We start from the raw sequence: 56,207 nt of genomic DNA on the forward strand, positions 1-56,207 counted from the left end.
CAGGTAACCCTTGGCAGGTAACCCTTGGCCCGCAGGTAATCCCGCAGGATGAGGCAGATCGCTTCCCCGCGGGAGACCTGCTCCACGGCCGCGAACTCGGTCAGCGCCAGCGCGAGCTCGTCCGGGATGTGGAACGCCTCCTCGTCGCGCTCGGCCTCGGGCGGGGCGGCGCCGGGGGGAAGGGACGTCTCGGCGGTATCGGTCATCGGGCGCCTCCGGCTCTCTGTCCGGCTATCGCACCGCATGGCCGATCGTTCCATCTACCGCCATCGGCGTAACCCCGATCGCGAGGGTCGAGGACCGGTGCCGCACCCGATGGCGCGCTTGTGCGGCCGGGTCCGTCCGGTCGACCATGCGGGCGAGACGCCGGGTGGGCCGGGGCGGCAGGTGACCGGGACGAAAGGGGCGGGGCATGGGATCGATCGCGCGGCCGGATCCGCGGCGCATCGCCGGGATGGCGGGCCTCGCCTGCCTGCCGGTTCTGGTCTGGCTGTCCTGGATCCCCAAGGACTGGGAGCTGCGCACCGGCGCGGCCGGCCAGGTCGAGCACCTCCTCGCCTATGCGGGCACGGCGGGGCTTCTCGGTTTGGGCTTTCCCCGCCTGCCGGCCTGGCGTCTCGGCCTCAGCCTCGCGCTCCTCGCCGGCATCCTGGAGATCGGACAGTTCTGGGTCCCGGGCCGCACCGCGCAGGCCGTCGACTTCGCGGCGAGCGTGGGCGGCGCCCTGATCGGGCTCGCCGCCGCGCGCGGCCTCGCCGGCCGCCGGATCGCAACCGGGTAGGGCGGGCGGTACCGACCGCCCGCTGCCGCCGTCAGGCAGCCCGCACCATCCGGGGCCGGGCAGCGCGCGACGCCAGCCGCAACGGCTCCTCCGGCCCGCGCACGGTGAGGGCGAGGCTCACGGTCATGACGGGGTCGCCGGTCCGGTCGCGGACCCGAACCCTCAGATCGGAGAGATCGGCACCGGCCAGGCCCGCCCCGGCGAACTCGATCGCCGTCCGGGTCGCCTCGCCGCGGATCTCGTCCTGGCTGCACAGAATGAGCCCGATATCGTCCCGGCACTGCCAAGCACCGGCGCTCAGATCGAAGAAGTAGCGCTGCACACCGTCCTCCCCTCGTTCCGGGGACAGATGTGCACAGACCACTTGTCCGATGCTTTAACAAATTTGAAAGGATTGGTGCGGATCGTTCGGCGCATCCGCGGCGCCCGGCGCCGGTGCTTCGATCCGCGAGTGTCCGTGGTACCGCCACCCCGGCTCGAACGGGGGACCTCTAGATCCACAATCTAGCGCTCTAACCAACTGAGCTATGGCGGCTCGCGACGGGGGGCTGTGTAGTCCGGCCCGAGCGTCGTGGCAAGCGCCGATCCGCGGCTTTCGCACCGAAAGGGCGGGAATCTGCGCCGGCTCCATTCCGAATGGTCATCGACCGGTCGGCCTCCACGCCGTAAACCGCGGCCGGCGCCCGCCGATTCCCGACAAGCCCGATCCTCCGGTCCGATGACGCCGAAATCCGAGACGGTCCGCCGCTCCCTGACGGAGAGCGCTCTCGTGCAGGCGCCGGGGGCCTTGCGCGCCTGGGTGCGCGGCGGCGAGATCGGCCTGATCCTGCTCGCGGCCCTCGTCGGCTGCGTGTCGGGGGCGCTGGTCAGCTTCATGGGCTGGGCGGCGCAAGGGGCCCATGAATGGCTGTTCGGCCTCGACCTCGACGAGCGCCTGAGCGCAACGGCCCACGTGCCGCCGCTGGTGGCGCTCGGCGTACCGGCTCTGGGCGGCGTCGCTCTCGGGTTGGCGCTCTGGCTCGGGAGCCGGGTGCGGCGGGTCCCGGGCAGCCCGGTGATCGACCCGATCGAGGCCAACGCGCTGCATGGCGGCCGGCTCTCGCTGCGCGACTCCGTGCTGGTCGCGGTCCAGAACCTGATCTCGAACGGCTGCGGCGCCTCCGTCGGGCTCGAGGCCGGCTATACCCAGATCTCGGCCGGATTCGCCTCGCGCTTGGGCCTCAGCTTCGAGTTGCGCCGCAACGACATGCGGATCCTTGTGGGCTGCGCGGCGGCGGCCGCCATCGCGGCGGCGTTCGGGGCGCCGCTGACCGGGGCGTTCTACGCCTTCGAGCTGATCATCGGCACCTACGCCATCGCCTCGCTCACGCCGGTGGTCACCGCGGCCTTGGCCGGCGCCTTCGTGTCCCGGGCGATCCTCGGGCACCAGACGGTCATCACCATCGGGCCGACCCCACCGGTCGGCCCGGCCGATTACCTGCCGACGCTGGGCCTCGGGCTGATCTGCGCCGGTCTCGGCATCCTGATCATGCAGGGCGTCACGCTGGTGGAGGAGGGGGTGCGCCGCACCAAGGTGCCGCCGCTCGCCCGGCCGGTCCTCGGCGGCGTCGCGGTCGGGGTGCTGGCTTTGGTGGCGACGCCGCAGGTGCTCTCCGCCGGGCACGGGGCGCTCCACCTCAACCTGACCGAGGACGGTGCGGCGACCGGCGCGGCCGGGCTGATCCTCCTTTTCCTCGCCAAGGCGCTCGCCTCGGCGGTCTCGATCGGCTCGGGCTTTCGCGGCGGGCTGTTCTTCGCCTCGCTGTTCCTCGGGGCGCTGGCCGGCAAGATCTTCGTGATGCTGGCCCCGCCGCTGGTCGCCATGGTGCTGCCGCCGGTGACCTACGCGGTGGTGGGGATGAGCGCGCTCGCCGTCGCGGTGATCGGCGGGCCGATGACGATGACCTTCCTGGCGCTGGAGGTGACCGGCGACTTCCCCATCGCCGGCCTGGTGCTGGTGGCGGTGATCGCCTCCTCGCTCACCGTCCGCAAGACCTTCGGCTATTCCTTCGCGACCTGGCGCTTCCATCTGCGCGGCGAGTCGATCCGCAGCGCCCACGATGTCGGCTGGATCCGCACCCTGACGGTCGGCCAGCTGATGCGCCGGGAGGTCCGCACCGTGCGCAGCGACACCACGCTGGCGGCGTTCCGGCGCGCCTTCCCGCTCGGTTCAGGGACCCAGGTCGTCGCCGTCGACGAGGCCGGGCTCTATGCCGGCATCGTGCTGGTGGCCGAGGCCCATGCCGCGCCGATCGACGACAAGGCGGCCGAGACCCGGGTCGCCGATCTCTTGCGCTACCGCGATCAGGTGCTCGTGCCGCAGATGAACGCCAAGGAGGCGGTCGCCCTGTTCGACAAGGCCGAGAGCGAGGCGCTCGCGGTGGTCGAGAGCCGCGAGGCCGCCCGGGTGATCGGCATCCTCACCGAGAAGCACACCCTCAAGCGCTACAGCGACGAGCTCGACCGCCAGCGCAGGGCGAGCGTCGGAGAGGTGGCGTGAGTGCACCTCACAAAACTCCCGTTGCACCGATGCTGCCACAGCGAGCGACGACGGCGATCGGGAGTTTTGTGAGAGACACCGAACGGCGATTGACCGGGGCGGCCGGATGCGCGACGGCGGGGGCGAAAAAACAGGAGGGAATCCCATGCCGTCAGCCAAGCGCCATTACCGCATCGCCGTGATCCCCGGGGACGGCATCGGCAAGGAGACGGTGCCGGAGGGCGTGCGCGTGCTGGAGCAGGCGGCCAAGCGCCACGGCTTCACGCTGCAGCAGGACTGGTTCGACTTCTCGTCCTACGATTACTACGCCAAGCACGGCCGGATGATGCCGGAGGACTGGAAGGCCCAGATCGGCGGGCACGACGCGATCTTCTTCGGTGCCGTCGGCTGGCCGGAGAAGATCCCGGACCACGTCTCCTTGTGGAACTCGCTGATCCTGTTCCGGCGCGAGTTCGACCAGTACATCAACCTGCGCCCGGTCCGGTTGATGCCCGGCGTGCCGAGCCCGCTCGCCGGCCGCAAGCCCGGCGACATCGACTTCTGGGTCGTGCGCGAGAACACCGAGGGCGAGTATTCCTCGGTCGGCGGCCGGATGTTCCAGGGCACCGATCGCGAATTCGCCGTGCAGGAATCGGTCTTCACCCGCCGCGGCACCGACCGGGTTCTGAAATTCGCCTTCGAGCTGGCGAGCAGCCGGCCGAAGAAGCACCTGACCTCGGCCACCAAGTCGAACGGTATCTCGATCACCATGCCGTACTGGGACGAGCGGGTGCAGGAGATGGCGCGCCACTATCCCGACGTCGCCTGGGACAAGTACCACATCGACATCCTGACGGCGCATTTCGTGCTGCATCCGGACTGGTTCGACGTGGTGGTGGCCTCCAACCTCTTCGGCGACATCCTGTCGGATCTCGGCCCCGCCTGCACCGGCACGATCGGCATCGCGCCGTCCGGCAACATCAACCCGGACCGGGATTTTCCGTCGCTGTTCGAGCCGGTCCACGGCTCGGCCCCGGACATCGCCGGCCAGGGCATCGCCAACCCGATCGGCCAGATCTGGTCCGGCGCGATGATGCTGGAGCATCTGGGCGAGAAGGACGCCGCGGCCGAGATCGTCGCCGGCATCGAGCGGGTGCTGGCCGAGCGGACTTTGCGCACCCGCGACCTCGGCGGCAACGCCGACACGGCGGCCTGCGGGCTCGCGGTGGCGGAGGCGATCGGCTGAGGCCCGCCCGCCCGGTCCTCCGGGACCGGGCGGGTGTGCGGAACCATTTCCCACACCTCTCCGTTGCGGCCCGGCACTGCAGCAACCCGCGCCATCGGCCGCGCGGGTGCGGTGCCGGGAGAGGGGTCACATGAGCAAGCTCATTCGCGGCAAGGCGCTTCGGGGAACGATGACGGCCGCCGTGCTGGTGCTCGGCGCGGCCACGGCCTTCGCACAGGGTGGCGCAGGTGGTGCCGGCGGCGGAGCAGGGGGCGGCGGTGCGGGTGCGGCCGGCGGGGCCGCGGGTGGTGCCGGCGGAGGAGCGGGCGTCGGTGGTGCCGGCGGTGGCGCGGGCGTGGGGGCCGGCGGCGGCGCGGGTGGTGCGGCCGGTCCTCGCGGCGGCGCCGGTGCGGCCCAGCCGGGCGGCGGGGCCGGGCCGGCGGGCGGCGCGGGCCAGCAGCCGGGGGCCCCTGGCGGCCGGGCCGGTGGCGAGGGCGCCCAGCCGGGTGCCGGCGCGCGCGGGGCCGAGCAGGGCGAGCGGGGCGGACGCGGGACCGAGCCGGGCGGCGAGCGTGGCGCGGAGCGCGGCGAGCGGGGAGACCGCGGCGAGCGCGGCGCGGAGCGTGGCGAGCGCGGAGCCGAGCGGGGAGATCGCGGCGAGCGTGGAGCCGAGCGGGGTGAACGCGGCGAGCGCGGCGGCGGCCGGTCCGAGGCGAGGGGCGCCGTCTCGCGGCTCGACACCACGAAGCGCACCGAGTTCCGCCAGACCATCGTGCGCTCCGGCGTGCGGCCGCTGACGGGCGTCAACTTCGCCCTGCGCGCCGGCGTCGCGGTGCCGCGCTCGGTGACGCTGCACGCCCTGCCGCCGGCGATCCTCACCCTGGTCCCGGCCTATCGCGGCTTCCAGTACGTGCTGGTCGGCGACGACATCGTCATCATCGATCCGGATACCTACGAGATCGTGGACGTGATTCCGGGCTGACCTTGCCGCTCTCCGGCTCAGGCGCCCTGCCTGAGCCGGAGGATGAACACCGCGAGCTCGGATTGCCGCGACACTCCGAGCTTGGCGAAGACCTGGCGCAGCTGCGAGCGGGCGGTCTCGTGACGGATGCCGAGGCTCGCGGCGGCCTCGACCAGGGAGCGCGACCCGTCCATCAGCAGGGCGAGCCGCGCCTCCGCCGGGGAAAGCCCGAACCCGGCCAAGCGCTCCGGTCCGCCGCCGCCCGAGGCCGCCACCCGGCGCAGGACGATGAGGGCGAGCTGGTCCGGCACCAGCAGCCGCGCCATCCCGAGCACGCCGCGCAGGTCCTGGCGCAGGCCGATCGCCGTGACCTGCCAGGTCTCCCCGCCGATCCGCATCGGGCCCGGTGGGCTCCCGGGGGAGGGGGCGTCGCCGCAGGCGAGCGCCGCCTCGCGGGCCATCGCCGCGGCAAGGTCCGGGTTCCTCACCTGGATCCGGTCGAGGGCGCCGACCCGCAGCACCTCGCCCTCGGCGATCAGGGCCCGGCCGGCGCGGCTCGCCTCGACGAGGCGCAGGTCCCGCGTCACCAAGTCCCGCGTCACCACGAAGGCGGGATCCGCCACCCGCTCCAGCAGCGTCTCCCCGGGCGCAAGCGCGGCGCTCACCGGGAAGCAGGCCCGGTTGGTCTCGATCGCCCGGCGCATCCGCGGGCCGATCCGCCCCATCACGGCAGCGAGCCGGCCGTGGTCGCGGGACGCCCGGGCGAGGTCGTGCTGGAGGTTCAGCACCGCCAGGCGGCCGTCGGCATCGATCAGCTTGATCCCGCTCGAGGCCGTCATGCCGCCCAGCCGCGACAGCCAGTCCGCGTAAAATTCGGTGCGGCGCAGGGACGAGACCGGCATCCGCTCCTCGGAATGCATCGCCACCATCGTGGGCGTCGTCAGGATCACGGAGATCCACGGGTTCACCGCGCCGTAATGCGCCTCGTAGGCCCGGACATGGGCGGGGTCCCAGCCCCACTGGACGAGCGGCAGGCCGGTCCCGGCGGCGGCATCGACCATCTGGAGCACCGGCCAGACCCCGGGCAGGAGGCGGCCGATCTCCGCCATCACGGCGTCCCAGGCGGCGGGGTCACAGGCGGCATGGTCGACCGCGAGGCCGATTTCCTCGGATACCCGCCGCACACGCTCCGCCTCGCCCATCGCCGTTCGGTCCCGCCACCGCCCGGGCTCCCGGGCCCGGCCCGGTACGGTGTCACGGGGTGCGCGGAAAAGTCCAGAACCGGCGATTTCGCGAGGCGGGACAGCCTCTTCTTCGGGCACCGCGCCGCTTGCCCGCACCGACGCGCGGGACTAGGGTCCCGCCCGCTCGAAGACCCGGGCGGCCCAAGCGCGGCCAGACCGGGCCGTGTCCCAAAGCTTCTTGTCCGGAGTCGATCATCATGGGCTTTCTGGCCGACGCCCTCTCGCGCGTGAAACCCTCCGCCACCATCGTGATGACCCAGAAGGCGCGGGACCTGAAAGCCCAGGGGCGCGACGTCATCAGCCTGTCGGTCGGCGAGCCGGATTTCGACACGCCCCAGCACATCAAGCAGGCGGCGATCGAGGCCATCGCCCGCGGCGAGACCAAGTATCCGCCGGTCTCCGGCATCGTGCCCCTGCGCGAGGCGATCGCCCGCAAGTTCAAGCGCGAGAACGGCCTCGACTACAAGCCGAGCCAGACCATCGTCGGCACCGGCGGCAAGCAGGTGATCTACAACGCGCTGCTCGCCACCCTGAACCCGGGTGACGAGGTGGTGATCCCGCGGCCCTACTGGGTGTCGTACCCGGAGATGGTCGGCCTGTGCGGCGGCACCCCGGTCTTCTGCGAGACCACGATGGCGACGAACTTCAAGCTCCAGCCGGAGGAGCTGGAGCGCGCCATCACGCCGAAGACCAAGTGGGTGATCCTCAACTCCCCCTCGAACCCGTCGGGCGCCGCCTACAGCCATGCCGAGATGAAGGCGCTCACCGACGTGCTGGTGCGCCATCCCCATGTCTGGGTGCTCACCGACGACATGTACGAGCACTTGGTCTACGGCGACTTCACCTTCGTGACCCCGGCCCAGGTCGAGCCGGCGCTCTACGACCGGACGCTGACGATGAACGGCGTCTCGAAGTCCTACGCGATGACCGGCTGGCGCATCGGCTACGCCGCCGGACCCGAGCAGCTGATCAAGGCGATGGACTTCGTCCAGGGCCAGCAGACCTCGGGTGCGGCCACGATCTCGCAATGGGCGGCGGTCGCCGCCCTCGATGGGCCGCAGGACCACCTGGCCGAGTTCCGGGCCGCGTTCCAGACCCGGCGCGACCTCGTCGTGTCGATGCTGAACCAGACCAACGGCCTGCGCTGCCCGACGCCGGAAGGCGCGTTCTACGTCTATCCGTCCTGCGCCGAGCTGATCGGCAAGCGCACCGAGTCCGGCAAGGTGATCGAGACCGACGAGGATTTCGTCACCGAGCTGCTGATGGCCGAGGGCGTCGCCTCGGTGCACGGCTCGGCCTTCGGCTTGGGCCCCAACCTGCGCATCTCCTACGCGACCTCGAACCAGCTCCTGGAAGAGGCCTGCCACCGCATCCAGCGCTTCTGCGGCTCGCTGCGCTGAACGCGCCATAGGCCGATCACCTGATTCGACCCGGCAGGCCCGCGCCCGCCGGGTTTTTTCTCGGATCCGGTCAAGCTTTTCCGGCCGATGCGTTTAGACGCAAGGGCGGGGCCCGCATTCCGGTTGCTCCCCCGGCCCGGTCTGGCTTACACGGGCCGTCCTCGATGCCGGCGCGCCCGGAGGCTTCCGGAACCCATCCGGGCTGTGCGGCAAAGAGGTCGGCGATGACGGGGTGGGGCGGACCAGTTCTCTGCAACCCATTCCTGTGAGGCTCAGTGGGCCGAGCAGTCGCAGGAGCGTCACGGGTTCGGGGAACAGGAACCGCGACCCTGGCGCATGGCCCACCAGACTTGCGCTCGACGCGGCAAGACCCCGCCCGGCCGACGCGCCGACTTGCCGGCTCCCGATGTGGGACGGTCCTATCCGCGCCGCGAGGGGCCGCGCGTTAAGCATTGTGGCCCAAGACTGTTCGGACGGGCCGGATCGCCGGCCCGACGAGATCGTGGGTCCCGACCAGCCATGTGGCGCCTCCTCACCGGCGGAATCAAAGTCATCATCGCGATCGCCGCGCTGACCACGGCGGCGAACTGGATCGCGCTACGCGAGAAGGACCGGGCGCCGAGCCCGGCGCTCGCTGCCATTCCCGACCCGGCCACCACCGGCACCATCGCGCCCGGCAGGGTCGGGGCGAAATCGGCCGAGGTGAAGCCCGCTCGCCTCGACCAGCGCGGCCTCGGCCGGCTGGTGTCGGAGGCTTCGGGGGACGCAAGGCGGCGCTGAAGGCGGCGCGGCTCCTCTCCCACGAGGCCCCGCCCTGGGGCCGAAACCCCATCGACAGGCCGGCTTCGCAGGGGGCCGGCTTTTTTCATTCAACGAGCCAACGGCCGCCGCGCAACGACCGCTCCCCTCTGCGGGGGAGGGCCGCCCCTGCGTCAGCAGGGGCCGGAGAGGGGCAGCGCGACGCTGATCCAGATGGCGCCCGTCACCACGGTCGCGACTTCTCCGGAAGCGGGTTCCCCTCTCCCGCCCCACTCCGTGGGGCACCCTCCCCCGCAGAGGGAGGGAGGGTTCACGCGCACGACCGTCGAGCTTGTCGCTGCGCAGGTCGCATCGTGACGAACTGAGATCCAATTCGTCGGACCATATTCAATCGACCCCGAACAGCCGCTCCAGGAAGTTCTTGTCCTCCCGCGTCGGGCCGCCCCGCTGCGGGGCCGGCTGGCGGGCCGGGGGCTGGCCGCCGCCGACGAGGTCGTCGATCAGGCCGCCCAGCGAGGGCGGCTCGGCGGGGGCGGGGTTGGCGGAAGCGACGGCGGTGCTGCGCCGCCAGCGGGCGGCGCCCGGCAGGGGCACCGGCTTGTCGCCGCGTAGCGCCGCACTCATCACGCGGTTCCAGATCTCGACCGGCAGGTTGCCGCCCGACACCTTCTTCGTCGGCTCGCCGTCGTCGTTGCCGAGCCAGACGCCGGTGACGAGGGTCCCGGAGAAGCCGATCACCCAGGCATCGCGAAAATCCTGGCTGGTGCCGGTCTTGCCGGCCAGATCCCAGCCCGGGATGTCGCCCTTCTTGGCGGTGCCGCTGACGAAAACCTCGTGCATCATGGCGTTCATCATGCCGACCGCGTCGGGGGCGATCACCCGGCCGAGGCTGCTCGGGGCGCGCTTGTAGACGGTCTTTCCGTCTGAGGTCTTCACGCTGGCGATCACGTAGGGGATCACCCCCATGCCGCCATTGGCGAAGGCCGCGTAGGCGCCCACCAACTCGAGCGGCGTGACCTCGGAGGTGCCGAGCGCGATCGAGGCATTGGCCTGGAGCGGCGAGGTGATGCCGAGGCGCTGCGCCGTCTGCACCACCGCCTTCGGGCCGACCTCCATGCCGAGGCGCACCGCCACGGTGTTGAGCGAGTGGGCGAGCGCGTCGCGCAGGGTTACGGGGCCACTGTAGTTGCGCGAGTAGTTCTCCGGGTTCCAGCCCTTGATGTTGATCGGCGCGTCCTCCCGCACCGTGTCGGGGGTCAGGCCGCGCTCGACCGCCGCGAGGTAGACGAAGGGCTTGAAGGCCGAGCCGGGCTGGCGCTTGGCGGTGGTGGCGCGGTTGAACTGGCTCTGGGCGTAGTCGCGCCCGCCGATCAGCGCCCGGATCGCCCCGTCCGGCCGCATCGTCACGACGGCGCCCTGGCCGACATTGTAGCGCCCGCCCTTCTGGTTCAGCTCGTCGACCAAAGCCCGCTCGGCCACCGCCTGGATCGCCGGATCGACGGTGGTCTGCACCGAGACGTCGGTCTCGATCTTGCCGACGTAATCGTCGAGCACGTCCATCACCAGATCGGCGACGTAGTTGGCCGAGCCGCCGCCCTTCGCCCGCGCAGGTCTCGCCGGCTGGGCGAGCGCCACCTTCACGTCGGCGGGCTTGGCGAACCCCAGCTCCTGCATCGCCGCCAGCACCTGGGCGGCGCGAGCCTGGGCGGCCGGCAGGTTGCGGTTGGGGGCGAGCCGCGAGGGCGCCTGGACGAGGCCGCCGAGCATCGCGGCCTCCGCCAGCGTCACGTCCTTGGCGGGCTTGGCGAAGTAGCGCTGGGCCGCGGCCTCGACGCCGTAGGCGCCGGCGCCGAAATAGACCCGGTTGAGGTAGAGTTCGAGGATCTCGTCCTTGGTGTATTTGTGCTCGAGCCAGAGCGCCAGGATCGCCTCCTGGATCTTGCGCGAGGCGGTGCGCTCCTGGGTCAGGAAGAGGTTCTTGGCGAGCTGCTGGGTCAGGGTCGAGCCGCCCTGGGCCACGCCGCGGCGGGTCAGGTTCTGGCCGATGGCGCGGGCGATGCCGACCGGATCGATGCCGAGATGGGAGTAGAAGCGCCGATCCTCGATCGCCACGAAGGCGCGGGGCAGGTAGGGCGGCAATTCGCGGATGCTCACCGTGCGCCCGCCGGTCTCGCCGCGATTCGCCAGCAGCGAGCCGTCGGCGGCCAGGATCGCGATGTTGGGCGGGCGCTTCGGCACCGCGAGCTGGTCGATCGGCGGCAGCTGCGAGGCGTGGTAGGCGACGATGCCGGCCAAAGCCACCAGGCCCCACAGGCCGAGGATCATCGTGCCGTAGACCAGGGTGCCGAGGAACGAGCGCCGGCGGCGCCGCGGCGCGGCCGGCGCGCGGGCCGACCGTTTCGGCGCCGTCTTCCCCTTGGAGTTGTCCCTGCCCTTGGAGTTGTCCTTGGCCACGCCGCCCCCCGCCCGGTCCCCGCGCGACAGGCGCAGGTCGAGGGAAGCCGGATCTCCGGATCCATCCGCCTCGAATCGCGGCTCGACCCGACCCTTCCGCTCGCGTCCCTTCGCCATCCCGCCGACTTCCCCTTCGCCCCCGGACATTCGTCCCCCGCGGGGCGTCGCCGGCCCGCTCGGGGCATTCAAGAGACGCTAAATGAGGCGGGTTTAAGGGCCGTTAACCGAAATTTTGTCGAATAATCACCGAGACTTAGCATCGTTGCAGCAGGGCTGCGGCAAGCCGTTCCGGGAACGGCCCGTTCCGGGGAGCGTTGCGGAGGCTCTCACAAGGAGCCGACATGTTGCACCTGCTGGTGGCGGATGGGAACGACCGGGCCGGCCGAGAGACGCATCTCTCGGTCTGCGACAAGACCTCCGCCGAGACCTATGCGGGCATCCTGCGCGCGCTCGCCCCGGACGCACTCTGCCATCTCGTCGCCCCGGCGGATGCGGGGACGGTGCTGCCGCGGGCGCTCGCCGATTGCGACGCCCTCGTGCTCACCGGCTCGACCCTGCACGTCGAGGAGGGCGGGCCCGCGGTGACCCGGCAATGCGACCTGGTGCGGACGGCGCTCGCTGCCGGGCTCCCGGTCTTCGGCTCGTGCTGGGGCGTGCAGGTGGCCGCCACCATCGCGGGGGGGCGCGCCGCCCGCAACCCGCGCGGACCGGAATACGGGCTCGCTCGCGCCATCCACCGCACCGAGGCCGGGGCGGGGCACCCGCTCCTCGACGGGCGCCCGCCGGCCTGGGACGCGCCGGCGATCCATGACGACGCCGTCATCGACCCGCCGCCGGGCAGCCGGGTGCTGGCGGGCAACGACCGCCTCGACGTCCAGGCGATCGAGATCCGCCTCGGCGAGGGGGTGTTCTGGGGCACGCAATACCATCCCGAGCTCGACCTCGACGAGGTCGCGGCGATGCTGCGGCTCTCCGCCAGCGGGGTGGTGGAGGCGGGTTTGTGCCCGGACGAGGCCGCGCTCCATGCTTACGCGGATGCGTTTCGCGATCTGCACCACGACCCGGAGGGGCGTCCCGACCTTGCCTGGCGCCTCGGGGTCGTGGCCGAGGTCCTGGAGCCGGAGCGGCGTCGGCGGGAGATCGGGAATTTTCTCGATCGGTTGGTGCGGCCGCGGAGCAGCCGCGCCCGAGCGCCTGTCTGAGGGGTGATCTGAAAGAGAAAGGGGGTGGAGCATCCCACCCACTCACCTCATCCTGAGGTGCGAACGAAGTGAGCCTCGAAGGAGGGCTCCAGAAGGCACTGAGGTATCTGGAGCCCTCCTTCGAGGTCGGTCGATCTTCGATCGCGTGCGATCTCCGATCGCCAACACCTCAGGATGAGGGTGTGGGTGGGATTTGCACATCTATCGGATTTTTTCGACAGGAGGCCTGCTCACACAGTCCCCGAAGCGCTCACGCCGCCCGCACGCCCTGCAGGAAGCGCGCGACCTCGGCCCCGAGATGATCGGCCTGATGGGTCAGGGCATCGGCGGAGGCGAGCACCCGGCCGGCGGCGGAGCCGGTGTCGCCGGCGGCCTGCGCCACGGCGCCGATCGTGGCGGTGAGCGAGCCGGTCCCGGCGGCGGCCCGGTCCATGGCGCGGATGATCTCCCGGGTCGCCGCGCCCTGCTCCTCGACCGCCGCGGCGACGGCGGCGGCGACCCCGTCGATGCCGCGGATGCGCCCGCCGATCGCCTCGATCGCCCGCACGGCATCGCCGGTCGCACCCTGGATGCGGCCGATCTGGCCGCTGATCTCCTGGGTCGCCTTCGCGGTCTGGCTCGCCAGTTCCTTCACCTCGGCGGCCACCACCGCGAAGCCGCGGCCGGCCGCGCCCGCCCGGGCCGCCTCGATGGTGGCGTTCAGCGCCAGCAGGTTGGTCTGGTCGGCGACGCCCGAGATCAGGCTCACCACGTCGCCGATCCGCGAGGCGGCCTCGCTCAGCTCGCCGACGAGCGCAGCGGTGCGGTCGGCCTCCGTGACCGCGGCGCGGGCGAGGCCGGCGGATTCGCCGACCTGCTGGCCGACCTCGCGCACCGAGGCGCCGAGCTCCTCCGTCGCCGCCGCGACGGCACCGACATCGCCGGCCGCCTGGCCCGCGGCGGCCTCGGCCTCTGCCGAGCGCGCGGCGGCGCTGCCCGCCTTCTGCGACATCGCATGCGCCGTCGCCTGCAATTCGCCCGCCGCTGCCGCGACCTCGCCGACGATGCCGCCCACCGCCGCCTCGAACGCCGCCGCCATCCGCATCACGCTCTCGCGCCGATCGTGCTCGGCCGCCTCGCGGGCGGTCTCGCCCTGCCGCTCGAGGTCGCGCAGGCGCGCCATCTGGCTTTGCGCCTCGCGCTCGGATCGCGCCAGCCCCGCCAGCGTCCCGGACACGGTGCGGCAGATCCAGGCCAGCATCGCCGCCTCGATCGTCAGGATCCCGGCATGGAGCAGCACCCTTTGCAGGCTCGCTCCCGTGGGGAAGACGGCGCCGGGCAGGACGAGGTTGAGGACGAGGTGGTGCAGGGCCGTGGCAGCCGTGGCCGCCAGGATCACCCGCCAGTCGCACCAGCCGGCGAGCACCGCCAGGCAGGCGAAGAAGTACATGTGCAGGTCGATCTGCCAGGGATGGCCGGCGCTGGCGTAGAGCAGTACGGCCGCCATGCCGACGAGCGCCAAAGCGGTGGCGATCCGGGTCCGGAGCCCGGTGGGGTCGCGCCACCACGACAGGGTGGCGAGGGTGGCAAGCAGGGTCGCGGCGCCGGCCGGCGCCAGCGTACCACCCTCGCCGGGCAGGAGCGGTATCACCGCCGCGACCGGGACGTGGGCCCAGAGCAGGCCGATCAGGATGCGGGCGTAGGAACGGCGGAGATCGTCGGCGTCGGTCATCATCGGGCAGCGCTCGGTGACGGAGAAGAAGCGTCTTGTGGGTCAGGTCCCGGGCCGCAGCCGCCGGCGACGACCGGGTCGAGCACCAGCCACGCCCCGGCGCCGTAGAGGCGTCCGACGAAGCCCGCCTCGCTCGACCGCGCCACGACGAGGCCGGCCGCGCCCGTCCGCACCAGCACGCCGCCCGCCGCCGCCACGATGCCGGCCGCCTCGGCGATGCCGCTGCCGGGCCGGCCGAGCACGGCCACCGCCTCGGAGCGTGGCACGGCGACGACGAGGAGTGGCGCAAGCAGGAGCAGCAACAGGCCGGCGCCGTCCCGGAGGCGGAAACACGCTTCCATCTGGGTCCGCCCCGGTTCCATGACCTTGGCGGAATCTGTGCGGAAATCGCTGATGATCGGTAAAGACTTGCGACCATTGCGCCGCAGCCCGTCCGGCTAACCGTAAGTCAGGACGTGAGGGAAGACATGCCCTGCGCCCGCCGGGCTGTGAAACGGCGCCCCTTGCGGGAGCGCCGTCGCCGAGCCGAAGACTCGTGGAAGAAGACTCGTGAACGGAGATCCGCGGGATCAGGTCGCGCGAGCGGAGGCGAGGCCCGGTGCCGGGGTGGCGCGCTCCTCGCCGACGAGGTGGAAGGCGGCGGGCCGGCGGAACAGGAACCGGGCCGGGGTGTGGCGGACCAACCGCTCGATCCCGAGGGGCACGGCCACCGCGGTCGCGGTGACGAGGAGCGAGACGACCCCGACATCCGCGATGATCCCGCTCTTCACCAGCACCGTGCGCAACCCCGCCATCGGCAGGAAGAAGGCGAGGTAGATCACGATCGAGCGCTCGCCGCAGGCGCGCAGCATCGCCGTGACGGGGCCGCCGGCCCGGGTCAGCAGGGCGGCCGCGCTCACGATAGCGAGCGCGCCGGCGGCTCCCAGCACCAGGCTCACCCCCGGCAGGCCGGCCAGGTTCGGATGAGACGGGAAGCCGGTCGGCGTGAAGACCAGCGCCCCCTCGATCCCCGCCCAGGCGGCGAGGCCGACGAGCGCGAGGCCCGACCGCGCCCGCACCCAGTCGGCCAGCGCGAAGATGCGGGCCGCGAAGAGATAGCCGGCGACGAAGTAGACGAAGCGGGCGCAGAACTCGTCGATGAGGGTCGAGCCGGTATGGACCGGGGCCAGTTGCAGCAGGGCGGCGCCGATCAGCAGCACCGGGCCGGGCACCCCGCGCAGCAGCTTCACGGCGACCGAGAACACCGCCAGCAGGTAGATGAACCAGAGCGTCGAATAGGGTTCGATCAGGCCGTAGGCGAGATGGGCGAGGAACGCGCCCGGGCCCGCCCCCTCGGTGATCTGGCCGTACTTCACCGCCGATTGGAGCACCATCCACAGCAGGTAGAAATAGGCGAAGTGGACGATGCGCCGGTCGGAAAAGAGGCGCCAGTCGCGATCGACCACGCGGCCGACGAACAGGCCCGACAGAAGGAAGAAATCGGGAATCCGGAACGGTTTGGCGAATTCCACGACGTGGTGCATGAAACCCTCGCCCCCCATCGCCTCGCCGACCCCGAGGGTGGAGTGCATCATCACCACCAGGATGATGCAGATGCCCTTGGCGACGTCGACCCAGGCGAGGCGCCCCGTCTCCGGCGCGGCGTGCGGGCGGACCGGCGGGCGGACCGGATCGTCCGGCCGGACCGAGAGGGCGGGTTCGGTGTTGGGACGGGCGGACATCGGGCGTCTCCACGAGGACGGCCCCGAGGCTCGCAGGGAGACGTAAAGATCGGAGCCGGACCGGCCGGTCGAATCGCGCGAAGAATCGTCGGGATCGATTCACCCTGCTGACGAGGACCCGGCGTCTCTCAACGAAAGCTCCGCTTGGTCTCCCGCCGCGTCCGGGTCATCCGCGTCGCGGTGTGGAAATCGTCCGGCTTGCCGCGCACCCAGGCGAGGAAGCGGGCGATCTCCGGCTCGGCCCGCAGGCTCTCGACGTCGCTGAGGCGACGCGCCAGCTCGGCCTCGCTGTGGCGGGCATGGATCGCGGAGTGGCAGATCTGGTGCAGCTGCACCGTCTCGCCATGGGTGCCGCCCTTGAGCTTCGGCGTCAGGTGGTGCCGGCTCTGGCGGGCGCCGGGCGGGATCGGCCGCTCGCAGAGCGGGCAGATCACCGGGTTGCGGGCGCCCGGGCCGTGCGTGGAGGGATCGTCGTCGCGCCAGCGCCGGTCACGGCGTCCCAAGGCCAACTCCTGAAAGACGGGGAAGTCCCCCGTATCTGGGGCGCCGGCTGGGCGGGGTTCAAGGCCGCGCAACCGCCACCGCGGCCGCCGGGATGCCGCAGCGTTCCTTCAACCCGCGATTGACAAACCCCACCCGCCGCCGGACAGTGGTGCCGTTACCGAGGGGGGCCCCGCCGGCAGGGGCTGAGATTGGACGAGCGTGCGTCCTGACCCTTGAACCTGATCCGGTTCGTACCGGCGGAGGGACGGGAACCTGCCATGATCGACGTTGCCCGTGCGTCCTCGCGCCCCGAGGCCGGATCGTCTCCCCCGGAGAGATCCATGAACGCACCGATCCTCGCCAAAGATCTTCCAACGAGCGTCACCACCGGGCCGATCACCGGCTCGGCGAAGGTCTATGCGTCGCCCAGGGACCGCCCCGACTTGGCGGTGCCCTATCGCGAGATCGTCCTGACCGATCCGTGCGAGGCGCCCGTGCGGGTCTACGATCCCTCCGGGCCCTATACCGAGACGGGCGCCCGCATCGACCTGCAATCCGGCCTGCCCGAGATCCGCGCCCCCTGGATCGAGACGCGCGGCTATGCGGCGGTGGCGCCCCGGGCGGTGAAGCCCGAGGATAACGGCTTCGTGGCCGAGGACAGGCTGGTGGCGCCGTGCCCGGCCGCCCGCACGATCCGCCGGGGCGGCCCGGGCCAGAGGGTCACCCAGTACGAGTTCGCGCGGGCCGGGATCGTCACCGACGAGATGATCTACGTCGCCCATCGTGAAAACCTGTGCCGCGAGGCGATGCTGGCGCAGGCCGAGGGCGCGCTCGCCGACGGCGAGAGTTTCGGGGCGGCGATCCCGCCCTTCATCACGCCGGACTTCGTGCGCGACGAGGTGGCGCGCGGGCGGGCGATCATCCCGGCCAACATCAACCACACCGAACTCGAGCCGATGGCGATCGGCCGCAACTTCCTCGTCAAGATCAACGCCAATATCGGCAACTCGGCCGTCACCTCCTCGGCGGCCGACGAGGTCGAGAAGATGGTGTGGGCGATCCGCTGGGGCGCCGACACCGTCATGGACCTGTCGACGGGGCGCAACATCCACAACATCCGCGGCTGGATCCTGCGCAACGCGCCCGTGCCGATCGGCACGGTGCCGATCTACCAGGCGCTGGAGAAGGTCGGCGGCGACCCGCTCAAGCTCGACTGGGAGGTGTTCAAGGATACCCTGATCGAGCAGGCCGAGCAGGGGGTGGATTACTTCACCATCCATGCCGGCGTGCGCCTCGCCCATGTGCCGCTCACCGCGCGGCGGGTCACCGGCATCGTCTCGCGCGGCGGCTCGATCATGGCGCGCTGGTGCCTCGCCGGGCACCGGGAATCGTTCCTCTACGAGCGCTTCGAGGAGATCTGCGACATCTGCCGCGCGTACGACGTGTCGTTCTCCCTCGGCGACGGCCTGCGCCCGGGCTCGATCGCGGACGCCAACGACGCGGCGCAATTCGCCGAGCTGGAGACCCTGGGCGAACTGACCAAGATCGCCCATGCCAAGGGCTGCCAGGTGATGATCGAGGGCCCCGGCCACGTGCCGATGCACAAGATCAAGGTCAACATGGAGAAGCAGCTCGCCGAGTGCGGCGAGGCGCCGTTCTACACGCTCGGCCCGCTCACCACCGACGTGGCGCCGGGCTACGACCACATCACGTCCGGCATCGGCGCGGCGATGATCGGCTGGTACGGCACGGCGATGCTCTGCTACGTGACCCCCAAGGAGCATCTCGGCCTGCCGAACCGCGACGACGTGAAGACCGGCGTCATCACCTACAAGATCGCCGCCCATGCCGCCGACCTCGCCAAGGGCCACCCGGCGGCGCAACTCAGGGACGACGCCCTGTCGCGGGCCCGGTTCGACTTCCGCTGGGAGGATCAGTTCAACCTCTCCCTCGATCCGGACACGGCGCGCGCCTACCACGACGAGACTCTGCCGAAGGACGCCCACAAGGTCGCGCATTTCTGCTCGATGTGCGGCCCGAAATTCTGCTCGATGAAGATCACCCAGGATCTGCGCGCCGACGTGCTCGCCATGGAGGCCGCGGGCGAGGTGATCGCGAAAGCCACACCCTTGAGCGAAGCGGAGCGGGAAGCCGGCATGGCCCAAAAATCGGCGGAATTCCTGGGCGAGGGCGGGAGGCTGTACGTCGAAGCCGGCGAGTAAGGATCCTCCACGATGCCGATGCAGGCCCCCGCCACCCCGCCCGGGCCTGCCCCGTCCCCTGTCCCGGGAACTCGGCGTCCCGGCTCGATCGTGCGCCGCCTGGTCGTCTTCGGCCTCGGCCTGGCGGTGCCGATCCTGATCTTCGGCGGCGTGGTGCTGTGGCAGTTCGCCGGCGCCGCCCGCGGGCGCCTGGAATCGGAGGCGCTCGGCCGTGCCAGGATCGAGGCGGCGGCGGTCGACCGCGAGCTGGCGAGCCTCATCGCCACTCTCGAAGCCCTGAGCCTCTCCAACGCGCTCCAGCGCGGCGACGTGACGGCGTTCCGCGAGCAGGTGCAGGAACTCGCCCGCCGCAGCGGCCTGCCGACGATCCTGCGCGATCCCGACGGGCGGCGGCTGATCGATCTCGGCAGCGAACCGATCCCCGAACGGATCGACGCCGCGGACGCCGCGGCCCTCGGTGGCCGGCCGGCGGTCTCGGGCGTGATCGACGGACGCTTCCGGGTGACGGTGCCGGTGATGCGCCGGGGCGGCGAGGCGGTGCTCTATCTCCTGTCCTTTTCCCTGCCCACCTCGCGGCTGCGCGACGTGCTCGCCTCCGGCGGCGTGCCGAAGGACTGGGTGATGAGCGTGATCGACCGCGACCACCGGGTGCTGACCCGCACCCGGTTGCCGGAGCGGTTCACCGGCGCGCAGGCCCCCGACGAATTGCGCGCCGCCACCGGGCCGGAGGGCCACTGGCGCGGCAGCTCGCTCGAAGGCGAGCCGTTCTTCATCGCCTATGCGCGGGCCGGGGTGCCGGATTGGCGCGTCGCCGTCGGGGTACCGGAGGAGGCGCTGGCGGCGCCGGTGCGCGCCTCCCTCGTCTGGTTTGCCGGGCTCGGCGTCATGCTCTCGGCGATCGCGGCGGTGCTGGCGCTGGCCTTCGCCCGCGGCATCGCGGCGCCGCTCCACGCCCTGCGCGACCAGGCGGTCGCCCTCGGGCTGGGCCGCGCGGCGCCGGTGCTGGCCGGGGTGCCGGCGGAGGTCGCGGCGGTGAGCGCCGAGATCGCCGGCGCAGCGCAGCGCCAGCGCGAGCGGACCGCCGAGCGGGCTCGGGCCGCCTCGGCGCTGCGCGCCGAGACCCAGCGCCTGGAGGTGCTGAACCGCCTCGGCACGGCGCTCTCGAGCGAGCTCGACCGCCAGCGCCTCGGCGACGCGGTGGTGGAGGCCGCCACCCACCTGACCGGGGCGGCCTACGGCGCCCTGTTCGAGCGGGTGCCGGAGGGCCCGGACGGGCCGGAGCATTGGCGGCTCCTCAGCCTGACCGGGGGGCCGCGCGAGGCCTTCACCCGCTTCGGCCTGCCGCGGGTGACGAACCTGTTCAGCGCGACCTTCGCGGCCGGCGGCGTGGTGCTGAGCGAGGACGTGACGACCGATCCGCGCTACGGCAGCCATGGCGGCATGCCGCACGGCCACCTGCCGGTGCGCAGCTACCTCGCGGTGCCGGTGGTCTCCGGCACCGGCTCCACCCTCGGCGCCCTGCTGTTCGGCCATCCCGAGCCGCACCGCTTCGGGACCCGTGAGGCCGCCGTGATCGAGGGCCTCGCCGGCCAGGCGGCGGTGGCGATGGACAATGCCCGCCTGTTCGCCTCGGTGCGGCGCGAGCAGGACCGCTTCGCCGCCGCCGTCCAGGCGGTGCGCGGCGTGCTCTGGACCAACGGTCCCGACGGCCGGATGACCGGCGACCAGCCGGCCTGGGCCGCGCTCACCGGTCAGAGCCCTGAACAGTACGAAGGCTATGGCTGGGCCGAGGCGGTGCATCCCGACGACCGCGCCGCCAGCGTCGAGAGCTGGAACGCCGCGGTGGCCGAGCGCCGACGCTACACCCACGAGCACCGGGTGCGCCGCCACGACGGGGTCTTCCGCACCTACGCGATCCAGGCGGTGCCGGTGCTCGATCCCGACGGCACGATCCGCGAATGGGTCGGCGTGCATTCCGACATCACCGAGCAGCGCGCCGCGGAAGCCGCGTTGCGCGAATCGAACGAGGAGATCCAGCGCTACGCCTACATCGTCAGCCACGACCTGCGGGCGCCGCTCGTCAACATCATGGGCTTCACCAGCGAGATCGAGGCGAGCCAGGACGACATCCGGACCGCGCTCGCGGGTCGGCCGGACGCCGCGCGAATCGACGCCGACCTCGCCGAATCGGTGAGTTTCATCAAGGCGGCGATCACCAAGATGGACGGGCTGATCAACGCCATCCTGAAGCTGTCGCGCGAGGGGCGGCGCAACTTCCAGCCCGAGCCCCTGGCGATGACCGCCCTGGTCCAGAGCCTGGCCGACGCGCAGCGCCACCAAGCGGACACGGTGGCTGCGGTCATCACCATCGGCGAGTTGCCCGACATCGTCGCCGACCGGGTGGCTTTGGGGCAGATCTTCGGCAACCTGATCGACAACGCGATCAAGTACCTGGCGAAGGACCGGCCCGGCCGGATCGCGGTGACGGGCACTCTCTCGGACGGGCTCGCGGTCATCCGGGTGAGCGACAACGGCCGCGGCATCGATGCCCGGGATCACGCCCGGGTGTTCGAGCTCTTCCGCCGCTCCGGCGTCCAGGACCGGCCGGGGGAGGGGATCGGGCTCGCCCATGTCCGCACCCTGGTGCGGGCGCTCGGCGGGCGGATCGACCTCGAATCGGAGTTCGGAGCGGGAACGACCTTCACGGTGACGCTGCCGCTCCGGCAGGCCTGAGCGGCGGTGCAACGGCAGGTTAACGTGACCGGCATGTTTTCTACGCCAGCCGCGTGTCCACGGCGCCGGAAAATGGTCTAGAGAGTGTGTGACGGGAGCATGTCTCCCGCGGTCGGCGCGAGCGCGCGCGAGGAAGAGGCGTCCCGGCCGGTCCGGGTTTCCGCCACGGGGAGTTGTCAGGTGCCGGCCGTACACATCGTGATGATCGAGGATGACGAGGGCCACGCCCGGCTGATCGAGCGGAACATCCGCCGCGCCGGCGTGAACAACGTCATCGAGTCGTTCCGGGACGGAACGTCCGCCCTCGCCGCCCTGTTCGGGCCCGACGGCAGCGGCGAGATCAATGCCGGCCGGCCGCTCCTGATCCTGCTCGACCTCAACCTGCCGGACATGACCGGCATCGATATCCTCCAGAAGGTGAAATCGAACCCGCACCTGAAGCGCTCGCCGGTGGTGATCCTGACCACCACCGACGACCAGCGCGAGATCCAGCGCTGCTACGATCTCGGCTGCAACGTCTACATCACCAAGCCGGTGAACTACGAGGGCTTCGCCAACGCGATCCGCCAGCTCGGCCTGTTCTTCGCGGTGATGCAGGTTCCGGAGAGCGCCTGACCGTGACCGAACCGGTCCGCCTGCTCTACATCGACGACGATCCCGGGCTGGCGCGGCTGGTGGCCCGCACGCTGGCGGCCCGCGGCTGCGCGGTGGTGCACGCCCCCGACGGCGAGACCGGCCTCGCCCTCGTGGCGGCCGAGCCCTTCGACGTGGTCGCCCTCGACCACCACATGCCGAACGAGACCGGGCTCGAGATCCTGCCGCGCATCCGTGCCCTGCCCGAGGCGCCGCCGGTGATCTACGTCACCGGTTCCGAGGACAGCCGCGTCGCCGTGGCGGCGCTGAAGGCCGGCGCCGTCGACTACGTCTGGAAGGACCTGCAAGGGCATTTTCGCGAGCTGCTGGCCGAGGCGGTGGCCACCGCCGTGCTGCAGGACCGCACCCGCCGCGAGAAGGAGCGGGCCGAGGCCGAGGTGCGCGAGGCCCGCGACCGGGCCGAACTGCTCCTGCGCGAGGTCAACCACCGGGTCGCCAACAGCCTCGCCCTGGTGGCGGCGCTCGTGCGGATGCAGGCCAACGCCGTCACCGACGCCGCCGCGCGCGCCGCACTCGAGGAGACCCAGACCCGCATCACGGCGATCGCCGGCATCCACCGGCGGCTCTACACCTCCGACGACGTGCGGGTGGTGGCGGTCGACGCCTATCTGGCGACCCTGGTCGAAGATCTCGACGGGGCGATGAATGCCACCGGCCAGCGCCACCGCATCCTGCTCGACGCCGCCCCGGTCGAGGTGGCGACCGACAAGGCGGTCTCGCTCGGGGTGATCGTCACCGAGCTCGTCACCAACGCCTACAAATACGCCTATCCCGAGGGCGTCACCGGCGAGATCCGCATCACCGCGCGCCGCGACGGCGATCATCTGCGCCTCACGGTCGCCGATGACGGCGTCGGCTGGCAGGGGGCGGGCACCCCGCGCGGCACCGGGCTGGGCTCGCGCATCGTGCGCGCCATGGCGTCGAACCTGCGGGCGCAGATCGATTACGCGCAGGCCGAGCGTGGCACGGCGGCGAGTATCGACATCGCGTTGTGATGGGTTCTGGCTTGGTTGTTTAGGGCGGTAGTGAAATCGATACATTCACTCGCAGCCGACGCCTCGATCTGCATTGAGGGCAACGACGCTGCGACCGGGCTCTCCCCCCTCCGATGACCCGCGCGTGAACCCTCCCCCCTCTGCGGGGGAGGGTGGACCCTGCGTCAGCAGGGGCCGGGAGAGGGGCCGCGCGACGGTGGTCCAGCGGGCGCCCTTCAGAACAGTTCAGTCCTTTCCGGAACGTGGTTCCCCTCTCCTGGCTCACTGTGTTCGCCACCCTCCCCCGCAGAGGGGGGGAGGGTTCACGCGCGCCTCCATCCCATTCCATAAAATTGTTTAAAACACCGAAACCCCACTTTAATGCAGTCTTAAAGCCCCTGCCGGCCGTTAACATCCGGGTAGGGCTCATCGCGGCTAACTGGATAGGAATAGATCGCTCGAAAGGACTTCGCAGTGTTCGAGACCAGCAGCCTTGCCGCGGCGCTTCCGCCGGCCGCGGTCGAACCGATCGTGCGGATCAGCCCCCCTCCCGCGACCAAGGCCCCCGTCGACCCGCCCCTCGACCCGGCGGTGACCTACGACCTGAGCCCCGATGCCCGGAAGGCGGTCGCGCGCGGCACCGCCGCGCCGGCTGACAGCTCCGAGTCCAAGGCCGACCGGGCCCATTACCGGCGCGATGCCGACAGCCAGCAGATCGTGTTCCAGGTCGTCGGCCCGGATGGATACGTCGTCGAGCAATTGCCCTCCGAGGCCATCCTCCGGGCGCGGACCTATGCCCGCGAGGCGGAGGCCGCCCGGTCGGCGGAGATCGGGACCTCGGTGGCGCGCTCGGCCTGAGGCCACGATCGCGGCCGCGATCCGGAATCGGCACCGATCTATCGAGGATCGGCACCGATCCGTTATGGATCGGCACCGATCCGTTATGGATCGGCACCGATCCGTTATGGATCGGCCTGATGGCCGAGCATCGCGGCCGCCCCATATCCTGTAGCATCGCGCTCCGAGAGCCGACGCGCAACGACACGTTGCGGCGCATTTGGAGCCGGACGCCATGGCGACGACGCCCCCCTCCCTCGACGCCGCGACCTATGCCGACCTGCGCCAGGCGGTCGGCGACGAGGCGATGCCGATGCTGCTCGGGCGCTTCCAGGCCCAGTTGCGGGACTGGTCGGTGCGGGGCGAGCCGGCGGCGCTCGGCGCCGCGGCGCACGGGGTGATCGCCTCCTCGGGGCTGATCGGCTTCGCCCGGCTGTCGCGCCTCTGCGCCGCCCTGGAAATCGCCTGCCAGGACGGCGACCTGGAGGCGATCCGGGATCTCGCCGCCGCCGTCGCCGCCGAGAAGGTTCTGGCCGAGGCCGAGGTCGCCCGCCTGATCGCGGCGGGCTGATCCGCTCAGGCGACGCGCCGGGTATCGGTCCAGATCGCCCCGTCGGCGAGGCGGTAATCGACGCTCTCGGAGAGCCGGCCGGTCGGCACCACCCGGACCGCCTCCGGCAGGGCGAGCTCGTCGCAGCGCGCCAGGGCTTCGTCGACGTCGAGGGGCGCTGGCATCTCGCCGCCGAGGCGGCGCCACCATTGCACCGCCTTCTCGCGGGCGAAGCCCGAGGCTTCGAGGTCGAGGCTCACGGTCATCGCGTCCTCGTCGCCCTCCAAAGCGACCACCAGGAGGTCGGGGCCGCGGGCCCGCGCCTCGCGCCGGAAGCGCCAGCCGGCGACCGGCCACCAGCGCGCATGCGCCTCGCGCACCACCGCGACGGTGCCGGCGGAGAGCACTGCGGTCTCGTCGTCGGCCACCGCCTCGTGCGGCAGCTCCGCCTCGTCCGCTTCCTCGGGCTCGACCCAGCAGCCCTCGCAGGTGCTGGCATTCAGCGCGATCAGCGCGCCGCAGCCGGGACAGGGCTTGGCCCGGGGCCCGCCGGTATCGCCGAGGAGGCGGGCGCGGGCCACCGCATTGGCCGAGAGCACGTCGATCGGTCCGTGCCGGCGCACCAGGCCGGCATAGTCGAGCACCAGGGCGTCGGTCTTGCCCGTCGCGAGGCGCAGGCCCCGGCCGACCTGCTGCACGTAGAGGCCGGTGCTCTGGGTCGGGCGCAGGAGCGCGATCAGGTCGACCTCCGGCACGTTGAAGCCGGTCGCCAGCACCCCGACCGAGGTGAGGCAGCGCAGGCGCCCGGCCCGGAAATCGCGCACGATCCGGTCGCGCTCGCGCTTGCCCGTCTCGCCGGAGATCGATTCGCAGGAGAACCCTTCGGCCCGGATCGCGTCGCGCACGGCGTCGGCGTGCTTCACACCGGCGCAGAAGGCGAGCCAGGCCCGGCGCTCGGCACCGTACGTCACCATCTCGGCCACCGCCGCCCTGGTGATGACGTCGCGGTTCACCGCCGCTTCGAGAGCGCCCGGCACGTAGTCGCCGTGCCGCAACGGGACCCCGCTGACGTCGAGGATCGTGGCGGTGGCCTTCGAGACCAGGAGCGAGAGATAGCCCTCGCGGATCAGGTCGCCGACCTGCGCCTCGTACACGATGGAATCGAAGACGCGGCCCTTTCCCTCGTCAAGGCGGCCGCTGTCGAGGCGGTAGGGCGTGGCGGTCAGCCCGACGAGGCGCATCCCGGGCGAGCGCACCCGCACCGCGTCGAGGAAGCGGCCGTAGCGGGTCTCGGCGTCGCGGGGGATCAGGTGGGCCTCGTCGACGATCACCAGGTCGAAGCCGCCGGTCACCTCGACCCGGTTCCAGACCGACTGGATGCCGCAGAACAGGATCGCCTTCGTTTCCTCCCGCCGCCCGAGCCCGGCCGAGACGATGCCGGCCGGCGCCTCGGGCCAGAGGTTCATGAGCTCGGCGTGGTTCTGGGCGATCAGCTCGCGGGTATGGGTGACGACGGCGATCCGGGCCTGCGGAGTGCGGGCCATCGTCTCCCGCACCAGGGTGGCGATGACGAGGCTCTTGCCGGCCCCGGTCGGCAGCACGATCAGGCCGTTGCGGCCGCCGCGCGCCCAATCGGCCTGGAGCGCGTCGAGGCTCGCGCGCTGGTAGGGGCGAAGCAGCATCGCGCCGCCATAGCCGGAGAATGCGCGGGCATCCAGGCTTGACAGCGGGGGAGGTGGGCTCGCCGATTCGTCGTGTTACCCGCGCATCAGAGGCATGACCGGCGCGATCATGGAGCGGGTGCTCCCCTCTCCCCGCGGGCGGGGAGAGGCCTGAGCTCCGAAGGGGCTCAGGGAGCCCGGCAGCGAACCGCAGGTTCGCCGCGAGGGTGAGGGGGAGGTGCCGAACGTGGCTCCTCCGGAAACACCCCCTCACCCTCGCTCCGGCTTTGCCTCCGCTTGCTGCGTCACCTGAACGGTGACACAGCCCTCTCCCCGCCTGCGGGGAGAGGAGAGAAACCGCGCCCGACCGTCACTCCGCCGCCTGCAGCCATTCCACCTGCTGCGGCGCGTCGCCCACCACCTCGTCGGTATGGACCTCGAACTTGGCGAGCCAGGCCGGGCCGAAGCTCGTCGAGATGGCGACGTCGGTAGCGTCGCGCCCGCGCGCCATGACGATGCGGCCGATCCGCGGCTTGTTGTGGCGCGCGTCGAACGTGTACCAGCGCCCACCCAGATAGACCTCGAACCAGGCCGAGAAATCCATCGGGTCGGGCACGGCCGGCACGCCGATATCGCCGAGATAGCCGGTGCAGTAGCGCGCCGGGATGTTCATGCAGCGGCAGAAGGTGACGGCGAGGTGCGCGAAGTCGCGGCACACGCCCTCGCGCTGATTGAAGCCGTCGAGGGCGCTGCGGGTCGAGTCGGCGCGCTGGTAGTCGAAGCGGATGTGGTTGTGGACGTAAGTCACGATGGCCTGGACCCGGGCCCAGCCCTCCGGCGTGTTTCCGAACAGCTGCCAGGCGGTGTTCGACAGCTTGTCGGTATCGCAATAGCGGCTGGCCAGCAGGAAGGGCAGCACCTCGTCGGGCAGGTCCTGCACCGGGTGCTGCACGGCATCCGGCGCATAGTCGTCCACCTGTCCGCTATCCTGGACCAGGAAATCGGCCGAGAAGGTGATGCGGCCGCCCGGGGCGGTGACGCGGGTGCAGAGGTTGCCGAAGGAATCGACGAACTGATGCGCGGGGACCGGCGGGTCGATGGTCATGGTGTCGGGCGTGATCAGGTCGCCGGCCCGGTCCGGATGTACGTTGAGCATCAGGACCATCGGGGTCGGGCCGGGCGTGTCGAAGGCGATCGAGTAGCCGGTGCGGATTTTCATCGTGGCGTCCACGCAAGTCGAAAAACGTGGTGCATAAAGCCCGATCGGCCGCTCTTGTTCCGAGTTCTCGCTCCGTTAGACTCTACGACTCCGCCCAAATGTTGTGCAGACGCCACACCTCTGCGCTTGCGTCTGCTTTCCGACGCTCGCCGACATCCGCGTCAGCCACTCGCCAGGGTGTCGGCGAGGAGCTTCAGGTTCAGGACCACGATCACGGCGGTGATGGCCCAGGACAGGGCCGTCAGCCAGCGCGGGATGACGAAGACGCCCATCTTGCCCCGGTCGGAGACGAAGCGCACCAGCGGGATCACCGCGAAGGGCAGCTGCATCGACAGGACGACCTGGCTCAGCACCAGGAGCCGGGCGGTGCCGGCATCGCCGTAGAGCGCGGTGACCACCACCACCGGCACGATGGCGATGCCGCGGGTGACGAGGCGGCGCGCCCAGTCGGGCAGGCGCAGGCGCAGGAACCCCTCCATCACGATCTGGCCGGCGAGCGTCGCGGTGACCGTGGAATTGAGGCCCGAGGCGAGGAGCGCCAGCGCGAACAGGGTCGAGGCGAGGCCGACGCCCAGCAGCGGCGAGAGCAAGGCATGCGCCTCCTCGATCTCCTGCACCCCGGTATGGCCGGTGCCGTGGAAGACCTTGGCCGCCATGATCAGGATCGCCGCGTTGACGAACAGCGCGAGCGTGAGTGCGATGGTCGAATCGGCGGTGGCGAAGCGGATCGCGCTGCGCTTGCCCGCCTCGTCGCGGGGATAGGCGCGGGTCTGCACGATCGAGGAATGCAGGTAGAGATTGTGCGGCATCACCGTGGCGCCGATGATACCGATGGCGAGGTAGAGCGCCGCCGGGTTGGTGACGATCTCAGGGGAGGGCACGAAGCCGCCGAGCACGTCGCGGATCGGCGGCGCGGCCATGGCGATCTGGACCGCGAAGCAGGCGAAGATGATCGACAGCAATGCGATCACGAAGGCTTCGAGCGCCCGAAAGCCCCGGCGCATCAGGAGCAGGATCAGCAGTACGTCGAGGCCGGTCAGGACCGCCCCGGCGAGCAGCGGCAGGCCGAACAGGAGCTTGAGGGCGATGGCGGTGCCGATCACCTCGGCGAGGTCGCAGGCGATGATCGCCGCCTCGCAGGCGAGCCAGAGCGCGATCCCGACCGGGCGCGAATAGGCGTCGCGGCAGGCCTGCGCGAGGTCGCGGCCGGTGGCGATGCCGAGCCGCGCGGCGAGTGCCTGGAGCACCACCGCCATCAGGTTCGACAGCAGGATGACCGCGAGCAGGGTGTAGCCGAACTGCGCGCCCCCGGCGATGTCGGTGGCCCAGTTGCCCGGATCCATGTAGCCGACCGAGACCATGTAGCCGGGGCCGAGGAACGCGAGGAGCCGCCGCGGCCACGAGCCGGTGGCCCGCACCGGCACGCTCGCATTCATCGCCCCGAGGCTCGGCTCCGCCGCCTCGGTGCCCGCGCGCCATGCCCATCCGTCCCGCATCCGCCCGCGCTCCTCACGATTCCGCCCTGCTTCGGGCAGACTCATATAGCCACTGCTATATTGATTTGAGAAGGCTGAATTCCAGGGTGCTTTCCTCAGTGCCCCGGCATCGACACGTCGATGCGGGGGCGTCCGGTGCAGGGGCGCCGGCGCCCGTTCAGGCTTGCCTCAATCCTTCGCGGCGTGAGGGGTCAGGAGCGCCGATCGCGAAAGAAGTCGCGCAGGAGCGCGGCGGCCTCGCTCTCGCGGAAGCCGCCATAGACCTCAGGGGCGTGGTGGCAGGTCGGCTGGTTGAAGAAGCGCGGCCCGTGCTCGACGGCGCCGCCCTTCGGGTCGGCGGCGGCGAAATAGAGCCGGCGGATGCGCGCGACGCTGATCGCGCCAGCGCACATCGCGCAGGGCTCGAGGGTGACGTAGAGGTCGCAGCCGGTCAGGCGCTCGTCGTCGAGGGCGGCGCAGGCGGCGCGGATCGCCAGGATCTCGGCATGCGCCGTCGGGTCGCGGTCGGCCCGGGGGCGGTTGCCGGCGACCGACAGCACGATCCCGTCCCGCACCACGACGGCGCCCACCGGCACCTCACCGCGGGAGGCCGCCTCGCGCGCCGCGTCGAAGGCGAGGCCGAGGGGATCCGGGCGCAGAGCCCCGCTTGGTGACAGGTCCCCCCTTGCAAAATCGCGCATCGGTTCCACTCGCGTCGACAGACCCCGTCTGGTATCAGGCGCGCATGAACGACATCAACGACGACGAGACCGGGGCGCCGCAACAGCGTCGCGGACGGAATGAGGCATCCGCGGGCTCCCCGGAGGGGCAGGCTTCCAGCAAGCGTGGGACGGCATCGGCCAAGGTAGCGGCCAAGCCGGCCGCGGCGGCCGAGCCGGAGCCGGAGCGCATCGCCAAGGCGATCGCCCGGGCGGGCGTGGCCTCGCGCCGCGACGCCGAGGCGATGATCGCGGAAGGCCGGGTGACCCTGAACGGCCAGCGCCTCGATTCGCCGGCCGTGAACGTGACGCCCGACGACCGCATCACGATCGACGGCGAGCCGCTGCCGACCCGCGAGCGCACCCGCCTGTGGCTGTTCCACAAGCCCCGCGGCGTCGTCACCACCGCCCGCGACCCGGAAGGGCGCCAGACGGTGTTCGACGCCCTGCCCGAGGACATGCCCCGGGTGGTGGCGATCGGCCGGCTCGACATCAACACCGAGGGGCTCCTGCTCCTCACCAACGATGGCGGGCTCGCCAAGGTCATCGCCCATCCGGAGACCGGCTGGCTGCGCCGCTATCGCGTGCGCGCCTTCGGCGACGTCGACCAGGCGATGCTCGACGGCCTGCGCAAGGGCGTGACCATCGACGGGATGGAGTACGGCCCGGTCGAGGCGACGATCGACCGGGCGCAGGGCGACAACGTCTGGCTGACGCTCGGCCTGCGCGAGGGCAAGAACCGCGAGGTCAAGCGGATCCTCGAACATCTCGGCCTGTCGGTGAACCGGCTGATCCGGCTCTCCTTCGGCCCGTTCCAGCTTGGCGAGCTCGAGGTCGGGCTGGTCGAGGAGATCCGCACCCGGGTGCTGAAGGACCAGCTCGGCAACACGCTGGCCGAGCAGGCCGGCGTCGACTTCACCAGCCCGGTGCGCGAGCCGATCGCGCCGTTCGGCTCGCCGAAGGCGGCGGCCCGGGCGGCGCAGGAGGGGGCGCCCCGCGGGCGCGACCCGGCCCGGCCGCAATTCGGCAAGCCGCCCACGGCCCAGGCCGGCCGCCGGGCTCCCGCGCGGACGGTCTGGCGCGACACCGAGGCCGAGGCCGCCGGCGACCTGCCGAATCGCGGCCGGGTGCACCGGCGCGGCGACAGCCCGCAGGAGATCCGCGCCGCCATGGCGGATGCCCCGCGCAAGCGCGTCGGCGCCATCGCCTCGGGCGACCGCCGGGTGCTGGTCGAGCGCCTGGTGCCCACGCCGCAGGACGAGGCGGCGCCTCATCGCCGCACGAAGTTCCGCGGCGACGACCGGGACGGGGCGCCGAACCGGGGCCCAAATGCCAACCGGGGGCCTGGCGGCGACGACCGCCCGATGCGGCGCTCCCGTGACGACTTCGCGCCGCGGGGCGGCGCGAAGGCCGGCCTCGGCGACGACGGCGGCCGCGGCCGCGGCTTCGGCCGGTCCGGCGGACGTCCCGAGGGCGGCGAGGGCCGCGGTTTCGGCGGCAACAAGGGCTTCGGGGGCCGTGGCGGCGAAGGCCGTTCCTTCGGCGGTGAAGGCCGTGGCCCCGGTGGGGGCGGTCGTTCGTTCGAGGGCCGCTCCGGCGGCGCGGGCCGTTCCTTCGGGGGCGAAGGCCGGGGTCCCGGTGGCGGCGGTCGCTCGTTCGAGGGCCGCTCCGGCGGTGAAGGCCGGTCCTTCGGCGGCGGGAACCGCGGTTTCGGCGGCAAGGACTTCGGCGGCAAGGACTTCGGCGGCAAGGGCGAAGGCCGTCCGGGCGGCGCTGGCCGTTCGTTCGAGGGCCGGTCCGGCGGCGAAGGTCGTTCCTTCGGGGCCGAGGGCCGTGGTGGTGGCCGCTCCTTCGAAGGCCGCCCCGGCGGCGGCGAAGGCCGGTCGTTCGGGGGCAAGCCCGGCGGCAAGTCGTTCGGCGGAAAGCCGTTCGGCGCGAAGCCCGGCGGGGCTAAGTCCTTCGGCGCCAAGCCTTTCGGGGCCAAGGGCGAGGGTCGCCCCGGTGGCGGCGGCCGGCCGGGGGGCAAGCCGTTCGGCAAGCCCGGCGGCGGCTTCCGCGCCGGTGGCGGCGGCGGGTCGAAGCCCGGCGGGCGCGGTGGTCGTCCGGGCGGCGGCGGCGGCCGGCCGCCGCGCGGCTGAGCCTGATCGATGCGGATCGTCGGAGGGGAGTTGCGCGGCCGCGGCCTCGCCGGGCCGCGCAGCGACGCGATCCGGCCGACCTCGGACCGGCTGCGCGAGGCGATGTTCAACGTCCTCACGCATGCCTATGACGATCCGGTCGCGGATGCCCGCGTCCTCGACCTGTTCGCCGGCACCGGGGCGCTCGCCTGCGAGGCGATCTCCCGTGGCGCGGCCTTCGCGCTCCTCGTCGACGACGGGGCGGAGGCCCGCGGCGTGATCCGCCAGAATCTCGACACCCTCGGGCTCGGCGGGGTGACGCGGCTGTTTCGCCGCGACGCCACCCGGCTCGGCGCCGCTCCGCCCGGCGAGCGGTTCGGCCTCGTCTTCTGCGACCCGCCCTATGGCCGCGACCTCGCCCCCAAGGCGCTGAGCGCGGCGCGCGACGGCGGCTGGCTCGCCGACGATGCCCTCGCGGTGGTGGAGGAGGCGGCCTCCGCGGCGCTTGCCGCGCCCGACGGCTTTTCGGAGCTGGAGCGCCGGACCTACGGCGACACGCAAGTGGCGTTCTGGCGCCTCACTTCCTGACCATCGCGTCGAGCGCCGCCGCGAAGCTGCCGGCGGCGACGCCGCGGCCCGTCCCCGAGCGGTAGGCCCGCCCGACCCGCTCGCCCCCCGTGACCGCGGTGTGGATGCCGACGAGCGACGCACCCCCATCGGCATCGAGGACCAGGACCGGCGCCCCGGATTCCCCCGACATCGACTCGCAGGCGTCGGTGAGCTGGCCGGGAACCGGCGCGTCGATCCGCACGGCGCAGCCGTGGTCGATCACCGGCAGGTACGGCCGGTCGGCGGCGTAGCCGGCGAGCGCCACCACCGCCCCCGGCCGGCTCTTCGGCAGCTCGGCCCCCGCCAGAACGAGCCACGGCACCGGCTTGAGGGCCAGGGGCTGGCGCAGAGTGAGGATCACCCAGTCGCGCCCGATCATCTCGGAGGCGATGCCGTCGCGATGCGGCCGCGTCGCCAGCCGCAGGTCGATGCCGGGAGCGAGCCGGAACGCCTCGACCTCGGCGGTGCCGGCATTCCGGTCGCGGGCCTGGCCGGCGACGAAGAAGACCTGGTGCGGCTTGACCCAGGTATCGAGCCGGTCGTCGAACAGGCAATGGGCGGCGGTCAGCACGTGACGCGGCCCGACCAGGGTGCCGGTGCAATGGCCGCGATGCGCCGGCCCCCGCACTACGTTCACCCGCCCGATCGCCGTGAACGGCCAGGCCGTCGGCTCCATCGGCACGCGCTTGTCCAGCGCCTGTGCGTGGACCGGGGCGGCCGTCCCGAGTGCCAGGGCAAGGCCGAAGGCCGCGCGAACCGGCGCGCGAACCGGAAAGCATCCTCGCGGCGGCATCGGCATCGGCTCCCGTTGCGTCGTCGTTGCTTGTCGCCTCGTCCCGGGCCGGGGTCAATGTTCACTCCTCGGCCTCCAAGACGAAGGCCAGAGATCGCGGCTTCCGGTCCATCCCCTGGCCTCTCCGCCGCCCTGCGCGGCCCGCGCTTCATCCGATCGGACAGGAGGCCGGAGGGCACGATCATAAATTGTTCATCTTTGGCGGAAAGCCCGGAACTGGCAGGCTGCCGTCGAGGTTAAACGGCCGAGTACCAGTACAGATTTCCCAAGGTCACACCACGCACTGGAGAGGCTCGATGCCGCTGCCCCAGACCATGCCGGCTGCCCGGCTTCGCGCCCTTCTCCTCGCGATGACGTCCGGTTGCCTGCTGATCGCCTCGAGCGCGGGAGCGCGGGCGGAGAATGACGGCCTCGATTTCCTCCGGCAGATCTTCTCCGGGCCGGCCGCCGCCCCGGCGCCCGTCGCGCAGCCCACCATCGTCCAGCCCTACGACGCACCGATCCGCCAGCGGGCGACCCGGCGCAACCGCCTCTCGGCCAAGGCCCTGCGCGGGCGCACCCGCTACGTCGCCCTGCCGAAGGCCGAGGTGAAGGCGAAGGACAAGGAGACGAAGCCCCTGGCGATCGCAGTGTCGCCGCTCAAGTCCCTCGATGCCCGCACCGCGCTCCTGCGCGACCCGACCCTGCGCCCGGGCGACATCGTCATCATGCCCGAGGGGCCGCGGGTGTTCCGGGGCGACCCCGATTCCGACACGCACGCGATGCGCGACTTCCAGGACGTGAACCGTCCCGGCGTGGTGGCGGCCAAGACTCGCAAGGAACTGCTGGCGATGACGGCGCCGATCGGTGCGCTGCCGGCCGACGCCGCCCGCCGGATGATGGCCCAGTACCAGAAGGCCTCGGCGACGACGGTGCCGACCCCGCGCGTCGAGGCGGCGCTTGCCCGGGTGGTGTATCCGGCGCGCTGACCATCCCCACATTTCGCTGTTTCCAAGCCTGCGGCAACGAGGGTGTGACTCGTCGCGAGCGACGCGGCGCAACGTCTGGCTGCGCTTGCTAGGATGGGGTGGGCCGCAGGCAGGCGGCCTCCCGCGTCGAGTTGTGTCCGCATGTCGATTCCGAGCAGGTTCCCGAACCGTCCCCGCGGGTTCTCGAACCGCGCCCCGTCACTCCGCGAGACTCTGCGACGCTTCGCTTCACGGTCTCCTCTCGCCCTTCTCGTGGCTGCGATGATGGCGGTCGGGGCGGCGATGGCCCCGGCGCCGGCGCGGGCCGCCGAGGGCGCGGTCCTGGTGGCGCAGTGCAAGAACCTGCTGCGCGGCGCCAAGGTGCGGGGCAACGACGTCGAGTTCCGCCAGGATCCGGAAACGGTCGGCTGCTGGGCCTTCATGGGCGCGGTGCAGGATCTCGCCGGCGTCGCCGATACCGCCAACCAGCCGCCGATCCTCGGCGCCTGCCTGCCGCCCGACGGCAACCGACTGCAACTCGTGCGGGCGGTGGTGAAATACGGCGCAGCCCACCCGCCGGCCCTGCGCGAGCCGGCCGGCGTCCTGGCCCTGCTGGCCCTGCGCGACGCGTTTCCATGCCGGAAGGACTAGAGAGCTGCACGATCGCGTTGCAATCGTGACGCTCTCCAGGTCTGTGATTTTACCGCATTTTCTACATAGAACCGGTATCGGCTTCGTCGGAAAACGCTCTGTCAGGCTGCCGAAAAAGGCGTGTTGCTCTGGTGCGTGGCCCGGCGTCGTTCGGTCTGGCGGGTTGCGCCGATCCCCGGCATTGCGGTGGCTGGTCGTGCCGGGCTGGCCTGCTGCGCTGGAGCAGGGCTCAGCCGCGTGCAGCAAGAGGGAGGCGGCGTCCTTTCATCACGGGTCCGCTCACACGGCCAGGAGTTTTGGCAGCCTTACGAGGGTCAAGGCCGCCGCCGAGAAGGCGAAGGCCGTGTGTCGATCCGAAGGCCGTGTCGATCCGCTCCCGCCCTCGGACCCGGATGCGGCGAATCAGGCCGATCTCCCTACCTCAGCCGAAGCGTTCCTCGATCCGCTTGCGGATGGTCTGGCTGATCGCATCGCCAGGGTGGCGTGCCGATCGAGGCCGAAGTCTGATCGAGGCCCAAGTCTGATCAAGGCCCAAGTCTGATCGAGTCCCAAGCCTGATCGAGGTGCCGTCGGGTGTGAAATGAGCTGGCGACAGCAGCCGTGCGACGCACGGGAAGGCGCGCAGGAGTGCCTCGGGTGGGATCGCGGGGCGGCCGATCTGTGAGGTGAGCCCGGAAGACGGCCCATCGCGCGTCGTAAGCGCTTCGTCGACCAAAATCCCGATCGTTCTCAGGGGGGGGCAGGCCGGATGCGGCGCTCGATGTCGACGTAGGAAAACAGCGATCTGCTTCGGAGATCATGACCGCGTGCTCAAAAATCTCCCACTGATCGCAGGGCCGTGAATCACGCTTCTACCGACAGGCGAAGCCCTTTCGCAGCGGCCGGCTAGGGCTCCCCGAGCCAGTCCAGCACCCCCTTCGCCGCCGCCCGGCCGCTGGCGAAGCTCGCCTGGAGCAGGTAGCCGCCGGTCGGCGCCTCCCAGTCGAGCATCTCGCCGGCGAGGAAGGTGCCGGGGCGCGCCCGTACCATGAAGCGGTCGTCGAGATCCGCGAAGGCGACGCCGCCGGCGGTGGAGATCGCGCGCTCGATCGGCCGCAGGCCGGTGAGTCGCAGCGGTACCGCCTTGATCAGCGCCGCCAGGGAAGCGGGGTCGGCCGGCAAGTCGCGCAAAGCCTCGCGCAGCAGGCCGGCGGCCGGTGGGCTGAGGCCCGCGGCCTTGCGCAAAACCGTCGCACGGGATTCCTTCGGCCGCGCTCCGGCGAGGCGCCGGGTGAGGGTGGCTGTGTCGAGGTCCGGCCGCAGGTCGAGATCCACCGAAGCCTCGCCCTGCGCCTCGATCGCCTCGCGGATCGGCCGCGAGAGCGCGTAGACCGCGCCGCCCTCGATGCCCTCCCGGGTGATGACCGCCTCGCCCCGCACCTGGGCGGCGCCGAGGCGGAGCGCGACGCGCTTGAGCGGCGCGCCGGCGAAGCGCTCGGCGAAAACCGGCGACCAATCGGCGGTGAAGCCCGCATTGGCCGGGCGCAGCGGGTTCACGGCGATGCCCTCTTCCTCCAGCACCGGCACCCAGGCCCCGTCCGAGCCGAGCCGCGGCCAGCTCGCGCCGCCGAGGGCCAGGACCGTCGCCTCCGCCCGCAAGGTGTCCGGGCCATGCTCGCCCGTCAGTGCGAGGGCGCCGTCATCGCCCCAGCCGGTCCAGCGGGTGCGAGTGCGCAACCGTACCCCGAGACGATCGAGCCGCGAGAGCCAGGCCCGCAGCAGCGGCGAGGCCTTGAAGGCCTGCGGAAACACCCGGCCGCTCGACCCGACGAAGGTCGGTTGCCCCAAGGCCTCGCACCAGTCGCGCAGGGCCTGGGGCGGAAACGCCCGGATCGCCGCGTCGAGGCACCGGGCCGACGGGGCGTAGCGGGCGAGGAAGCGCTCCAGCGGCTCGCTATGGGTGAGATTGAGGCCGCCGCGCCCCGCGATCAGCAGCTTGCGGGCGGGGGAGGGCATCCGCTCGATCACGGTGACCCGCAGGCCCGCCTCCGCCAGGATCTCGGCGGCGGAGAGGCCCGCGGGTCCGGCCCCGATCACCGCCACATGGATGCTCGCCTGTGTCATGTCCCGTCGAAGGCCGCGACGCCGGCGGGCCTGTCAACCTGCCGCCGGGGCAGAAACGAAAAATATGGGCGCGGCCACCGGCCCCGGCCGCCCTTGATCCGCCGCCATCACGGACATAAGTCGCATCCATCGGCTGCGGGCCCCTCTGGCGAGCGGCGCAACGCGCGCTCGTGATGTCGGAGCCGATGCTTTCTTCCTCGAAGCATCACGGTCCCGCGATGGTCGATTTCCTGTATATGACGTGGCTCGGCAAGCCGATCTGGATGTGGCTGGGCTTCCACGCCGTCATCTTCATCCTGCTCGCCCTCGATCTCGGTCTCCTGCACCGCGACAAGAGCCGCGAGATCGGCGTGAAGGAGAGCCTGCTCCTCACTGCCTTCTACCTCACCCTCGGCCTTCTCTTCGGAGGTTGGGTCTGGTGGTATCTCGGCCCGCAGGCGGGCCAGGAATACCTCGCCGGCCTCGTGGTCGAGAAGTCGCTGTCGATGGACAACGTCTTCGTCATCGCGGTGATCTTCGGCTATCTCGGCATCCCCCGCAATGCGCAGCACCGGGTGCTGCTCTGGGGCATCCTGGCGGCGATCGTGCTGCGCGGCCTGATGATCGGGCTCGGCGCCGCCCTCGTCCACCAGGCCGAGTGGGTGCTGACGATCTTCGCCGCCTTCCTGATCTATGCCGGCATCAAGATGCTGGTCTCCGGCGACGAGGAGGAGGGCGAGAACACGTCCGCCGACCGCTTCACCGCGTTCATGCGCCGGCACATGCGGGTGACGGACGAGCTCGACGGCCAGAACTTCACCACCCGCAAGCCCGATCCGAAGACCGGCCGGCCGGCTTTGTGGCTCACCCCGCTCGCCCTGGCGCTGGTGCTGGTGAACGGTGCCGACGTGATCTTCGCGGTCGACAGCGTGCCGGCGATCTTCGCCATCACCACCGATACCTACGTGGTCTACACCTCGAACATCTTCGCGATCTTAGGGTTGCGCGCTCTCTACTTCGCACTCGCGGCGATGGTCGACCGCTTCGCCTACCTCAAGACCGCGCTCGCCCTGATCCTGATCTTCATCGGCCTGAAGATCGTGTTGGCCGACACGTTCGAGCTGGTCGAGATCCAGCCCTGGGTCGCGCTGGTGGTCACCGTGGTCCTGCTCGCCGGCGGCATCGTCTACAGCCTGTGGCGCACCCGCGGCGCGGCGGAGGTACCGGCTGAAGCCCCGCCTCAGGGCCAGCTCCCACCCCGGGCCGACTTGCCGCGGGAACGGCTCGGCAGCAGCCACGGGTGAGGGGAAGACGGGGGCGCTGCGGCGCCCCCTGACGCATCGGTCCGATGTAATACCAACGGTCGTTGAAAACGACCGTTGGTTCCGTTCTCGAATTTTCGCCAAGTCTCGAATTTTCGCCAAGCCCGAGGTCCCGGACTTCTGGGCTTGGTGTCGAAAATTCGAGATGGGTCGACGGCCCCGTCGATCTCGGGCACTCCCAAAATCGAATTGATGCGTCAGCATCTTGGCCCGTTGGTACGACTCGGAGGGTTTGAATGCTGTTACTCAGTCGACGGGACTCTTAGCAGCAGGCCTACCCCCTCACGCCCCCCCACCCTTCGCCCCGCGCGTGGTCCGCGCCAGGACCAGCAGCGCGCGTTCGGGCATGCGCACCATCCCGCCGCCGCGAACCGCCTCCCGGGCGACCGGCCTGCCATCGGGCACCGTCGTGTCGAAGAGCGGCGTCCACGGCCCGCCGATGACCTTGGCGAGGTGGAAGTCGATTCCCCCCTCGCCGGCATTGGCGAGGATCAGCAGGCGCCGCCCGTCCGGGGCATCGTTGCCGATCTGCATGCCGAAGGCGCGGCGCTTCCCGTCGCCCCAGGCGGCCTCGTCCATCTCGGCGCCGCAGGGCGAGAGCCAGTGCACGTCCTTGAGGCCCCCCGCCGCCACGGTCTCGCCGGTGAGGAATTTTCGGCGCCGCAGAGCCCGGTGGTCGCGGCGGAGCGCCAGGAGATGGCGCACGAACTCGGTGAGCGTGGGATCGCCGCCGTCATTCTCCCAATCGACCCAGGAGGTGGCGTTGTCCTGGCAATAGGCGTTGTTGTTGCCGCCCTGGCTGCGCGAGCGCTCGTCGCCCATCAGCAGCATCGGAACGCCCTGGGCGAGCAGGATCGTGGCGAGCAGGTTGCGCTTCTGGCGCGCCCGCACGCCCCGGATCGCGGGATCGTCGGTCGGCCCCTCGACGCCGTAGTTGCGCGAAACGTTGTGGCCGTGGCCGTCGCGGTTGCCCTCGCCGTTGGCCTCGTTGTGCTTTTCCTCGTAGGCGACGACGTCGGCGAGCGTGTAGCCGTCGTGGGAGGCGATGAAGTTGACGCTGGCGGACGGCCCGCGGCCGGAGGCCGAGAAGATTTCCTTGGAGCCGGTCAGCCCCTGCGTCAGCTTCGGCAACTGGCCGGCATCGCCCCGCCAGAAGCCGCGGGCCGCGTCGCGGAACTGGTCGTTCCAGTCGCTCCAGCCGACCGGGAAGCCGCCGAGCTGGTAGCCGCCCATGCCGATGTCCCAGGGCTCGGCGATGAGCTTGACCCGCGACAGGAGCGGGTCCTGTGCCATCGCCTGGAGCACCGCGGCCCGGGGGGTGAAATCGTGGGGGGCGCGGGCGAGGCTCGAGGCGAGGTCGAAGCGGAATCCGTCGATGCGGTAGGCCTCGACCCAGTGGCGCAGCGAATCGAGCACCATCTGCATCACCCGCGGCACCGAGACGTCGAGGGTGTTGCCGCAGCCGGTGCAGTCGATGTCGCGGCGCGGGTCCTCGGGGTTCAGCTTGTAGTAGCTCGCATTGTCGATGCCGCGGAACGACAGGCTCGGCCCGGTATGGTCGGCCTCGCAGGTGTGGTTGTAGACCACGTCGATCAGCACCTCGATGCCGGCGGCATGGAGCTGACGGATCGCGCTCTTGAGCCCCGCGGCGCCGGCCGGCCCGAGATAGCGCGGCTCGGGCGAGAAGTAGTTGAGCGGCGAGTAGCCCCAGAAATTGGTCAGCTCCTTCTCGACCAGGAAGCGGTCGTCGACGAAGGCCTGGATCGGCAGGAGCTCGATCGCCGTGACGCCGAGGCGCACGAGGTGGTCGACGATCGCCGGATGCCCGAGCGCCGCGTAGGAGCCGCGCCAGGGCAGCGGCACACCCGGATGGGTCTGGGTCAGGGCCCGGACATGCGCCTCGTAGATCACGCTGTCGACGAGGGGATGGCGCAGGGGCGGATCGTCGTGGACCGGTGCCTCGGGGGCGGTGACCACCCCCTTCGGCATCATCGGGGCGCTGTCGCGCCGGTCGAGGGCGTCCTCGCGGTGGCCGCCGCGGCGATAGGGATAGAGCGCGTCGTGCCAGCGCACCCGGCCGTGGATCTCGCGGGCGTAGGGGTCGAGGAGGAGCTTGTGCGGGTTGAAGCGGTGGCCGCGTCCCGGCTCCCAGGGCCCGTGCACCCGGTAGCCGTAGAGCTGGCCCGGCAGCACCCCCGAGAGGTAGCCGTGCCAGACGTCGTCGGTGCGGCGCAGCAGCCGCACCACGTCGGTCTGCACCCGCCCCGTCGGATCGAACAGGCAGAGGTCCACCGCCGTCGCATGGGCGGAGAACAGCGCGAAATTGACCCCGCGCCCGTCGAAATGGGCGCCGAGCGGGCCCGCGGCGCCGTCATCGAGTGCGATCATCCGGTCCGTCATTCCCTCGGGCACAGCTGTTCGGAACCGAACCATGCCCGTAGGCCGGCCGGCTGCCAAGCTGGAGCCGGGTCCCGTCCTCAGGCGGCCGCGCCCGCCGGCTCGCGCGACATCTCGCGGGAGACCAGGGCCACCGCCTCCCGCAGGGTATACAGGCCGGCATCGGGCCGGGTGCCGGCGACCGAGAGGTGGCGGCGATACGGCCGCGCCCCGGGCCTTCCGTTGAACAGGCCGAGCATGTGCCGGGTCATGGCGTGCAGGCGCAGGCCTTCCTGGAGCCGTTTCGCGATGTAGGGCTCGTAGGCCTCGATGGCCGCGAACGGATCGGCCACCGGCGCCGACGCGCCGAACACCTCGGGATCGACGCCAAGCAGCAGGGAAGGCTCGGCGTAAGCCGCACGGCCGAGCATCACCCCGTCGAGGGCGACGCCGTCCACGGGTTCGAGCTCGGCCGTGGCGGTCGCGAGGTCCTGCAGCCCGCCGTTGAGGGCGACAGTCAAATCGGGATTCGCGGCCTTCAGGCGGTGGACCCGGCCGTAATCGAGGGGCGGGATGTCCCGGTTCTCCTTCGGCGACAAGCCCTTGAGCCAGGCCTTGCGGGCATGCACGATCAGCGCGTCGACGCCGGCCGCCCGGACGGAGGCGGTCAGCGCATCGAGCGCGGCTTCCGGATCCTGGTCGTCGACGCCGATGCGGCACTTCACCGTCACCGGCACCGAGACCACGGCTTTCATGGCGGCGACGCAGTCCCCGACGAGGGCCGGCTCGCGCATCAGGCAGGCGCCGAAGCGCCCATCCTGCACCCGATCCGACGGGCAGCCGACATTGAGGTTCACCTCGCGGTAACCGAAGCCTTCCGCGATGCGCGCCGCCGCCGCGAGGTCGCCCGGCTCCGACCCGCCGAGCTGGATCGCCACCGGATGCTCCACGGCATCGAAGCCGATCAGCCGCTCCCGCGGCCCGTGCAGCACCGCCCCGGTCGTCACCATCTCGGTGTAGAGCAGGGCACGGGCCGAGAGGGTGCGGTGGAACGCCCGGCAGTGGCGGTCGGTCCAGTCCATCATCGGGGCGACGGAGAAGCGCCAGGCGCTGCCGGCGCCGGGCCCGTTGGTCGTGTCAGCCATCATGATCGGCGGTATGCCGCATCGTGCGCCGTCGTTCCAGGCGACGTGCCGCCGCTCGGTCGCGACATCGCGGGAGGGCGACCATCGCCCTCTCGTCGCGCCGGCACTCAGGCGGTGAGCCAGGCGAAGCGTTAGGCCTCGTCCCAAGCGCATTGCGCGGCGAGTGTACCGCCGAACCGGGCCGACAGGCGCGCTCGCTCCACCTCGACCACCGGCCCGTCGACCGCGACCGGCCGGCAGCGGGCGGACAGGCCCGGCACCACGAAATCGGGGTTATGGAGGGCGTGGTCCGAGGCCTCCCTGAAGAACGGGCGATCACCCCAGTCGAGGTAGCTCTCCGCGGGCAGGCCCTCGGCGAGGAGGATGTCGTGGGCGTCGAGCTCGACGTGCCAATAGGTCACGGAGGCCACCGGCTCGCGGGCGATGGTGGTGCCGTTGATCAGGCACATGATCGGCACGAGGTGGCCGCCCTCGCCCTCCGCGTCGGCCCCGACCAGCACCGGGTGGCCCGGCGAGAGGCGCAGGGCGCGGGCAGGGAGGCCCTGCCCGAAGGCGTCGGCGCCGACCCGGACGGGCTGGAGGTCGAGGGGAAGGACGCCGTCCCGCATGGCGAGGTCACGGTGACCGATCCAGGCGATGGGCCGCGACGAGCCGGAGACGGTGAGCGCCCGGTCGCCGATTTCGAGATTTTCGACGGCGATGTCGCCGCGGGTCGTGCGGATGCGCGTACCGTTCACGAAGCAGGGGGCCTCGTTGACGAGTGTGCTCGTCACGGCAAAGTTCTTCGAGCCGAATGTGATCACATTCGTCGTCGAAGGGATCGTGCTGTAGTCGACGACAGTCTTGGTAAATTGGGCTGTATCGAGTGTGCCGAGAAGCCGCCCGCCAATAGGTGAGGTAAATGTGGCCGAAACGGTTTCATTGTTGAACTGACTTGTCCCATAGAATATGGTTCGATATTCAAGTGATCCATCGAGATTTCTTATAAGTGAGCTGCTTCTAGAATCTCCAAACGTATATTGTCCAACGGTAAAATCAGAGAGCCCGGCATACCCAAAAGTGGAATTTTTATCATAATTGAAGATATAATAACCACTTATATTGACGGAATTTTCTCCCGATATGTTCGGGAGAGATCCATTGAATGAATATTTATATTGCTCAGTATTATAAAGAGGACCGCCAGCCATGTCTGTTTCTCTATTGTCTTGTGCAGTTCAAATCAGTTAAGACACATTTAAGGCCTTGAATCTCGACCTGCAATCAATGCTTGAAATTTTTCACAGAAAGTCGCAAATCTGCAACTGGTGCGGTGCTGGTCGTCGGACCGAAGCGGGAAGTCGTAAGCTTCGCCCGGGCGCACCACCGGTCATCGTTCGAACGTCCCCGCTTGCCGGGATCGCGCCCTGCACCCGCGCCACCCGGCCTGTGCCTCACGCCGCCTTCACCCCCCCCAGGAACGCATCGACCTCGCCGCGCAGGCCCGTCGCGGTGCCGGCCAGCGCTTCGGCGGCGGCGAGCACCCGGGCGGCGGCCTCACCGGCGCCCTCGGCGTCGCGGCGCACGTCGCGGATGCCGGTGGAGACCACCTGCGTGCCCTGCGCGGCCTCGCCGACGTTGCGGGCGATCTCCTGGGTCGCCGCGCCCTGCTGCTCCATGGCGGCGGTGATGCCGGTGGCGATCTCGGACATCTCGCCGATCACCCCGCCGATCGCCTGCAACGCCGCGACGGCCTCGCGGGTCGCGTCCTGGATGCGGGCGATCTGGCCGCCGATCTCCTCCGTGGCCTTCGCGGTCTGGCCGGCGAGCTGCTTGACCTCGGCCGCGACCACCGCGAAGCCCCGTCCCGCCTCGCCGGCCCGGGCCGCCTCGATGGTGGCGTTCAGCGCGAGCAGGTTCGTCTGCCCGGCGATGCCCTGGATCAGGACTACGACCTCGCCGATGCGCTCGGCACCGGCGGCGAGCGCCGCGATGACGGCGTCGGTCTCCCGGGCACGGCCGACGGCATCCGTGGCCTTCTCGGCCGAATGCGCGACCTGGCGGGCGATCTCGCGGATCGAGATCGCCATCTCTTCCGTGGCCGCGGCGACGGTCTCGACATTGGCCGAGGTGCGGGAGGCGGCCTCCGCGACCTCGGCCGAGCGGGCGTTGGTGCGCGCCGCCGCCGCCGACATCGACGCGGCGGTGCCCTGCATGGTGTCGGCGGCCTGCGCCAGTCCTCGAGTCGAGGACGACATCGTCGCCTCGAAGCCCGCGGTCAGCGTCCCGAGCCGCCGGGCTCGCGCGGCTTCGGCGCGGGCGGCCTCTGCGGCCTCGGCGTCGCTGCGCGCCTTGGCGGCGAGCGCCTCCCGGAATACTCCCACGGCCCGCGCCATGCCGCCGATCTCGTCGCGCCGCTCCTGTCCCGAGACCGTGGCGGAAAGGTCGCCGGCGGCGAGCGCCCGCATCGCGTCGCCGAGCCGCCCGATCGGCCGCACGATGCCGCGGGCGAGCCACAACGCCGCCGCGATGCCGAGCGAGGCAGCGAGCGCCACCCCGATGAGGAGCAGGATCTCGGCGGAGCGCCGCTCGGACCCGATCCGGGCGATCTCGTCGTCGCCCGCGGCATGGGCGGCGGTGACGAGGGCGGTCAGGTGGCGATCGCGCTCGGCGACGATCGCGCGCTGCGCGGCGTTCGCCGCCACGATCCCCGGCACCTGGCCCCTGATGTCCCGCACCTTCGCGATCAGGTCCTCGATCGACCGGCGCGCGGCGGGATCGGTCTCGACGCGGTGGATCGTCTCGATCGCCCTCAGCAGCGCATCGGCGCCGGCGACGACCGCCGCGCCCTCGTCCTTCGAGGGGGTCTTGGCGGAGGGGTCCTTGGCCGAGAACAAGTCGCCCTCGGCGATCTGAATCGACTTCGAGGCCTCGATCGCGTCCGCGCTGGCCCCGAGGAGGGCGGCTGCCCGCTCGACCCGGTCCTGCTGCTCCTGCAGGCGGACCTGGACCGCGACGCCCGCGTCGCTCTGGAGCTGCTCGACCTGCCGCAGGGCCGCCATGATGGCGGTGAACGAGGTCGTGATGGTGTCGGCCCGCCCCGCTTCGTCGGGGCTCAAGTCGATGGCATCGAAGTAATCGTCGAGGGCGTCGATCGCGGCCTTGGCCGGAACCCGCATCGCGTCCTGTCCGCCGAGACGCTTCAGGATCGTCGACAGGAGCCGGTACCGCTCGGCAACCGCCGCCCGGTCGCCCCCGGGGACCTGCTCGCTGTTGCGCATCTCGAGGGCGCCGCGGACCGCCGAGCCCGCGAGCGACCCGGCGGTGGCGGCCTCCTTGAGCGCCTCGACGCTGTCCTGGAGCGCCTGGCTCGCCGCCGCGAGGCGCGCCTTCTGCGCCGCGCCGATCCGGCCGGCCGCCCCCTGCACCTCCTCGATCAGGCGCAGGTGCTCGGCCTGGACCCGGGCCTTGCGGTCCTGCTCCGCCGCGTAGGTGGCGCGGGTCTGCGCGAAGGCGTCCATGCCGCGCGCCATCGCCTCCGCGCCCGGCACGGCGGCGAGGCCGGAGCGGGCCCGTGCGAGGCCGTCCGTCACCGCCTGCTCGCTCCGGCCGCCGGCATCGTGCAGCGACCGCTCGGCGGCGAGCGCGAGATCGCCGACGCGGCCCGCGAGCGTCTGCGCCGCGTTCGCGGTGTCCACGCGCTGGGCAAAGCCCGACAGGCTGACCCAGCCCGAGGCGGCGACGCCGGCGGTCAGCGCCAGCATCACCGAGAAGCCGCAGAGGAGGCGCGCCTTGATCGTCATCGGACCGTGAACCCGGAGCTTACCGTTACCGGGATCTTGGGTATGACACCCGGCTTAAGTCCGGATTAAAGCTTCGCCGGATGGTTGATCTTGCGCCGCACAAAAATCACGGGTGGAGGCACGCGATCGGGCGCTCGGCCCGGAACGCGAATGATCTCTCCAAGGCGCGCTCTACTTGATGCAATTGGATAAAGACGAGGTGCGTCTCCCCTTTCCCGGTCGGGAGAGGGGAGACGCGCCTTGCCGGTCTGCGAACAGATCAGGCGGCACTCGTGTCAGTGGCCGTGCTTGCAGTTCGGGCCGTGGACATGTCCGTGATCGTGCGCGTGGTGACCGTGATCATGGCTGTCGCGGCCATGGCTATGGCCATGATCGTGATGGGCGTGGTCGTGATGCCCGTGACCGTGGTCGTGAGCGTGGTGACCGTGATCGTCATGCTCGTGCCCGTGGTCATGACCGTGATGATGATGGTCGTGCCCGCAGGTGCTGTGGTCGTGGGCCTCCACCTCCTTCTCGGGGCGGAACGGGCGCTGGAGCGCGGTCGCGGTGCAGCCCTGGCCGCGGACCAGCTCCGCCACCACCGGATCGTCGAGGACGTAGAGCGCGTCGGCCGTCACCTCGGCCTGGACGTGGTTGCTGCCGAGCTGCCAGGCGAGGCGGGTCAGGCGGGCCGGGTTCCCGGCCGTGACCGCGAGCAGGGCCTGGGGCGCGGCCAGCACGCGCACCAGCCGGCCGTCCTCGAGGCGCACCGCGTCGCCGTCCTCCAGCGTCGTCTCGCGGTCGAGGTCGAGCCGGAAGGCGAGGCCGCCCGTCGCCGTCAGATCGGCGCTGCGGCGGGAGCGGGCGGCGTGGTCGAGAGCGACCTCGTCGGCGACGGCGTCGGGGCGCACGGCGGCTTTGCGGACGATGGTGGTGGCGCGCTGCATCGGGACCTCACGGGCGTCATGCCGGGAATTTCGCCCCTCCTGTAGAGCATTTGCCGGGCCCGCGGCAGGTCCTCCGGCGCTCCCCGCCTGTGGCCCGGCCGCCGCACCTTAAGGAATCGTTACCCACCCGGACCCGGCACCGGGAACCATTGCACGGCCACGCTCATTTGGCGTTCGGCTGCGTTACGGCTAAGCTCGAATGCAGGGTGCGGGGTCGACGACCCGGTGCCGGACCGCGACATGCACGAGGGGAGAACTCCATGAAGAAGCTCATCGCCGCCACGATCGCCGGTGCCATGGCGCTGTCGCTCGGCGCCTGCAACACCCCGGGCGACCGCGCCGCGGGCGGCGCCGCGCTCGGCGGCCTGACGGGTGCCGCGATCGGCGCGGCGGCCACGGGTCGGGCCGGTGGTGCCCTGGCCGGCGGCCTGATCGGCGCGGCCGGCGGTGCCGTGGTCGGCGCGGCCACCGCTCCCCAGTGCCCCTACGGCACCTACCGCGACCCCTACGGCAACGTCTTCTGCCGCTGATCGGCCTCGCGTGAAGCCCCGGCGGCGTGTTCCGCCGGGTGCGCTGCCACATTCCGCAGACGCCTCGGGGGCGCTACAAGGGCGGCATGACGCGCTTGCCTCCGATGCTCCTGATCCCGATGTCCTTGCCCCCCCGAGACCCGACACCGTCCGTCCGCCCGACCGGGACCGGGAGGCGGGCGTGAGCCAGGGCGTCTGGGGCAAGCTCGGCGGTGCGGGCATCGGGCTCGCCGCCGGCGGTCCGCTCGGCGCGCTGATCGGCGCGGTGGCGGGCCATTTCCTCCTCGACCGCGAGGGCTCGCTGTTCGGGCCGACCCCGCGGGAGGTGGTGTTCACCACCGGCCTCGTCGCGCTGGCCGCCAAGATGGCGAAGTCGGACGGGGTGGTGACGCCGTCCGAGGTCGCGGCCTTTGCCGACCTCGTGCAGGTGCCCGAGGAGGAACGCGCCGGGGTCGAGCGCCTGTTCGATCTCGCCAAGCGCACCACCAGCGGCTTCGAGGGCTATGCCCGCCAGGTCGCCGACGCCTTCCACGACGAGCCGGCCCTGCTCGAGGACGTGCTCGACGGCCTGTTCCACATCGCCAAGGCGGACGGCGCCGTCCACGAGAGCGAGGCGCGCTACCTCGCCGAGGTGGCGACGATCTTCGGCTTCGACGAGGCGCGCTTCGCCGCCGTCACCGCCCGGCACCTGCGGCTCGCCGACGACCCCTACGAGGTGTTGGGGGTCGACCGCGCCCTCACCGACACGGAGCTGAAGGCGCGCTACCGGGCGCTCGTCTCCGAGAACCATCCCGACCGGGCGATCGCCCGTGGCCTGCCGCCCGCCGCGGTCGCCATCGCGACCCGGCGCCTCGCCGCCATCAACGCCGCCTATGACCGCATCGCCGCCGAGCGGCGCCTGAGCTGATCCTGATGAGCCTCACCCCCGACAGCCCGGTCGCCACCCAGGTGGTGCCCTCCCCCAACCACGACGAGCGGACCCTGCCGGTCGATGCGCTGATCCTGCATTACACTGGCATGGCGAGCGCCGGCGAGGCGCTGCTGCGGCTGTGCAACCCGCTCTCCAAGGTCTCGTCGCATTACCTCGTCTTCGAGGAGGGGCGGGTGGTGCAGATGGTGCCGGAGGCCCGCCGCGCCTGGCATGCCGGGGTCTCGGCCTGGGAGGGCGTGCGGGACATGAACTCGCGCTCGGTCGGGATCGAGATCGCGCATCCGGGCCATGCCGAGGACGGCACCGTGGCGCCCTTCCCGGAGGCGCAGATGGCGGCGGTGACGGCGCTCTGCCGCGACATCCTGCGCCGCTGGCCGATCCGGCCCGACCGGGTGCTCGGGCATTCCGACATCGCGCCCGAGCGCAAGATCGACCCCGGCGAGAGTTTTTCGTGGCCCGCTCTCCACCGGGACGGCATCGGCCACTGGGTGGCGCCGGCGCCGATCCGCGACGGGCGCTTCTTCTCGCAAGGAGATGCCGGCCAGCCGATCGAGGCGCTGCAATCGATGTTCGCGCTCTACGGCTACGACGTGCCGGTGAGCGGCACCTTCGATGCCCGGACGAAGGCGGTGGTCGCCGCCTTCCAGCGCCATTTCCGCCCGGCCCGGGTCGACGGCGTCGCCGACGCCTCGACCATCACCACCCTGCGCGACCTGCTGGCGGCGAAGCCGGCGTGAGAGGGGGCGGCTCCGTCGCCGGGGCCCTCTCATACGCTTTCCGATCGACCGCTTCCCGATGCGGAAACCGGCTTCGCTCAGCCTGCCGCCAGCCGCTTGCGCTGCACCTTGCCGTTCGGGGTCCGCGGCAGCGTCTCCAGGAAGACGACCTCCCGCGGGCATTTGTAGGCGGCGAGCCGCTCGCCGCACCAGGCCAGCAGCGCGTCCCGCGCCGGCTCGGCGCCTTGTTTCGGCACCACGAAGGCAGCGATCACCCGCACGTCGTCGCGGACGGGCAATTCGGTCACTGCCACCTCCTGCACGTCCGGATGGGCGATCAGCACGCTCTCGACCTCGTTCGGCGACACCCGGTAGCCGAAGGCGTTCATGATGTCGTCGTTGCGGCCTGTAAACCAGACGTAGCCGTCGGCATCGAGAGAGGCGAGGTCGCCGCCGGTGAACCAGTCGCCCCGCATCACCGCCGCCTCCTCTTCCGGGCGGTTCCAGTAACCGAGCATCAGGGCCGGGTCCGAGCGGTGGATGGCGAGAAGCCCGACCTCGCCTGGCGGCAGCGGCTCCGGCGGGCCGTCGACGGGCAGGATCGCGACCCGCCGCCCGGGCTGCGGCTTGCCCGGGGAGCCGGGCTTGATCGGGACGAGGGGGCTCGTCGAGATGTAGGTCGAGATCTCGCTCATCCCGAGCGCCTCGTAGAGCGGCGTGCCGGTGACGGCCTGCCACTCGGCGAGCAATTGAGGCGACAACGCCTCGCCCGCCGTGATGCCGTGACGCAGGGACGAGAGATCGTGCGCGGAGAGATCGGCGTATTTCAGGATCTGCCGGAAGAGGCTCGGCACCGCCGCGAACAGGGTGGCGCGGTGGCGGGCGATCAGCGCCGGCCATAGGGCAGGGTCGCGCTTTCCGTTGTAGAGCACCGTCGTGGCGCCCCGCGCCCAGGGGTCCTGGATGCCGACCCCGAGGGTATAGGTCCAGTTCATGGTGCCGGCATGCAGCACCACGTCGTCCTCGCGCAGGCCGAGCCAGAAATCGTGCATCGGCCGCCGGCCCCAGAGGGTGCGGTGGGCGTGCAGCACTCCCTTCGGCCGGCTGGTGGTGCCGGAGGTGTAGACCAGGGTCGCCGGATCGTCGGCGGCGGTGTCGGCGTAGGCATCGATCGGCGGGCCGGCCCGCATGCGGGCGATGTCGTTGCGGCGCAGCACGATCCGGCCACGGCAGGCCTCGGGGTTGAGGGGGCACTCGTCGGCCGCCGCGATCACCGCGGCGTCGGAATCCTGCATCAGGAACGCCGCCTCGCCGGCCGTCAGCTGCGGCGAGGAGGGCTGCGCCACGAGCCCGGCGGCCAGCGCCGCGAAATAGGTGATGACGTAATCCGCGTCGTTGCCCATGCGGATCATCACCCGGGCGCCCGGCGGCAATCCCAGATCCCGCAACCCCGCGGCGACGCCGCGCACCGCCCGGTCGACCTCGGCGAAGGTCATGATGTCGGTCCGGCCGTGATCGCCGACCATGACCAGGGCCGGCTTGTCGCCGCGCTCCCGGGCATTGGCCTCCAGGCAGTAGCGGGCGCCGTTGAAGCGGGGCGGCGGCTGGCGGTCGTCGAGCAAGGCGCGGGCTCCGGGTGAGGGGAGGGAGCCCGTGCTAGAGCACTTCACGATCGCGTTGCAATCGCGAAGCTCTCTCTAGAGCCTTGATTGTACCGCATTTTCTACGACGGACCGGCATCCACTTCGTCGGAAAACGCTCTGGCGCGACAATGAGGGCGTGGCCAGGAGGGCGTGGCCAGGGGTGGGCTTTGCGCCGGAAGGTGCGCCGGACCTGGCCACACGGTAACCCCGGGATACGACCTGTCGGACTGACGCGGGGGGCGTCCGGTCGGTCGAGGACGGCAGAGGACGCGCGCGGCGATTCCCGATCCAGACACGACAAAGGCGGGTCCGCGCTCGCGCGCGGCCCGCCTCGTACGGTGACGGCGGTCTTTTGGCTGACCGGCGAGCCTTTAGTGGGCTTCGCGCACGGCCACGGCGTTCGGCGTCAGGCCGAAGCGCTCGGCGAGATGCCAGCGCAGCTCGCGGGAGGAATGATAGCCGTAGCTCTTGTCGATCAGGTGGCTGACGTCGATCGGGCTCTTGCCCTCGCCGAAACGGCTGATCTGGTCGACATGAAAGGTAGAGCCGTTGAACACGGAAGGCGCGCCGTCGCGCCGGGTAAATTCGAACAACATGATGTCTTTTCTTCTATCTTTGCGGCGCTCCCCGGGGGAGCGACTGTGAGTGGCAGGCGGCCATGGGGCCGCCAGCGGAGCAAGTGGTGAGCCCGGGGGCTCAAAACGCTCCAGTACGGCCGAGGTTCCGTAACCTTAACGGGATTATCGTTAAGGCTCCGTAAACCCGGGCCGAAAGGACGCCTTTAGGCGACCTGCAGGTTCACGGCCGACATCTTGTTGCTGTCGCGCCGATCGGCCTGCAGCTCGTAGGAGACCTTCTGGCCCTCGACGAGGCCGCGCAGGCCAGCCCGCTCCACTGCGGAGATGTGGACGAAAACGTCCTTGCCGCCATCATCCGGCTGGATGAAGCCGAAGCCCTTCTGGTCGTTGAACCACTTGACAGTACCAGTATTCACGCGGTCGTCCTCGTCTCGTTAGAAGTCGCAGCGGGCCACCCTCAAGAGCGAGGGCAACGCGGCGCGACGGCGCCAAGTATTTCGGGAGGTGGCTCGTCTTCGCGAGGCTCAGGGAGCCCATGCGGGGCTCGATCGCCCGGAGCCACCCGCCCGTTGCCGCTGATCCCTATTTAGGATCCCAGTCTGTCCGGAACAAGGCAGGGTGTCCCAATCGGTGCGCGGCATGCGGTCAGGGGCTGCGGTCAGGGATGGCTGCGCCCGCGCTGGTTGGGGTCGACCCCGCCTTGCGGCGTGGTGTCGTTCGCCACATCGCCCTCGTCGGTATTGGCGCCCGCGAGATCCTCGGGATCGCCGCCGGACATCGTCATGCCCTTGGAGGTGCCGATGCCGGGATTTCCCTTCAGGTCGGCATCGGTTGGCGTCGTGGTCTTCGGCTGCTTCGAGCTCATAGGGTGGTCCCTCTCGTGAGCGCGCTCAACGGTTGAGGGCCTTCTCCAGTTCGTCCCGGCTCATGCGCGAGCGGCCCTTGATGTCGCGGTTTTTCGCCTCGTCGTAGAGGGCGGCGCGGGTCGCCTGGGACCGCGTGTCGCGCTCCTTGGACCGGGTGCGGCGGAAATTCGCCCGGTTGTCGGCGGGGCTCTCCTGGTTCGAGGCGCCGGCCTCGCGCAACGCGATGGCGATGGCCTGGCTCCGATCGGTCACCGGCTCGCCGTCGCGCCGCTCCAGTTCGCCTTCCTTGAACTCGTGCATCACCCGGGCGATCGTACTCTTCTGTGCATCGGTCGTCTTGTGGGTGGTCTTGTGCGCGGCCATGGCGTCGTCCCTCTCGTTCCTGCCCCTCGTTCGCGGGCGACCATGTGAAGGATCAACGCGGACGGGGCCCGAGGCGTTTCGGGCCGCGCAGCCCGGCTCTGCGTGGAATTCCCTGTCGCGTCCGGGGGATTGCTCCCATATACGGACGACATCGTACAGTGTCGGACGCTCCATGGCGGGTATCTCGGTTTCCCTCGAAGGTTCCAACATCCAGCTCTCGTTCCAGAAGGACGACCAGGCCACCGCGGTCATCATGGATGCGAGCGCGGCCCGCGCCCTCGTGCGCGCGGTGGGCCAGCTCCTCACGGTCATGCACGAGCCGGACGAGGCCGAGGCGGACGATCTCGGCGACGAGGAGGCGGCGTTGCTGGACGTGACCTCGCCGGCGATCGAGGTGGGGACCGACGAGCAGGGCCAGGCAGTGGTGGCGCTCCAGGCCGGCGGCCTGCCGCCGTTCCAGCTCCGCCTCACCGACGAGGAGGCGCGGCACGTCGCCACCTCCCTCAACGAGATCCTGAACGCCCCGCGCGACGTGCGCAGCTCGCATGGCGGGCACTGACCGACCCGAGCCTCGATCGACGCGAAAAGGGCGCCCCGCGGGGCGCCCTTCGTTTTTTCAGAACCGCGTGCCCGGATTGGTCGGGCCGCCCGGCAGGTAGTCCGGCTCGGAGCCGGGCCCGGTCGGGTCGGTGATGCCCGGGTCGTTGACCGGATAGGGCGAGCGCGGCCCGGTCGGGCCGGTATCCGGCAGGTCGTCGGGACCGACCGGCGGCGGGATGTCGCCCGGGATGCCGCCGCCGGGGGTCGGCTCGTGGCCGGGGAGACCGGGATTGGCCATGGTCGTGCCTCCTGTTCGGGTCGGGGGTATGAGGGTTTAAACCGCCCGGCCGGAAGCGGTTCCGTCGCGGCAGGGCGCCGGAACCGGCCTGATCCGGGGTCGTTGCCAGGGCACAATCACCCTTGGAGTACGATCCGATGCCGAGCATCACCCAGGCCAAAATCCTCATCATGGCGACCGACGGCTTCGAGCAATCCGAGCTCGAAGTGCCGAAGGCCAAGCTCGCGGAGGCCGGCGCGCAGGTCACGGTGGCCGCCCCGAAATCGCGCCAGAATCCGGACAGCATCCGCGGCTGGGACAAGACCGACTGGGGCCGCCCGGTGACCGTGGATGCCGATCTCGAGAGCGTCGACGCGTCGGCCTACGACGCCCTGGTGCTCCCCGGCGGCCAGATCAATCCGGACAAGCTGCGCCTCGAGCCGAAGGCCCTGGAGATCCTGCGCAGCTTCCTGTCGAGCGGCAAGGTCGTCGCCGCGATCTGCCACGCGCCCTGGCTGCTGGTCGAGGTCGGCGCCGCCAAGGGCCGCAAGATGACGTCCTACGCCTCGATCAAGACCGACGTGATCAATGCCGGCGCCGAGTGGCACGACCTGCCCGTAGTCACCGACAAGGGCATCGTGACCAGCCGCAACCCGGGCGACCTCGACGCCTTCTCGGCCAAGATCATCGAGGAGGTCCAGGAAGGCCGCCACGACCGGGCCGCGTAACCGGGCTCCTTACCCCGCCCTGCGCACCGGCTGGCGCGCCAGCACCGCCTCGGCGGCACGGCCCGTCAGCTCGGCGCGGTGGTCGAAGCGGGTGGTGAAGGTGCCGACCCCGGCGGTGGCCGAGCGCAGCTCGACGATCAGGTCGGTCATCTCGGCCTCCGGGATCAGGGCTTCGACGACGTCCCAGCCCGACCAGCCGGGGCGCGCGTCGAAGCCGAGGATCTGGCCGCGGCGGGCGGTGACGAGGCCGGTGGCCTTGGCGGTGGCGCCGCTCGGCACCGCCATCGACACCGCCAGGACCGGTTCCAGCAGCACCGGTCCGGCCTTGGCCAGGGCCTCCTCCAGCGCCAGGCGCGTCGCGGCCTGGAAGGCGGCATCCGACGAATCGACCGCGTGGGCGGCGCCGTCCTTGAGGGTCACCGCGAGGTCGACCACCGGGAAGCCGAGCGGCCCCTTCGCGGTGAAGGCCCGGGCCCCGGCCTCGACCGAGGCGATGTACTGGCGCGGCACCGCGCCGCCCACCACCTCGTCCTCGAAGACAAAACCCTCGCCTCGGGGCAGCGGCCGCACCGCGAGCGCCACGTCGGCGAACTGGCCGTGGCCGCCGGTCTGCTTCTTGTGCCGCGCCCGCGCCTCGGCGGGCCCCCGGATCGTCTCGCGATAGGCGACCCGCGCCGGCTCGGTCTCGACCCCGATGCCGAAGCGCGAGGCGAGCCGCTCCACCGCCACCCGCAGGTGCATCTCGCCCTGGCCCGACAGGCGCAGGTCGCCGAGCTCGGCCCGGTGCTCGACGATCAGCGACGGGTCCTCCTCGGCGAGCTTGGTCAGCGCCGCCGAGAGCCGCACGTCGTCCTTGCGGTCGCGGACCCGCAGCGCCAGGGCATGGACCGGGTCCGGCGCCGGCAGCTGCGCCAGGGCGTCGGGCGTCTCCGATCCGGTCGTCAGGGTCTCGGCGGTGGCGACGCAATCGAGCTTGGCGAGCCCTGCGACCTCGCCCGCCTGCACCTCCGGCACCCGGTGGCCGGAGGCGCCCGCGAGCTGGGTCAGGCCCGCCACCCGGGCGGTGCCGCCGCCCGATCCCGTCACCGCCTCGCCCTCGCGGAGAGCGCCGCGCAGCACCCGGCCGACCGAGAGCTTGCCGCCGAAACCGGTATGCAGGGTCTTCATCACCTGGACCAGCGGCGCGCCCTCGTCCGTCACGCCGAGGCGTCCTCGCGTCTCGGGCAGGCCCGGCGCCTCGTGCCGCAGTGCCTTCAGCAGGCGGGTGACGCCGTGCCCGTGCTCGGCCGAGCCGAACAGCACCGAGACCACCTGGCCCCGGCGCAGCTCGCCGGCGAGATCGGCGAAGACCCGGTCGGCCTGCGGCTCGACCTCGGCGATCAGGTCTTCCATGAGCGCGTCGTCGTGGTCGGCCAGGCGCTCCAGCATGGTGTAGCGCTCGGCCTTCTCCCGCGGCAGCTCGCCGTCGGGCAGGGCCACCACCTCGCTCGGGGCCTGCTCGCGCCAGATGAAGGCGCGCTCCAGCGCGAGATCGATGAAGCCCACCGCCGCCTCGCCCTCCATCAGGGGGATCTGGCGCATCAGGAGCGGCACCCGCGAGGCGGGCTGCAGCAGCGCCAGCGCATCGCGCAAGCTGCCCGGCGCGGTCTCGGCCTTGTTGATGAAGAGGAGGCGCGGGATGCCGGCGGCCTCCAGCTCGCGCAGGGTGAGTTCCAGGGCCGGCAGCTTGCGCTCGTCGGCTTCGCAGACCACGATCGCCGCGTCGCATGCCGGCAGCACGGCCCGCAGGTCGTGCGCGAACTCGATCGAGCCGGGGCAATCGACGAAGGTGAAGGCCTCGCCCAGGAAGCGCGCCGTGGCGAAGGCGGGCTCGACGCTCATCCCGTGCGCCCGCGCCTCGGGCGAGGTGTCGCCGACCCGGGAGCCGGCGCGCCCGGGCCGGTCGATCGCGCCGGTGCGATGGAGGATGGCCTCGAGCAGGGCGGTCTTGCCGCTCTGGAACGGACCGACGATCGCGATGCACCTGTGCTGCGCAGCCACGGGGCGTCTCCCACCTTCATCTTTGTTGACAGGGAGTTAAGCACCGGGCCGGGGCGCGGTCCAGGCGGCAGGTGTGCAGACGCGAAGGTGTGCAGGCGCGAAGAGAGGCCGATATAGGCTGTCACGGCCCGGTACGAGGCCGGCGGCGAACGGGGGATAGCCTGATGCCCGAGATCGACATCGACCATTTGCGCGGCTGGATCGGCCGCACCCGGGAGGTCGAGGATATCGTGACCCCGCGCCTCGTGGCCGAGTACCGGGCGACGCTGGCGCCCCACCTCGCGTCGGTGCGGGAGGGCGAGGCGCCGCTCGCGCTGCATTGGTGCCTCGGCCCCGAGACCCCGGCCGCCGACGCGCTCGGGCCGGACGGCCACGCGGCGAAGGGCGGGTTCCTGCCGCCGGTGCCGCTGCCGCGGCGGATGTGGGCCGGCGGCGAGGTCGAGACCCTGGCCCCCTTGCGCATCGGCGACCGGGTGGTGCGGCGCGAGACCGTGGCGGACGTGGCGGTGAAGGTCGGGCGCACCGGCACGCTCTGCTTCGTCACCGTGCGGCACGATTACGAGACGGAGCGGGGTCTGGCGATCCGCGACCGGCAGGACATCGTCTACCGCGAGGCGAGCCGGCCGGGCGATGGCGCCCCGCCGGCAAAGCTCGTCCCCGCCGCGGACGAGGCCGGGTGGTCGGTCGAGGCCGATTCCGTGCTGCTGTTCCGCTACTCGGCGATGACCTTCAACGGCCACCG

The 56,207-nt window shown here is 71.3% G+C and carries 50 protein-coding genes, 1 tRNA gene and 1 riboswitch (2 of these 52 running past the window's edge); of the genes, 24 read left to right on the forward strand and 27 right to left on the reverse strand.

Annotation, left to right across the window (positions count from 1 at the left end):
* Window positions 1-206, reverse strand: partial view of a hypothetical protein gene (locus AC3AOF_RS06895; protein ID WP_488348049.1) — the 5' portion only. The gene continues 1 nt to the left of window position 1, outside the view; 206 of the gene's 207 nt are visible here — the first part of the coding sequence; the start codon lies at window positions 204-206; only part of the stop codon is in view: it crosses the left edge, with 2 bases visible at window positions 1-2.
* Between the two features lie 206 nt (window positions 207-412).
* Between AC3AOF_RS06895 and AC3AOF_RS06900 the strand changes: the two genes are divergently transcribed.
* A complete protein-coding gene (locus AC3AOF_RS06900; RefSeq protein ID WP_488348050.1) occupies window positions 413-781 on the forward strand; it encodes a VanZ family protein in 369 nt (122 codons plus the stop codon).
* A 31-nt stretch (window positions 782-812) separates the two neighbouring features.
* Here the strand turns inward: AC3AOF_RS06900 and AC3AOF_RS06905 are convergent, their stop codons facing one another.
* Complete coding sequence (locus AC3AOF_RS06905; RefSeq protein WP_488348051.1) at window positions 813-1,103, reverse strand: DUF6894 family protein; 291 nt, start codon at window positions 1,101-1,103, stop codon at window positions 813-815.
* Window positions 1,104-1,239: 136 nt separating this feature from the next.
* A tRNA-His gene (locus AC3AOF_RS06910) sits at window positions 1,240-1,316 on the reverse strand.
* Between the two features lie 183 nt (window positions 1,317-1,499).
* Here AC3AOF_RS06910 and AC3AOF_RS06915 point away from each other — a divergent pair.
* The 3 genes from AC3AOF_RS06915 (at window position 1,500) to AC3AOF_RS06925 (ending at window position 5,506) form a co-directional block, all read left to right on the forward strand.
* Complete coding sequence (locus AC3AOF_RS06915) at window positions 1,500-3,320, forward strand: chloride channel protein (RefSeq protein WP_236991465.1); 1,821 nt, start codon at window positions 1,500-1,502, stop codon at window positions 3,318-3,320.
* A 145-nt stretch (window positions 3,321-3,465) separates the two neighbouring features.
* Window positions 3,466-4,545, forward strand: coding sequence for a tartrate dehydrogenase (locus AC3AOF_RS06920; RefSeq protein ID WP_236991464.1), 1,080 nt, complete (start codon window positions 3,466-3,468; stop codon window positions 4,543-4,545).
* 130 nt (window positions 4,546-4,675) lie between these two features.
* Window positions 4,676-5,506 (forward strand): DUF1236 domain-containing protein, encoded by an 831-nt coding sequence (locus tag AC3AOF_RS06925; RefSeq protein ID WP_488348052.1) that lies wholly within the window; start codon window positions 4,676-4,678, stop codon window positions 5,504-5,506.
* A gap of 17 nt (window positions 5,507-5,523) precedes the next feature.
* On the opposite strand, the gene AC3AOF_RS06930 is transcribed toward AC3AOF_RS06925, so the two are convergent.
* A complete protein-coding gene (locus AC3AOF_RS06930; RefSeq protein WP_488348053.1) occupies window positions 5,524-6,669 on the reverse strand; it encodes a helix-turn-helix transcriptional regulator in 1,146 nt (381 codons plus the stop codon).
* Window positions 6,670-6,926: 257 nt separating this feature from the next.
* Between AC3AOF_RS06930 and AC3AOF_RS06935 the strand changes: the two genes are divergently transcribed.
* Together AC3AOF_RS06935 and AC3AOF_RS06940 are read left to right on the forward strand one after the other, a co-directional pair.
* Window positions 6,927-8,129, forward strand: a complete 1,203-nt coding sequence (locus tag AC3AOF_RS06935) for a pyridoxal phosphate-dependent aminotransferase (protein WP_488348054.1) — start codon at window positions 6,927-6,929, stop codon at window positions 8,127-8,129.
* Window positions 8,130-8,648: 519 nt separating this feature from the next.
* Window positions 8,649-8,909 carry a hypothetical protein gene (locus tag AC3AOF_RS06940; protein WP_236991460.1) on the forward strand — a complete coding sequence of 87 codons (261 nt, stop codon included), beginning with the start codon at window positions 8,649-8,651 and terminating at the stop codon, window positions 8,907-8,909.
* 366 nt (window positions 8,910-9,275) lie between these two features.
* Here the strand turns inward: AC3AOF_RS06940 and AC3AOF_RS06945 are convergent, their stop codons facing one another.
* Complete coding sequence (locus tag AC3AOF_RS06945) at window positions 9,276-11,459, reverse strand: transglycosylase domain-containing protein (RefSeq protein ID WP_236991459.1); 2,184 nt, start codon at window positions 11,457-11,459, stop codon at window positions 9,276-9,278.
* A 224-nt stretch (window positions 11,460-11,683) separates the two neighbouring features.
* On the opposite strand from AC3AOF_RS06945, the gene AC3AOF_RS06950 reads away from it, so the two are divergent.
* Window positions 11,684-12,544, forward strand: a complete 861-nt coding sequence (locus tag AC3AOF_RS06950) for a type 1 glutamine amidotransferase (protein WP_236991458.1) — start codon at window positions 11,684-11,686, stop codon at window positions 12,542-12,544.
* A gap of 250 nt (window positions 12,545-12,794) precedes the next feature.
* Here the strand turns inward: AC3AOF_RS06950 and AC3AOF_RS06955 are convergent, their stop codons facing one another.
* The 4 genes from AC3AOF_RS06955 to AC3AOF_RS06970 all read right to left on the reverse strand — a co-directional run bounded on the left by AC3AOF_RS06955 (window position 12,795) and on the right by AC3AOF_RS06970 (window position 16,479).
* A complete protein-coding gene (locus tag AC3AOF_RS06955; RefSeq protein WP_236991457.1) occupies window positions 12,795-14,258 on the reverse strand; it encodes a methyl-accepting chemotaxis protein in 1,464 nt (487 codons plus the stop codon).
* Entirely contained in the window at window positions 14,255-14,596 is a 342-nt protein-coding gene (locus AC3AOF_RS06960; RefSeq protein ID WP_236991456.1) for a hypothetical protein, read from the reverse strand. The genes AC3AOF_RS06955 and AC3AOF_RS06960 overlap by 4 nt, the downstream gene beginning before the upstream one ends.
* 228 nt (window positions 14,597-14,824) lie before the next feature.
* On the reverse strand, window positions 14,825-15,976 hold the full coding sequence (locus AC3AOF_RS06965; protein WP_488348055.1) for an acyltransferase family protein: 1,152 nt from the start codon (window positions 15,974-15,976) through the stop codon (window positions 14,825-14,827).
* Window positions 15,977-16,104: 128 nt separating this feature from the next.
* Window positions 16,105-16,479, reverse strand: coding sequence for a restriction endonuclease (locus AC3AOF_RS06970; RefSeq protein ID WP_236991454.1), 375 nt, complete (start codon window positions 16,477-16,479; stop codon window positions 16,105-16,107).
* 151 nt (window positions 16,480-16,630) lie between these two features.
* A riboswitch (TPP riboswitch) is annotated at window positions 16,631-16,742 on the forward strand.
* Window positions 16,743-16,800: 58 nt separating this feature from the next.
* On the opposite strand from AC3AOF_RS06970, the gene thiC reads away from it, so the two are divergent.
* From thiC to AC3AOF_RS07000, 6 genes are all read left to right on the forward strand, one after another.
* The gene (thiC, locus tag AC3AOF_RS06975) at window positions 16,801-18,681 is read left to right on the forward strand and encodes a phosphomethylpyrimidine synthase ThiC (protein WP_488348056.1); all 1,881 of its coding nucleotides are present in this window, start codon (window positions 16,801-16,803) and stop codon (window positions 18,679-18,681) included.
* Between the two features lie 12 nt (window positions 18,682-18,693).
* Entirely contained in the window at window positions 18,694-21,414 is a 2,721-nt protein-coding gene (locus AC3AOF_RS06980; protein ID WP_488348057.1) for an ATP-binding protein, read from the forward strand.
* Window positions 21,415-21,615: 201 nt separating this feature from the next.
* Window positions 21,616-22,029, forward strand: coding sequence for a response regulator (locus AC3AOF_RS06985; protein WP_236992866.1), 414 nt, complete (start codon window positions 21,616-21,618; stop codon window positions 22,027-22,029).
* A gap of 2 nt (window positions 22,030-22,031) precedes the next feature.
* On the forward strand, window positions 22,032-23,063 hold the full coding sequence (locus AC3AOF_RS06990; protein ID WP_488348058.1) for a sensor histidine kinase: 1,032 nt from the start codon (window positions 22,032-22,034) through the stop codon (window positions 23,061-23,063).
* Window positions 23,064-23,516: 453 nt separating this feature from the next.
* Complete coding sequence (locus tag AC3AOF_RS06995; RefSeq protein WP_236991450.1) at window positions 23,517-23,900, forward strand: hypothetical protein; 384 nt, start codon at window positions 23,517-23,519, stop codon at window positions 23,898-23,900.
* Between the two features lie 214 nt (window positions 23,901-24,114).
* On the forward strand, window positions 24,115-24,450 hold the full coding sequence (locus tag AC3AOF_RS07000; protein ID WP_488348059.1) for an Hpt domain-containing protein: 336 nt from the start codon (window positions 24,115-24,117) through the stop codon (window positions 24,448-24,450).
* 5 nt (window positions 24,451-24,455) lie between these two features.
* Here the strand turns inward: AC3AOF_RS07000 and AC3AOF_RS07005 are convergent, their stop codons facing one another.
* The 4 genes from AC3AOF_RS07005 to AC3AOF_RS07020 form a co-directional block, all read right to left on the reverse strand.
* Window positions 24,456-26,111 (reverse strand): DEAD/DEAH box helicase, encoded by a 1,656-nt coding sequence (locus AC3AOF_RS07005; RefSeq protein ID WP_488348060.1) that lies wholly within the window; start codon window positions 26,109-26,111, stop codon window positions 24,456-24,458.
* Between the two features lie 349 nt (window positions 26,112-26,460).
* Window positions 26,461-27,309: a transglutaminase-like domain-containing protein gene (locus AC3AOF_RS07010; RefSeq protein WP_488348061.1), complete on the reverse strand. Its 849-nt coding sequence runs from the start codon at window positions 27,307-27,309 to the stop codon at window positions 26,461-26,463.
* A 161-nt stretch (window positions 27,310-27,470) separates the two neighbouring features.
* Window positions 27,471-28,805, reverse strand: a complete 1,335-nt coding sequence (locus tag AC3AOF_RS07015; protein WP_488348062.1) for an Nramp family divalent metal transporter — start codon at window positions 28,803-28,805, stop codon at window positions 27,471-27,473.
* Window positions 28,806-28,996: 191 nt separating this feature from the next.
* Window positions 28,997-29,485 (reverse strand): nucleoside deaminase, encoded by a 489-nt coding sequence (locus AC3AOF_RS07020; RefSeq protein WP_236991445.1) that lies wholly within the window; start codon window positions 29,483-29,485, stop codon window positions 28,997-28,999.
* A gap of 44 nt (window positions 29,486-29,529) precedes the next feature.
* Between AC3AOF_RS07020 and AC3AOF_RS07025 the strand changes: the two genes are divergently transcribed.
* Complete coding sequence (locus AC3AOF_RS07025; protein ID WP_488348063.1) at window positions 29,530-31,641, forward strand: pseudouridine synthase; 2,112 nt, start codon at window positions 29,530-29,532, stop codon at window positions 31,639-31,641.
* A 9-nt stretch (window positions 31,642-31,650) separates the two neighbouring features.
* The gene (rsmD, locus tag AC3AOF_RS07030; protein WP_488348064.1) at window positions 31,651-32,208 is read left to right on the forward strand and encodes a 16S rRNA (guanine(966)-N(2))-methyltransferase RsmD; all 558 of its coding nucleotides are present in this window, start codon (window positions 31,651-31,653) and stop codon (window positions 32,206-32,208) included.
* On the opposite strand, the gene AC3AOF_RS07035 is transcribed toward rsmD, so the two are convergent.
* Entirely contained in the window at window positions 32,198-33,022 is an 825-nt protein-coding gene (locus tag AC3AOF_RS07035; RefSeq protein ID WP_488348065.1) for a trypsin-like serine peptidase, read from the reverse strand. The two genes, rsmD and AC3AOF_RS07035, sit on opposite strands and share 11 nt — an antisense overlap.
* A gap of 296 nt (window positions 33,023-33,318) precedes the next feature.
* Here AC3AOF_RS07035 and AC3AOF_RS07040 point away from each other — a divergent pair, with 296 nt between their 5' ends.
* Both AC3AOF_RS07040 and AC3AOF_RS07045 read left to right on the forward strand, forming a co-directional pair.
* Window positions 33,319-33,990, forward strand: coding sequence for a hypothetical protein (locus tag AC3AOF_RS07040; RefSeq protein ID WP_236991442.1), 672 nt, complete (start codon window positions 33,319-33,321; stop codon window positions 33,988-33,990).
* Between the two features lie 261 nt (window positions 33,991-34,251).
* Window positions 34,252-34,620: a Rap1a/Tai family immunity protein gene (locus AC3AOF_RS07045; protein ID WP_488348966.1), complete on the forward strand. Its 369-nt coding sequence runs from the start codon at window positions 34,252-34,254 to the stop codon at window positions 34,618-34,620.
* Window positions 34,621-35,505: 885 nt separating this feature from the next.
* Here AC3AOF_RS07045 and AC3AOF_RS07050 read toward each other — a convergent pair.
* Entirely contained in the window at window positions 35,506-36,723 is a 1,218-nt protein-coding gene (locus AC3AOF_RS07050; protein ID WP_488348066.1) for a BaiN/RdsA family NAD(P)/FAD-dependent oxidoreductase, read from the reverse strand.
* A 218-nt stretch (window positions 36,724-36,941) separates the two neighbouring features.
* Between AC3AOF_RS07050 and AC3AOF_RS07055 the strand changes: the two genes are divergently transcribed.
* The gene (locus AC3AOF_RS07055) at window positions 36,942-38,006 is read left to right on the forward strand and encodes a TerC family protein (protein ID WP_488348067.1); all 1,065 of its coding nucleotides are present in this window, start codon (window positions 36,942-36,944) and stop codon (window positions 38,004-38,006) included.
* Between the two features lie 300 nt (window positions 38,007-38,306).
* Here AC3AOF_RS07055 and glgX read toward each other — a convergent pair whose 3' ends face one another.
* From glgX to AC3AOF_RS07080, 5 genes are all read right to left on the reverse strand, one after another.
* Window positions 38,307-40,412, reverse strand: a complete 2,106-nt coding sequence (gene glgX / locus AC3AOF_RS07060; protein ID WP_488348068.1) for a glycogen debranching protein GlgX — start codon at window positions 40,410-40,412, stop codon at window positions 38,307-38,309.
* Window positions 40,413-40,501: 89 nt separating this feature from the next.
* Complete coding sequence (gene dusA, locus AC3AOF_RS07065) at window positions 40,502-41,485, reverse strand: tRNA dihydrouridine(20/20a) synthase DusA (protein WP_488348967.1); 984 nt, start codon at window positions 41,483-41,485, stop codon at window positions 40,502-40,504.
* Window positions 41,486-41,676: 191 nt separating this feature from the next.
* Complete coding sequence (locus AC3AOF_RS07070) at window positions 41,677-42,318, reverse strand: Hint domain-containing protein (protein WP_488348069.1); 642 nt, start codon at window positions 42,316-42,318, stop codon at window positions 41,677-41,679.
* A gap of 660 nt (window positions 42,319-42,978) precedes the next feature.
* Entirely contained in the window at window positions 42,979-45,327 is a 2,349-nt protein-coding gene (locus AC3AOF_RS07075; protein WP_488348070.1) for a methyl-accepting chemotaxis protein, read from the reverse strand.
* Between the two features lie 275 nt (window positions 45,328-45,602).
* The gene (locus AC3AOF_RS07080) at window positions 45,603-46,253 is read right to left on the reverse strand and encodes an urease accessory protein UreE (RefSeq protein WP_488348071.1); all 651 of its coding nucleotides are present in this window, start codon (window positions 46,251-46,253) and stop codon (window positions 45,603-45,605) included.
* Window positions 46,254-46,513: 260 nt separating this feature from the next.
* Here AC3AOF_RS07080 and AC3AOF_RS07085 point away from each other — a divergent pair, with 260 nt between their 5' ends.
* From AC3AOF_RS07085 to AC3AOF_RS07095, 3 genes are all read left to right on the forward strand, one after another.
* On the forward strand, window positions 46,514-46,783 hold the full coding sequence (locus AC3AOF_RS07085) for a YMGG-like glycine zipper-containing protein (protein ID WP_236991434.1): 270 nt from the start codon (window positions 46,514-46,516) through the stop codon (window positions 46,781-46,783).
* A 181-nt stretch (window positions 46,784-46,964) separates the two neighbouring features.
* Complete coding sequence (locus AC3AOF_RS07090; RefSeq protein WP_236991433.1) at window positions 46,965-47,690, forward strand: TerB family tellurite resistance protein; 726 nt, start codon at window positions 46,965-46,967, stop codon at window positions 47,688-47,690.
* Between the two features lie 5 nt (window positions 47,691-47,695).
* Window positions 47,696-48,451, forward strand: coding sequence for an N-acetylmuramoyl-L-alanine amidase (locus tag AC3AOF_RS07095; RefSeq protein ID WP_236991432.1), 756 nt, complete (start codon window positions 47,696-47,698; stop codon window positions 48,449-48,451).
* A gap of 77 nt (window positions 48,452-48,528) precedes the next feature.
* Here AC3AOF_RS07095 and AC3AOF_RS07100 read toward each other — a convergent pair whose 3' ends face one another.
* The 5 genes from AC3AOF_RS07100 to AC3AOF_RS07120 all read right to left on the reverse strand — a co-directional run bounded on the left by AC3AOF_RS07100 (window position 48,529) and on the right by AC3AOF_RS07120 (window position 51,880).
* The gene (locus AC3AOF_RS07100; protein ID WP_488348072.1) at window positions 48,529-50,052 is read right to left on the reverse strand and encodes a class I adenylate-forming enzyme family protein; all 1,524 of its coding nucleotides are present in this window, start codon (window positions 50,050-50,052) and stop codon (window positions 48,529-48,531) included.
* Between the two features lie 392 nt (window positions 50,053-50,444).
* Window positions 50,445-50,669 carry an AsnC family transcriptional regulator gene (locus tag AC3AOF_RS07105; protein WP_236991430.1) on the reverse strand — a complete coding sequence of 75 codons (225 nt, stop codon included), beginning with the start codon at window positions 50,667-50,669 and terminating at the stop codon, window positions 50,445-50,447.
* A gap of 185 nt (window positions 50,670-50,854) precedes the next feature.
* On the reverse strand, window positions 50,855-51,067 hold the full coding sequence (locus tag AC3AOF_RS07110) for a cold-shock protein (RefSeq protein WP_236991429.1): 213 nt from the start codon (window positions 51,065-51,067) through the stop codon (window positions 50,855-50,857).
* Between the two features lie 242 nt (window positions 51,068-51,309).
* The gene (locus tag AC3AOF_RS07115) at window positions 51,310-51,516 is read right to left on the reverse strand and encodes a hypothetical protein (protein WP_236991428.1); all 207 of its coding nucleotides are present in this window, start codon (window positions 51,514-51,516) and stop codon (window positions 51,310-51,312) included.
* Window positions 51,517-51,541: 25 nt separating this feature from the next.
* Window positions 51,542-51,880, reverse strand: coding sequence for a DUF6496 domain-containing protein (locus tag AC3AOF_RS07120; protein WP_236991427.1), 339 nt, complete (start codon window positions 51,878-51,880; stop codon window positions 51,542-51,544).
* Window positions 51,881-52,052: 172 nt separating this feature from the next.
* Here AC3AOF_RS07120 and AC3AOF_RS07125 point away from each other — a divergent pair, with 172 nt between their 5' ends.
* Window positions 52,053-52,439: a hypothetical protein gene (locus AC3AOF_RS07125; RefSeq protein ID WP_236991426.1), complete on the forward strand. Its 387-nt coding sequence runs from the start codon at window positions 52,053-52,055 to the stop codon at window positions 52,437-52,439.
* 57 nt (window positions 52,440-52,496) lie between these two features.
* Here the strand turns inward: AC3AOF_RS07125 and AC3AOF_RS07130 are convergent, their stop codons facing one another.
* A complete protein-coding gene (locus AC3AOF_RS07130) occupies window positions 52,497-52,718 on the reverse strand; it encodes a hypothetical protein (RefSeq protein WP_236991425.1) in 222 nt (73 codons plus the stop codon).
* A gap of 137 nt (window positions 52,719-52,855) precedes the next feature.
* Between AC3AOF_RS07130 and AC3AOF_RS07135 the strand changes: the two genes are divergently transcribed.
* Window positions 52,856-53,425, forward strand: coding sequence for a type 1 glutamine amidotransferase domain-containing protein (locus tag AC3AOF_RS07135; RefSeq protein WP_488348073.1), 570 nt, complete (start codon window positions 52,856-52,858; stop codon window positions 53,423-53,425).
* Window positions 53,426-53,434: 9 nt separating this feature from the next.
* On the opposite strand, the gene AC3AOF_RS07140 is transcribed toward AC3AOF_RS07135, so the two are convergent.
* Window positions 53,435-55,465, reverse strand: a complete 2,031-nt coding sequence (locus AC3AOF_RS07140; protein WP_488348074.1) for an elongation factor G — start codon at window positions 55,463-55,465, stop codon at window positions 53,435-53,437.
* Window positions 55,466-55,629: 164 nt separating this feature from the next.
* Here AC3AOF_RS07140 and AC3AOF_RS07145 point away from each other — a divergent pair, with 164 nt between their 5' ends.
* A protein-coding gene (locus tag AC3AOF_RS07145; protein WP_236991422.1) for an HTD2 family dehydratase crosses the window boundary here: on the forward strand, window positions 55,630-56,207 show its 5' portion. Its footprint extends 262 nt past the window's final position; 578 of the gene's 840 nt are visible here — the first part of the coding sequence; its start codon is at window positions 55,630-55,632; its stop codon lies beyond the right edge, outside the window.

The sequence above is a fragment of the Methylobacterium sp. 142-1Y genome (genome assembly GCF_057747795.1).

Bases quoted from the DNA above. Each gene is read 5' to 3' on its own strand.
- AC3AOF_RS06900 (WP_488348050.1), top strand. From the start codon at position 413: ATGGGATCGATCGCGCGGCCGGATCCGCGGCGCATCGCCGGGATGGCG.
- AC3AOF_RS06915 (WP_236991465.1), top strand. From the start codon at position 1,500: ATGACGCCGAAATCCGAGACGGTCCGCCGCTCCCTGACGGAGAGCGCT.
- AC3AOF_RS06920 (WP_236991464.1), top strand. From the start codon at position 3,466: ATGCCGTCAGCCAAGCGCCATTACCGCATCGCCGTGATCCCCGGGGAC.
- AC3AOF_RS06925 (WP_488348052.1), top strand. From the start codon at position 4,676: ATGAGCAAGCTCATTCGCGGCAAGGCGCTTCGGGGAACGATGACGGCC.
- AC3AOF_RS06935 (WP_488348054.1), top strand. From the start codon at position 6,927: ATGGGCTTTCTGGCCGACGCCCTCTCGCGCGTGAAACCCTCCGCCACC.
- AC3AOF_RS06940 (WP_236991460.1), top strand. From the start codon at position 8,649: ATGTGGCGCCTCCTCACCGGCGGAATCAAAGTCATCATCGCGATCGCC.
- AC3AOF_RS06945 (WP_236991459.1), bottom strand. From the start codon at position 11,459: ATGGCGAAGGGACGCGAGCGGAAGGGTCGGGTCGAGCCGCGATTCGAG.
- AC3AOF_RS06950 (WP_236991458.1), top strand. From the start codon at position 11,684: ATGTTGCACCTGCTGGTGGCGGATGGGAACGACCGGGCCGGCCGAGAG.
- AC3AOF_RS06955 (WP_236991457.1), bottom strand. From the start codon at position 14,258: ATGATGACCGACGCCGACGATCTCCGCCGTTCCTACGCCCGCATCCTG.
- AC3AOF_RS06960 (WP_236991456.1), bottom strand. From the start codon at position 14,596: ATGGAAGCGTGTTTCCGCCTCCGGGACGGCGCCGGCCTGTTGCTGCTC.
- AC3AOF_RS06965 (WP_488348055.1), bottom strand. From the start codon at position 15,976: ATGTCCGCCCGTCCCAACACCGAACCCGCCCTCTCGGTCCGGCCGGAC.
- thiC (WP_488348056.1), top strand. From the start codon at position 16,801: ATGAACGCACCGATCCTCGCCAAAGATCTTCCAACGAGCGTCACCACC.
- AC3AOF_RS06980 (WP_488348057.1), top strand. From the start codon at position 18,694: ATGCCGATGCAGGCCCCCGCCACCCCGCCCGGGCCTGCCCCGTCCCCT.
- AC3AOF_RS06985 (WP_236992866.1), top strand. From the start codon at position 21,616: ATGATCGAGGATGACGAGGGCCACGCCCGGCTGATCGAGCGGAACATC.
- AC3AOF_RS07000 (WP_488348059.1), top strand. From the start codon at position 24,115: ATGGCGACGACGCCCCCCTCCCTCGACGCCGCGACCTATGCCGACCTG.
- AC3AOF_RS07005 (WP_488348060.1), bottom strand. From the start codon at position 26,111: ATGCTGCTTCGCCCCTACCAGCGCGCGAGCCTCGACGCGCTCCAGGCC.
- AC3AOF_RS07010 (WP_488348061.1), bottom strand. From the start codon at position 27,309: ATGAAAATCCGCACCGGCTACTCGATCGCCTTCGACACGCCCGGCCCG.
- AC3AOF_RS07015 (WP_488348062.1), bottom strand. From the start codon at position 28,805: ATGCGGGACGGATGGGCATGGCGCGCGGGCACCGAGGCGGCGGAGCCG.
- AC3AOF_RS07020 (WP_236991445.1), bottom strand. From the start codon at position 29,485: ATGCGCGATTTTGCAAGGGGGGACCTGTCACCAAGCGGGGCTCTGCGC.
- AC3AOF_RS07025 (WP_488348063.1), top strand. From the start codon at position 29,530: ATGAACGACATCAACGACGACGAGACCGGGGCGCCGCAACAGCGTCGC.
- rsmD (WP_488348064.1), top strand. From the start codon at position 31,651: ATGCGGATCGTCGGAGGGGAGTTGCGCGGCCGCGGCCTCGCCGGGCCG.
- AC3AOF_RS07035 (WP_488348065.1), bottom strand. From the start codon at position 33,022: ATGCCGCCGCGAGGATGCTTTCCGGTTCGCGCGCCGGTTCGCGCGGCC.
- AC3AOF_RS07040 (WP_236991442.1), top strand. From the start codon at position 33,319: ATGCCGCTGCCCCAGACCATGCCGGCTGCCCGGCTTCGCGCCCTTCTC.
- AC3AOF_RS07045 (WP_488348966.1), top strand. From the start codon at position 34,252: ATGATGGCGGTCGGGGCGGCGATGGCCCCGGCGCCGGCGCGGGCCGCC.
- AC3AOF_RS07050 (WP_488348066.1), bottom strand. From the start codon at position 36,723: ATGACACAGGCGAGCATCCATGTGGCGGTGATCGGGGCCGGACCCGCG.
- AC3AOF_RS07055 (WP_488348067.1), top strand. From the start codon at position 36,942: ATGGTCGATTTCCTGTATATGACGTGGCTCGGCAAGCCGATCTGGATG.
- glgX (WP_488348068.1), bottom strand. From the start codon at position 40,412: ATGATCGCACTCGATGACGGCGCCGCGGGCCCGCTCGGCGCCCATTTC.
- dusA (WP_488348967.1), bottom strand. From the start codon at position 41,485: ATGATGGACTGGACCGACCGCCACTGCCGGGCGTTCCACCGCACCCTC.
- AC3AOF_RS07075 (WP_488348070.1), bottom strand. From the start codon at position 45,327: ATGACGATCAAGGCGCGCCTCCTCTGCGGCTTCTCGGTGATGCTGGCG.
- AC3AOF_RS07080 (WP_488348071.1), bottom strand. From the start codon at position 46,253: ATGCAGCGCGCCACCACCATCGTCCGCAAAGCCGCCGTGCGCCCCGAC.
- AC3AOF_RS07085 (WP_236991434.1), top strand. From the start codon at position 46,514: ATGAAGAAGCTCATCGCCGCCACGATCGCCGGTGCCATGGCGCTGTCG.
- AC3AOF_RS07095 (WP_236991432.1), top strand. From the start codon at position 47,696: ATGAGCCTCACCCCCGACAGCCCGGTCGCCACCCAGGTGGTGCCCTCC.
- AC3AOF_RS07105 (WP_236991430.1), bottom strand. From the start codon at position 50,669: ATGTTGTTCGAATTTACCCGGCGCGACGGCGCGCCTTCCGTGTTCAAC.
- AC3AOF_RS07115 (WP_236991428.1), bottom strand. From the start codon at position 51,516: ATGAGCTCGAAGCAGCCGAAGACCACGACGCCAACCGATGCCGACCTG.
- AC3AOF_RS07120 (WP_236991427.1), bottom strand. From the start codon at position 51,880: ATGGCCGCGCACAAGACCACCCACAAGACGACCGATGCACAGAAGAGT.
- AC3AOF_RS07125 (WP_236991426.1), top strand. From the start codon at position 52,053: ATGGCGGGTATCTCGGTTTCCCTCGAAGGTTCCAACATCCAGCTCTCG.
- AC3AOF_RS07130 (WP_236991425.1), bottom strand. From the start codon at position 52,718: ATGGCCAATCCCGGTCTCCCCGGCCACGAGCCGACCCCCGGCGGCGGC.
- AC3AOF_RS07135 (WP_488348073.1), top strand. From the start codon at position 52,856: ATGCCGAGCATCACCCAGGCCAAAATCCTCATCATGGCGACCGACGGC.